The organism is Streptococcus sp. HMSC078D09 (assembly GCF_001813675.1).
GTDB lineage: Bacteria > Bacillota > Bacilli > Lactobacillales > Streptococcaceae > Streptococcus.
In genome coordinates this window covers 666,410-722,954 of sequence record NZ_KV813675.1, presented here as the reverse complement: position 1 = coordinate 722,954, position 56,545 = coordinate 666,410, and the positions used below count along the sequence as shown (strand labels likewise).

At 42.5% G+C, this 56,545-nt stretch carries 60 protein-coding genes (1 of these 60 only partly in view); 12 read left to right on the top strand and 48 right to left on the bottom strand.

Annotated elements, in window-relative coordinates:
- The 9 genes from HMPREF2926_RS08730 to HMPREF2926_RS08690 all read right to left on the bottom strand — a co-directional run.
- Nucleotides 1–529: the 5' portion of an alpha/beta fold hydrolase gene (locus HMPREF2926_RS08730; RefSeq protein WP_070587378.1), read on the bottom strand. It extends 254 nt beyond the left edge of the window; 529 of the gene's 783 nt are visible here — the first part of the coding sequence; the start codon lies at nucleotides 527–529; the stop codon falls past the left edge of the window.
- 75 nt (nucleotides 530–604) lie between these two features.
- Nucleotides 605–937 carry a MazG nucleotide pyrophosphohydrolase domain-containing protein gene (locus HMPREF2926_RS08725; RefSeq protein ID WP_070587376.1) on the bottom strand — a complete coding sequence of 111 codons (333 nt, stop codon included), beginning with the start codon at nucleotides 935–937 and terminating at the stop codon, nucleotides 605–607.
- Nucleotides 938–979: 42 nt separating this feature from the next.
- Complete coding sequence (gene kphA / locus HMPREF2926_RS08720) at nucleotides 980–1,219, bottom strand: RNA-binding protein KphA (protein WP_003001620.1); 240 nt, start codon at nucleotides 1,217–1,219, stop codon at nucleotides 980–982.
- Nucleotides 1,220–1,239: 20 nt separating this feature from the next.
- The gene (gene rpsP / locus HMPREF2926_RS08715) at nucleotides 1,240–1,512 is read right to left on the bottom strand and encodes a 30S ribosomal protein S16 (protein ID WP_003007475.1); all 273 of its coding nucleotides are present in this window, start codon (nucleotides 1,510–1,512) and stop codon (nucleotides 1,240–1,242) included.
- A 123-nt stretch (nucleotides 1,513–1,635) separates the two neighbouring features.
- A complete protein-coding gene (locus tag HMPREF2926_RS08710; protein ID WP_070587375.1) occupies nucleotides 1,636–2,325 on the bottom strand; it encodes a pyrimidine 5'-nucleotidase PynA in 690 nt (229 codons plus the stop codon).
- Nucleotides 2,325–2,819: a YkgJ family cysteine cluster protein gene (locus tag HMPREF2926_RS08705; RefSeq protein WP_003001664.1), complete on the bottom strand. Its 495-nt coding sequence runs from the start codon at nucleotides 2,817–2,819 to the stop codon at nucleotides 2,325–2,327. Before HMPREF2926_RS08705 ends, HMPREF2926_RS08710 begins: the two co-directional genes overlap by 1 nt.
- A gap of 84 nt (nucleotides 2,820–2,903) precedes the next feature.
- Nucleotides 2,904–3,548 carry a hypothetical protein gene (locus tag HMPREF2926_RS08700; RefSeq protein ID WP_070587373.1) on the bottom strand — a complete coding sequence of 215 codons (645 nt, stop codon included), beginning with the start codon at nucleotides 3,546–3,548 and terminating at the stop codon, nucleotides 2,904–2,906.
- A gap of 154 nt (nucleotides 3,549–3,702) precedes the next feature.
- Nucleotides 3,703–5,529, bottom strand: coding sequence for a translation elongation factor 4 (gene lepA / locus HMPREF2926_RS08695; protein ID WP_009731117.1), 1,827 nt, complete (start codon nucleotides 5,527–5,529; stop codon nucleotides 3,703–3,705).
- A gap of 66 nt (nucleotides 5,530–5,595) precedes the next feature.
- Entirely contained in the window at nucleotides 5,596–6,033 is a 438-nt protein-coding gene (locus HMPREF2926_RS08690; RefSeq protein ID WP_070587372.1) for a GNAT family N-acetyltransferase, read from the bottom strand.
- A gap of 195 nt (nucleotides 6,034–6,228) precedes the next feature.
- On the opposite strand from HMPREF2926_RS08690, the gene HMPREF2926_RS08685 reads away from it, so the two are divergent.
- The 3 genes from HMPREF2926_RS08685 to pepT are packed head-to-tail and all read left to right on the top strand — an operon-like array spanning nucleotide 6,229 to nucleotide 9,025.
- Nucleotides 6,229–6,984, top strand: coding sequence for a LexA family transcriptional regulator (locus HMPREF2926_RS08685; protein ID WP_031577084.1), 756 nt, complete (start codon nucleotides 6,229–6,231; stop codon nucleotides 6,982–6,984).
- The gene (locus HMPREF2926_RS08680; protein ID WP_070587370.1) at nucleotides 6,981–7,802 is read left to right on the top strand and encodes a Cof-type HAD-IIB family hydrolase; all 822 of its coding nucleotides are present in this window, start codon (nucleotides 6,981–6,983) and stop codon (nucleotides 7,800–7,802) included. The genes HMPREF2926_RS08685 and HMPREF2926_RS08680 overlap by 4 nt, the downstream gene beginning before the upstream one ends.
- 2 nt (nucleotides 7,803–7,804) lie before the next feature.
- Complete coding sequence (pepT, locus tag HMPREF2926_RS08675) at nucleotides 7,805–9,025, top strand: peptidase T (RefSeq protein ID WP_070587369.1); 1,221 nt, start codon at nucleotides 7,805–7,807, stop codon at nucleotides 9,023–9,025.
- Between the two features lie 249 nt (nucleotides 9,026–9,274).
- On the opposite strand, the gene HMPREF2926_RS08670 is transcribed toward pepT, so the two are convergent.
- The 17 genes from HMPREF2926_RS08670 to HMPREF2926_RS08590 all read right to left on the bottom strand — a co-directional run bounded on the left by HMPREF2926_RS08670 (nucleotide 9,275) and on the right by HMPREF2926_RS08590 (nucleotide 24,323).
- Nucleotides 9,275–11,014 (bottom strand): ATP-binding protein, encoded by a 1,740-nt coding sequence (locus HMPREF2926_RS08670; protein ID WP_070587367.1) that lies wholly within the window; start codon nucleotides 11,012–11,014, stop codon nucleotides 9,275–9,277.
- Nucleotides 11,011–12,102: a carbamoyl phosphate synthase small subunit gene (locus HMPREF2926_RS08665; RefSeq protein ID WP_070587366.1), complete on the bottom strand. Its 1,092-nt coding sequence runs from the start codon at nucleotides 12,100–12,102 to the stop codon at nucleotides 11,011–11,013. Before HMPREF2926_RS08665 ends, HMPREF2926_RS08670 begins: the two co-directional genes overlap by 4 nt.
- Nucleotides 12,103–12,226: 124 nt before the next feature.
- Nucleotides 12,227–13,150 (bottom strand): aspartate carbamoyltransferase catalytic subunit, encoded by a 924-nt coding sequence (locus tag HMPREF2926_RS08660; protein ID WP_003007497.1) that lies wholly within the window; start codon nucleotides 13,148–13,150, stop codon nucleotides 12,227–12,229.
- Nucleotides 13,151–13,196: 46 nt separating this feature from the next.
- A complete protein-coding gene (pyrR, locus tag HMPREF2926_RS08655; RefSeq protein WP_003001719.1) occupies nucleotides 13,197–13,715 on the bottom strand; it encodes a bifunctional pyr operon transcriptional regulator/uracil phosphoribosyltransferase PyrR in 519 nt (172 codons plus the stop codon).
- 262 nt (nucleotides 13,716–13,977) lie between these two features.
- Nucleotides 13,978–14,613 (bottom strand): Pr6Pr family membrane protein, encoded by a 636-nt coding sequence (locus HMPREF2926_RS08650; RefSeq protein ID WP_070587364.1) that lies wholly within the window; start codon nucleotides 14,611–14,613, stop codon nucleotides 13,978–13,980.
- 44 nt (nucleotides 14,614–14,657) lie between these two features.
- The gene (locus tag HMPREF2926_RS08645; protein ID WP_003016288.1) at nucleotides 14,658–14,993 is read right to left on the bottom strand and encodes a zinc ribbon domain-containing protein YjdM; all 336 of its coding nucleotides are present in this window, start codon (nucleotides 14,991–14,993) and stop codon (nucleotides 14,658–14,660) included.
- A gap of 128 nt (nucleotides 14,994–15,121) precedes the next feature.
- A complete protein-coding gene (locus HMPREF2926_RS08640; protein WP_070587363.1) occupies nucleotides 15,122–15,874 on the bottom strand; it encodes an HAD family hydrolase in 753 nt (250 codons plus the stop codon).
- Nucleotides 15,849–16,253 (bottom strand): PaaI family thioesterase, encoded by a 405-nt coding sequence (locus HMPREF2926_RS08635; protein ID WP_003016342.1) that lies wholly within the window; start codon nucleotides 16,251–16,253, stop codon nucleotides 15,849–15,851. The genes HMPREF2926_RS08640 and HMPREF2926_RS08635 overlap by 26 nt, the downstream gene beginning before the upstream one ends.
- A gap of 83 nt (nucleotides 16,254–16,336) precedes the next feature.
- Nucleotides 16,337–17,434: a hypothetical protein gene (locus HMPREF2926_RS08630; protein WP_070587361.1), complete on the bottom strand. Its 1,098-nt coding sequence runs from the start codon at nucleotides 17,432–17,434 to the stop codon at nucleotides 16,337–16,339.
- A gap of 3 nt (nucleotides 17,435–17,437) precedes the next feature.
- Nucleotides 17,438–18,142, bottom strand: a complete 705-nt coding sequence (locus tag HMPREF2926_RS08625) for an ATP-binding cassette domain-containing protein (RefSeq protein WP_070587360.1) — start codon at nucleotides 18,140–18,142, stop codon at nucleotides 17,438–17,440.
- Nucleotides 18,139–18,279 (bottom strand): hypothetical protein, encoded by a 141-nt coding sequence (locus tag HMPREF2926_RS11220; protein ID WP_003001697.1) that lies wholly within the window; start codon nucleotides 18,277–18,279, stop codon nucleotides 18,139–18,141. The genes HMPREF2926_RS08625 and HMPREF2926_RS11220 overlap by 4 nt, the downstream gene beginning before the upstream one ends.
- Before the next feature lie 311 nt (nucleotides 18,280–18,590).
- A complete protein-coding gene (locus HMPREF2926_RS08620) occupies nucleotides 18,591–19,061 on the bottom strand; it encodes an 8-oxo-dGTP diphosphatase (RefSeq protein WP_070587358.1) in 471 nt (156 codons plus the stop codon).
- Between the two features lie 26 nt (nucleotides 19,062–19,087).
- Complete coding sequence (locus HMPREF2926_RS08615; RefSeq protein WP_031575087.1) at nucleotides 19,088–19,519, bottom strand: hypothetical protein; 432 nt, start codon at nucleotides 19,517–19,519, stop codon at nucleotides 19,088–19,090.
- A 499-nt stretch (nucleotides 19,520–20,018) separates the two neighbouring features.
- Entirely contained in the window at nucleotides 20,019–20,642 is a 624-nt protein-coding gene (locus HMPREF2926_RS08605; RefSeq protein WP_070587357.1) for an NAD(P)H-dependent oxidoreductase, read from the bottom strand.
- Between the two features lie 90 nt (nucleotides 20,643–20,732).
- Nucleotides 20,733–21,230 (bottom strand): GNAT family N-acetyltransferase, encoded by a 498-nt coding sequence (locus HMPREF2926_RS08600; protein ID WP_070587355.1) that lies wholly within the window; start codon nucleotides 21,228–21,230, stop codon nucleotides 20,733–20,735.
- Nucleotides 21,231–21,244: 14 nt separating this feature from the next.
- Nucleotides 21,245–23,233 carry an excinuclease ABC subunit UvrB gene (gene uvrB, locus HMPREF2926_RS08595; protein ID WP_070587354.1) on the bottom strand — a complete coding sequence of 663 codons (1,989 nt, stop codon included), beginning with the start codon at nucleotides 23,231–23,233 and terminating at the stop codon, nucleotides 21,245–21,247.
- Nucleotides 23,234–23,366: 133 nt separating this feature from the next.
- Nucleotides 23,367–24,323, bottom strand: a complete 957-nt coding sequence (locus HMPREF2926_RS08590; protein WP_176745540.1) for a CPBP family intramembrane glutamic endopeptidase — start codon at nucleotides 24,321–24,323, stop codon at nucleotides 23,367–23,369.
- A 262-nt stretch (nucleotides 24,324–24,585) separates the two neighbouring features.
- Between HMPREF2926_RS08590 and HMPREF2926_RS08580 the strand changes: the two genes are divergently transcribed.
- A complete protein-coding gene (locus HMPREF2926_RS08580) occupies nucleotides 24,586–26,769 on the top strand; it encodes an amino acid ABC transporter substrate-binding protein/permease (protein ID WP_070587351.1) in 2,184 nt (727 codons plus the stop codon).
- A complete protein-coding gene (locus tag HMPREF2926_RS08575) occupies nucleotides 26,769–27,509 on the top strand; it encodes an amino acid ABC transporter ATP-binding protein (RefSeq protein ID WP_003007564.1) in 741 nt (246 codons plus the stop codon). Before HMPREF2926_RS08580 ends, HMPREF2926_RS08575 begins: the two co-directional genes overlap by 1 nt.
- A gap of 242 nt (nucleotides 27,510–27,751) precedes the next feature.
- Here the strand turns inward: HMPREF2926_RS08575 and HMPREF2926_RS08570 are convergent, their stop codons facing one another.
- From HMPREF2926_RS08570 to HMPREF2926_RS08540, 7 genes are all read right to left on the bottom strand, one after another.
- Entirely contained in the window at nucleotides 27,752–29,494 is a 1,743-nt protein-coding gene (locus tag HMPREF2926_RS08570; protein WP_070587350.1) for an ABC transporter ATP-binding protein, read from the bottom strand.
- The gene (locus HMPREF2926_RS08565; RefSeq protein ID WP_070587348.1) at nucleotides 29,491–31,218 is read right to left on the bottom strand and encodes an ABC transporter ATP-binding protein; all 1,728 of its coding nucleotides are present in this window, start codon (nucleotides 31,216–31,218) and stop codon (nucleotides 29,491–29,493) included. Before HMPREF2926_RS08565 ends, HMPREF2926_RS08570 begins: the two co-directional genes overlap by 4 nt.
- Before the next feature lie 117 nt (nucleotides 31,219–31,335).
- Nucleotides 31,336–32,535, bottom strand: coding sequence for an MFS transporter (locus HMPREF2926_RS08560; RefSeq protein WP_070587347.1), 1,200 nt, complete (start codon nucleotides 32,533–32,535; stop codon nucleotides 31,336–31,338).
- 78 nt (nucleotides 32,536–32,613) lie between these two features.
- A complete protein-coding gene (locus tag HMPREF2926_RS08555; RefSeq protein ID WP_070587346.1) occupies nucleotides 32,614–33,330 on the bottom strand; it encodes a DUF1003 domain-containing protein in 717 nt (238 codons plus the stop codon).
- Nucleotides 33,331–33,398: 68 nt separating this feature from the next.
- Entirely contained in the window at nucleotides 33,399–34,745 is a 1,347-nt protein-coding gene (gene asnS / locus HMPREF2926_RS08550) for an asparagine--tRNA ligase (RefSeq protein ID WP_003007581.1), read from the bottom strand.
- Nucleotides 34,746–34,893: 148 nt separating this feature from the next.
- Nucleotides 34,894–36,072: a pyridoxal phosphate-dependent aminotransferase gene (locus tag HMPREF2926_RS08545; protein ID WP_003014756.1), complete on the bottom strand. Its 1,179-nt coding sequence runs from the start codon at nucleotides 36,070–36,072 to the stop codon at nucleotides 34,894–34,896.
- 16 nt (nucleotides 36,073–36,088) lie between these two features.
- Entirely contained in the window at nucleotides 36,089–36,502 is a 414-nt protein-coding gene (locus HMPREF2926_RS08540; RefSeq protein ID WP_070587344.1) for a cell wall elongation regulator TseB-like domain-containing protein, read from the bottom strand.
- 291 nt (nucleotides 36,503–36,793) lie between these two features.
- On the opposite strand from HMPREF2926_RS08540, the gene HMPREF2926_RS08535 reads away from it, so the two are divergent.
- On the top strand, nucleotides 36,794–37,240 hold the full coding sequence (locus HMPREF2926_RS08535; protein WP_003001765.1) for a MarR family winged helix-turn-helix transcriptional regulator: 447 nt from the start codon (nucleotides 36,794–36,796) through the stop codon (nucleotides 37,238–37,240).
- A gap of 117 nt (nucleotides 37,241–37,357) precedes the next feature.
- Here the strand turns inward: HMPREF2926_RS08535 and yaaA are convergent, their stop codons facing one another.
- Entirely contained in the window at nucleotides 37,358–38,083 is a 726-nt protein-coding gene (yaaA, locus tag HMPREF2926_RS08530) for a peroxide stress protein YaaA (RefSeq protein WP_070587342.1), read from the bottom strand.
- Nucleotides 38,084–38,149: 66 nt separating this feature from the next.
- Here yaaA and HMPREF2926_RS08525 point away from each other — a divergent pair, with 66 nt between their 5' ends.
- From HMPREF2926_RS08525 to HMPREF2926_RS08515, 3 genes are all read left to right on the top strand, one after another.
- The gene (locus tag HMPREF2926_RS08525; RefSeq protein WP_013903686.1) at nucleotides 38,150–38,650 is read left to right on the top strand and encodes a DUF1836 domain-containing protein; all 501 of its coding nucleotides are present in this window, start codon (nucleotides 38,150–38,152) and stop codon (nucleotides 38,648–38,650) included.
- Nucleotides 38,625–39,272 (top strand): PAQR family membrane homeostasis protein TrhA, encoded by a 648-nt coding sequence (locus HMPREF2926_RS08520; RefSeq protein WP_003011253.1) that lies wholly within the window; start codon nucleotides 38,625–38,627, stop codon nucleotides 39,270–39,272. The genes HMPREF2926_RS08525 and HMPREF2926_RS08520 overlap by 26 nt, the downstream gene beginning before the upstream one ends.
- Nucleotides 39,273–39,335: 63 nt before the next feature.
- Nucleotides 39,336–40,640 carry an aminotransferase-like domain-containing protein gene (locus HMPREF2926_RS08515; RefSeq protein WP_070587340.1) on the top strand — a complete coding sequence of 435 codons (1,305 nt, stop codon included), beginning with the start codon at nucleotides 39,336–39,338 and terminating at the stop codon, nucleotides 40,638–40,640.
- An 18-nt stretch (nucleotides 40,641–40,658) separates the two neighbouring features.
- On the opposite strand, the gene HMPREF2926_RS08510 is transcribed toward HMPREF2926_RS08515, so the two are convergent.
- From HMPREF2926_RS08510 to HMPREF2926_RS08445, 14 genes are all read right to left on the bottom strand, one after another.
- The gene (locus tag HMPREF2926_RS08510; RefSeq protein WP_070587338.1) at nucleotides 40,659–40,907 is read right to left on the bottom strand and encodes a hypothetical protein; all 249 of its coding nucleotides are present in this window, start codon (nucleotides 40,905–40,907) and stop codon (nucleotides 40,659–40,661) included.
- A gap of 92 nt (nucleotides 40,908–40,999) precedes the next feature.
- On the bottom strand, nucleotides 41,000–42,754 hold the full coding sequence (locus HMPREF2926_RS08505; RefSeq protein WP_070587333.1) for an ABC transporter ATP-binding protein: 1,755 nt from the start codon (nucleotides 42,752–42,754) through the stop codon (nucleotides 41,000–41,002).
- Nucleotides 42,741–44,495, bottom strand: coding sequence for an ABC transporter ATP-binding protein (locus HMPREF2926_RS08500; RefSeq protein WP_070587332.1), 1,755 nt, complete (start codon nucleotides 44,493–44,495; stop codon nucleotides 42,741–42,743). Before HMPREF2926_RS08500 ends, HMPREF2926_RS08505 begins: the two co-directional genes overlap by 14 nt.
- 1 nt (nucleotide 44,496) lies before the next feature.
- Nucleotides 44,497–45,162 carry an MmcQ/YjbR family DNA-binding protein gene (locus HMPREF2926_RS08495; RefSeq protein ID WP_070587330.1) on the bottom strand — a complete coding sequence of 222 codons (666 nt, stop codon included), beginning with the start codon at nucleotides 45,160–45,162 and terminating at the stop codon, nucleotides 44,497–44,499.
- Between the two features lie 103 nt (nucleotides 45,163–45,265).
- A complete protein-coding gene (locus HMPREF2926_RS08490) occupies nucleotides 45,266–45,901 on the bottom strand; it encodes a copper homeostasis protein CutC (protein ID WP_070587329.1) in 636 nt (211 codons plus the stop codon).
- A 21-nt stretch (nucleotides 45,902–45,922) separates the two neighbouring features.
- Complete coding sequence (locus HMPREF2926_RS08485; protein WP_070587328.1) at nucleotides 45,923–46,525, bottom strand: hypothetical protein; 603 nt, start codon at nucleotides 46,523–46,525, stop codon at nucleotides 45,923–45,925.
- 275 nt (nucleotides 46,526–46,800) lie between these two features.
- The gene (locus HMPREF2926_RS08480; RefSeq protein ID WP_021153355.1) at nucleotides 46,801–47,757 is read right to left on the bottom strand and encodes an ABC transporter permease; all 957 of its coding nucleotides are present in this window, start codon (nucleotides 47,755–47,757) and stop codon (nucleotides 46,801–46,803) included.
- Nucleotides 47,757–48,818, bottom strand: a complete 1,062-nt coding sequence (locus HMPREF2926_RS08475; RefSeq protein WP_003007621.1) for an ABC transporter permease — start codon at nucleotides 48,816–48,818, stop codon at nucleotides 47,757–47,759. The genes HMPREF2926_RS08480 and HMPREF2926_RS08475 overlap by 1 nt, the downstream gene beginning before the upstream one ends.
- Nucleotides 48,811–50,346, bottom strand: coding sequence for an ABC transporter ATP-binding protein (locus HMPREF2926_RS08470; RefSeq protein ID WP_023918304.1), 1,536 nt, complete (start codon nucleotides 50,344–50,346; stop codon nucleotides 48,811–48,813). Before HMPREF2926_RS08470 ends, HMPREF2926_RS08475 begins: the two co-directional genes overlap by 8 nt.
- A 128-nt stretch (nucleotides 50,347–50,474) precedes the next feature.
- Nucleotides 50,475–51,536: a BMP family lipoprotein gene (locus HMPREF2926_RS08465; protein WP_049485439.1), complete on the bottom strand. Its 1,062-nt coding sequence runs from the start codon at nucleotides 51,534–51,536 to the stop codon at nucleotides 50,475–50,477.
- A gap of 75 nt (nucleotides 51,537–51,611) precedes the next feature.
- Complete coding sequence (locus HMPREF2926_RS08460) at nucleotides 51,612–52,001, bottom strand: cytidine deaminase (RefSeq protein WP_070587326.1); 390 nt, start codon at nucleotides 51,999–52,001, stop codon at nucleotides 51,612–51,614.
- Nucleotides 51,988–52,650 carry a deoxyribose-phosphate aldolase gene (gene deoC / locus HMPREF2926_RS08455; RefSeq protein ID WP_070587324.1) on the bottom strand — a complete coding sequence of 221 codons (663 nt, stop codon included), beginning with the start codon at nucleotides 52,648–52,650 and terminating at the stop codon, nucleotides 51,988–51,990. The genes HMPREF2926_RS08460 and deoC overlap by 14 nt, the downstream gene beginning before the upstream one ends.
- Nucleotides 52,651–52,667: 17 nt before the next feature.
- Nucleotides 52,668–53,945 (bottom strand): pyrimidine-nucleoside phosphorylase, encoded by a 1,278-nt coding sequence (locus HMPREF2926_RS08450; RefSeq protein ID WP_070587323.1) that lies wholly within the window; start codon nucleotides 53,943–53,945, stop codon nucleotides 52,668–52,670.
- Nucleotides 53,942–54,535 carry a class I SAM-dependent methyltransferase gene (locus HMPREF2926_RS08445; protein ID WP_070587321.1) on the bottom strand — a complete coding sequence of 198 codons (594 nt, stop codon included), beginning with the start codon at nucleotides 54,533–54,535 and terminating at the stop codon, nucleotides 53,942–53,944. The genes HMPREF2926_RS08450 and HMPREF2926_RS08445 overlap by 4 nt, the downstream gene beginning before the upstream one ends.
- A 90-nt stretch (nucleotides 54,536–54,625) precedes the next feature.
- Here HMPREF2926_RS08445 and coaA point away from each other — a divergent pair, with 90 nt between their 5' ends.
- From coaA to HMPREF2926_RS08430, 3 genes are all read left to right on the top strand, one after another.
- Entirely contained in the window at nucleotides 54,626–55,546 is a 921-nt protein-coding gene (gene coaA, locus HMPREF2926_RS08440) for a type I pantothenate kinase (protein WP_061590812.1), read from the top strand.
- A 96-nt stretch (nucleotides 55,547–55,642) separates the two neighbouring features.
- Nucleotides 55,643–55,891 carry a 30S ribosomal protein S20 gene (rpsT, locus tag HMPREF2926_RS08435; protein WP_003007640.1) on the top strand — a complete coding sequence of 83 codons (249 nt, stop codon included), beginning with the start codon at nucleotides 55,643–55,645 and terminating at the stop codon, nucleotides 55,889–55,891.
- A gap of 66 nt (nucleotides 55,892–55,957) precedes the next feature.
- On the top strand, nucleotides 55,958–56,467 hold the full coding sequence (locus HMPREF2926_RS08430) for a DNA topology modulation protein (protein ID WP_070587319.1): 510 nt from the start codon (nucleotides 55,958–55,960) through the stop codon (nucleotides 56,465–56,467).
- Nucleotides 56,468–56,545: the final 78 nt, after the last annotated feature.

Sequence of the window (56,545 nt, the reverse complement as noted above, 5' to 3'; positions counted from 1 at the left end):
CCATCAATTTCCAAATCAGTTTTTCAGTTTCAGCTTCAAATGTTGCTTGAGTTAGCCCCTTAAAATAATTTTCCGGACCACATTCTTCGATCATTCTCATTTGCTCTTCCATTTCTGGATAAGGATTTTTTGAAAAATCAGCAAACATTATATTTTTGGTTGTTGGTTCAATTGCTATCAAAGCTTGACACTTAATTGGTTTACTCATTAACTTTAAAGCCAAAACACCACTTAAACTATGAACACAAAGTATATAATTGGAAATTTCCAATCCCTTCAGGATTTCGTATACCGCTTCAACAAGATTATCCAAATTAAGTCCTGTTTGACTATGAATCGGACTCCTACCTGTATTCGGAAAATCAATCGTTAAGTAACCCATTGAGGAAGGAAGTTTTTCAAGTATTGGTAGGAAATTTTCATAACTTGGTATCAAACCAGCACCATTTAAACAAACTAGTATTTTATTTCCCTTTTTATAAGTAACAGATAGACAACCAATCTTTGTAGATACTTCAAATCGGTTCATATCAAAATAACTCCTTCTGAACAACCATTCACTTAACATTCTTAGGTTTTATTTTATCACGTTCAAGGGATTTTCTCAAATGCCCTTTTTTACTAAAAAACCTTCCAAATCTTGTTCATGCTGATACTTGATGGCTGCCTTCTTGTCTTTTTCAAAAATGGTCTTCGTTAAGTCGATATGGTTAATAGCTGCAATTGCCACTGTGTAGTGAATGACATCTGCCAACTCCTTTGCCAATTCCTCGTTTGAATCTTGGACACCCTCTTTTCTACCTGAACGTCCATTTAAAACCTCAGCGACTTCTCCAACTTCTTCTACTAGTTTGATAAAAAGTCCTTCTTCTGTTCTAGATTGTTGGTAATGATCAAGTAAGTATTCCTCTAGTTGTCTAACTGTTAAATCTCTCATTCCTTCTCCTTGCAAAAAAAGCGAGACCTTGTCACGCTTTTCTTATTTTTCGTCAATAACGATTCTTACTTTTTTATCTTCAGTTGGGACAGAGTAGACAATCGTTCTTATCGCAGAAATGGTGCGACCTTTTCGACCGATTACACGACCAACATCGCTAGGATCAAGGTCAAGGTGGTACTCCAAGAATTCAGGAGTATCTTCGATCTTGATGGTTAAAGCATCCGGTTGTGAAATCAAGGGTTTCACAATTGCAATAATGAGATTTTCAATCGTATCCATACATCAACCTACTTAAAAAATTATTTTGAGAATTTAGAATCGTGGAATTTCTTCATCACACCAGCTTTTGAAAGGATGTTGCGAACTGTATCTGAAGGTTGAGCTCCATCAGCCAACCATGCAAGAACGCGGTCTTCTTTCAAAGTTACTTGGTTTTCTTCAACAAGTGGATTGTAAGTTCCAACTGTTTCGATGAAACGTCCATCACGTGGTGAACGTGAATCTGCTACGTTAATACGGTAGTAAGGTTTTTTCTTAGAACCCATACGAGTCAAACGAATTTTAACTGCCATTTTTATAAGTCTCTTTTCTATATTTTAATTTTCGGTGAAATAGACAAGCTATTTAGCACATGATCTATTATAACACATTTTATAGACCTGTCAAGAAAAAAACTTGACAGTATTTAAAATTTTTTATTTTATCAGTAAATCGGCGATTTCTTGATAGTTGCGAACGGTATAAGTCGGCACTACCTGGCTAGTATTTTCCTTGTGATCAGGATTATACCAGACGGTATCAATCCCCGCAGCATGGCCTCCTGCGATATCCGCCGTCAAGGAATCACCGATCATGAGGGTCTCTTCCTTGCTAAAACCTGGAATCAGTTGGCCAACTTTGTCCAAAAATGCAGGTTCTGGTTTCTGAGTATGAAGCTGCTCAGAGATAAAGACCTCTTTGAAATAAGAAGCAATTGTAGAATGAGCCAAGCGTCCTTCTTGAATGGCAGTCACTCCGTTCGTTGCACCATAGAGCTGGTAACCTGCTTTTTCAAGTCGAGCCAGTAAGTCCTCAGCACCGGGGAAAGACTGCCCTTGAAGACTGATGTAATCTTGGTAGTGAAGAGCCATCTCAGCCCCATCAACAGAAATCCCAAAGTGGGCAAACCCAATCGCAAACCGACTATCCACTAGTTCTTGCTTGGTCAATTTCTTTTGTTCCAAATCCTTCCAAAGACCTTGGTTCATGGGTTTGTAGTAATCCTTAAAGGCCTGTACATCTGGAAAATTCATGTCTTCTAACATCTGCGTCAAGGCTGTTTCTTCAGCAGATTCAAAGTCCAACAAGGTATGGTCCAAATCAAAAAGTAAAAATGTATATGCCATTACAAACGATCCTTCAATTTTTCTACAAATAAATAAGCTGCTGGGCAGGTGAGGGTATTCTTGATGGTCAGATGGTTGATCTGATAAATCTTCTTGCGATCGGTGTGAGGGAATTCCCGACAAGCTTTTGGGCGTACATCATAAATGGAACAGAGATTGTCCCCACCAAGAAAGGGGCAAGGCATGGATTTAAAAACCTTGTCCCCATCTTCGTCAACTTGAAGAAATTCTGCCTCAAAGGCAGGAAGCTTCATCTTGAAATATTTGGCGATCCGCGTGATATCCGCTTCCTTAAAATCGGGCCCTAAGGTTTTGCAGCAATTAGCACAAGCCGTACAGTCGATTTCTTGGAAAACTTCATCGTGGATTTCCTGAGCTATTTTATCTAAATTCTTAGGTGGCTTCTTCTTGAGATTTGCCAATACCTTGCGGTGCTCCTTTTGCTTTTGGAGAGCTAACTGATGGTATTTTTCAATATCAATTTCCTGTGTCATCCTCTATTTCCTCTTCTAAACAATAGAAGCATTATACCACAAAGAACGTGAAAAAAGATAGATCCTGCGATCTATCTCACTTCATCAATCCGTTACAGCGCCTGTTCCATCTAGGCTCCAAGTGTTTTCGATGTATGGGATAAAGGTTTTCAAGGTTTCTGCATCCCCTTCAAAAGAAATGGTATAAACTTTTTCACCCTTCTGGAAGATCCAGGTAATCAGGTATTGACCAGATTTCATGACAATTTGAAGCTGGTAGGCGTCCAGACCTGCGACTTTAGTCCGCGCTCCCGTCATCTTATCAACATCCTGGTTATCTTGCCACATTACGGCCAGTTTCTTGGCTAGAAATTCAGCATTAAACTCGATATCCGCAGGAACTTTGGCCTTTTCCCGCGTAAAGCTGTTCAAGGTGACAATATTATAGCCACTGCCATCTGTATATTGGACAGCTTCTGTCCCATCGATATCCGTGAACTTGAACCATTTACTTGGAATATCGATGTATCCATAATCTGCATTTCCAATTCGCTTGGTTTCTTGACTGGAAGTGTTTTTCTTTGTAGAAGCAGTATTCTTTGACGAAGAGCTACTTGTTTGCTTTTCGACTTTACTGCTACTTTCTTTTGTAGAAGAAGCTGCTGTGTCCTTTTGAGTGGTGTGACTACAAGCCATTAATGTGCAGGTAGAAAGAATCGTCAGTGATGTGACCAATAATTTGTGTTTCATGCTCAACCTCCTTGAGAACGGTTTCTTTCTTCTAGTCTACCATGAATGTGGGTATTTTAAAATAGGATAAGTGTCACATCTGATCCAACCTTTCTAATTCAGTTTATTTCTTTCAAACCTAAAATAAAAGCGCCCTTTTGAGGCACTTTAAACGTTATTCTTCATCCATTGATAAGACAGATAAGAAGGCTTCCTGTGGTACTTCTACAGATCCGATCGCTTTCATCCGTTTCTTACCAGCTTTTTGTTTTTCAAGAAGCTTGCGTTTCCGGGAGACGTCCCCACCATAACACTTGGCCAAGACGTTCTTACGAAGGGCCTTGATATCTGTACGGGCCACGATCTTATGACCGATCGCCGCTTGGATAGGCACTTCAAACTGTTGACGAGGGATAATCTTCTTGAGTTTCTCAACGATCAACTTACCACGTTCATAGGCAAAGTCCTTGTGAACGATAAAGCTGAGGGCATCGACAGTATCGCCATTGAGAAGGATATCCATTTTAACCAATTTAGAAGGTCGGTATTCAGACAACTCATAGTCAAAGCTCGCATAGCCACGAGTAGAGGATTTCAATTTATCAAAGAAATCAAAGACAATTTCAGCTAGTGGGATTTGATAGATGACATTCACCCGATTTTCATCGATGTAGTCCATGGTCACAAAGTCCCCACGTTTGCGTTGGGCTAATTCCATGACAGCCCCAACAAACTCTTGTGGCACCATGATTTGGGCTTTGACATACGGTTCTTCGATCGAAGCGATCTTGGTTGGATCTGGGAACTCAGATGGGTTGGAGACATCCAGTGCTTCTCCATCTGTCAAATTAACCTTGTAGATAACAGACGGTGCCGTCATAATCAAGTCAATATTGAACTCACGCTCCAAACGCTCCTGGATAACGTCCATATGAAGGAGACCCAAGAAACCACAACGGAAACCAAAACCAAGGGCCTGAGAAGTTTCCGGTTCAAATTGAAGACTGGCGTCATTCAATTGCAGTTTTTCCAAAGCTTCACGAAGATCATTGTATTTGTTGGATTCAATCGGGTAAAGACCAGCAAAGACCATTGGATTCATTTGCTTGTATCCATGTAGTGGCTCACTTGCTGGATTGGTCGCTAGGGTCACCGTATCTCCGACGCGGGTGTCCGCAACGGTCTTGATAGAGGCCGCAATATAGCCAACATCCCCAGTTGCCAGGAAATCACGTCCAACTGCTTTAGGAGTAAAAATCCCAACTTCAGTGACATCAAAGGTCTTGCCATTGCTCATGAGTTGGATCTTATCGCCTGGTTTAACCATTCCATTGACCACTCGGACTTGAAGAATTACCCCACGATAGGCATCATAAACAGAGTCAAAGATCAAGGCTTGAAGAGGGGCTTCAACATCACCCGTCGGTGCTGGAACTTTCTCAACGATCTGCTCCAAAATCTCTTCAATCCCGATACCAGCCTTGGCAGAGGCTAGGACAGCTTCACTGGCATCCAGACCGATGACATCTTCTACTTCTGTGCGCACCCGTTCTGGATCTGCAGCTGGCAAGTCGATTTTATTGATAACTGGCAGGATTTCCAAATCATTGTCCAGCGCCAGGTAAACATTGGCTAGGGTCTGAGCTTCAATCCCTTGAGCGGCATCTACTACGAGAATGGCTCCCTCACAGGCAGCAAGCGACCGCGAAACCTCATAGGTAAAGTCCACGTGTCCTGGTGTGTCAATCAAGTGGAAGATATAGGTTTCCCCATCTTTAGCCGTGTAGTTCAACTCGATGGCATTGAGCTTGATGGTAATCCCACGTTCCCGTTCCAAGTCCATACTATCTAAAAGTTGGGCTTGCATTTCCCGACTAGACACGGTTTCGGTTTTTTCTAAAATTCGATCGGCCAAGGTTGACTTTCCATGGTCAATATGGGCGATGATCGAGAAGTTCCGAATCTTCTCTTGTCGTTTTTTTAATTCTTCAAAATTTGGCATAATCATCTTCCTAGTAAATTTAATCGTACTCTTCATTATAACAAAAAAGATAGGCCTTTGCCTATCTTAATTCATTATTTTCAAAAATCGCTTCTGCGTTTTATTACCCTCATAGCCTATTCGTTCGTAAAAGAGATGAGCTTCTTTTCGATGAGAGGCAGAATTTAAACGAATAAAAGCATAATGCTTGCTTTTGGCAAGTTCTTCAACTCGCTCCATCAATTGGCGACCGATCCCACGTCCTTGAGCAGATGGAAAAACCGCAAGACCCAAAATATTTAAACCAGCGTCACTATAAAGGCTTTCATAGACTTCCGCTTCCACATAACCAAGAATATTTCCTGTTTGTTCCTCTTCATAAACAAAGCAAAAATGATCTGAATCTGGCAAATTAAATTTATCAATCTGAGCTGCAACTTTCTCAAGGGTTGAATCATAACCCAAAGACTGGTGACATAAATCTCTAATTTGACCTGCATCTTTGACTTGAACAGTACGAATCATAGCTCCACCTCCATGAACTCTTTGCTCTTATCTTAGATCTTTTTCCTCAAAAAGTAAAGGAATATCTGATAAAATTTAAAATGAAAATCCGATTTAGATCAAATTCATCTTTTTTCGCATTTCTCAGGGATTTCTATTTACTTTTTCGATTTAATTCATTATAATAGTAAGGGTAAATACAAGGAGGTGAGTACGTTGGCCAGAGGTCGTGGAAAAGCAAGCCCTCAAGACAAAGAGGCATTACGGATTATATCGGAAAAAATCAGAGAATTACTGAAAGAACAAGGAAAAAAGCAGATCGAATTATCTCGTATTACTGGAATCCCTGCAAGCACCCTGACTGGATATGTAAAAGGAACTTCTCTTCCCGTTCCTGAAAATTTAGAGAAGATTGCAGCCTTTTTCCAGGTAGCGGTTGCTGAAATTGACCCGCGATTACGCAATGATTTTGTGGTCATTGATTCAGAGATTGAACGATTGTATAAACAGCTCGATGAAGGAAATCAAGAAAATCTTCTTTCTTATGGAAAGAGTCTCTTGACCCATCAGAAAGAAAGACAGAAGATTGAAAAGCAATACCACTCTTATTCTGTCTATGATTCTTTTGCAGCATACCAAAATCAAAAGCAAGCTGATATCGTCTGGTTTGATCAAAAGATTCCTTACGATTTGGCTTTTTGGATTCATACGGATTCCCTCGAGCCTAAATACGAAAAAGGGGCTGTTGTGTTAATCAAGCAAACCTATTATGATCAGGCAGGGGCTATTTATGCCATTGATTTTGATGGACAAACTTTGATCAAACGTGTCTTTCGTGAGGCCAACGGTATTCGACTGGTTTCCCTCAATAAGAAATATAGTGATCAAATCATTCCACTAGATGAGGAACCTGGGGTGATTGGAAAAGTGATTGATGGCTTTGTGCCTCTTGATTTGGAGGAAATCAAATGATTAAATTAATTGCGATTGACTTGGACGGAACTCTTTTGCATGAGGATAAGTCTCTCTCTAAAGGCAATATTGAAGCTCTTCACCGGGCCCATGAAGCCGGCTATGACATTGTGATCTGTACTGGTCGCCCCTTAGCGGGGGTCCGTCCTATCTTTGAAGAGATTGATCTTCCGGATGGTAACTACTATATGATTATCAATAACGGGTGTACAACCTTGTCTACTAAGAATTGGGAAATCATTGGCAAGGAAGAATTGGGCCTTGAGGACATGCACCGGTTGCATGTTTTGACGGAAGATACAGACGTCCAGCTAACCTTATTTGACATGGATCACTACTTAGTGGTCGCACCTGAAGCCAGTGAACTTGTCACGATGGATGCGGGCATTGTTAATTCTAAACCGACACTTGTCTCTGAAGAGGATCTGCCCAACCTTGTTCCTATTTTTCAAGCCATGTACGTAGGAGATCCTTCTGCTATTGATGCCTTCCAAGCTCAGAACGAGGCTGCATTAGAGGCCGAGTTTAACACTGTTCGTTCACAGGATATCTTGTTTGAAATCTTGCCAAAAGGTGCGAGCAAAGCTTCTGCTCTTCAAGCATTAAGCCAAACATTAGGCTACAGGAGAGACCAGGTCATGGCTCTTGGAGATGCAAACAATGACCTTGAAATGCTACGTTTTGCTGGTTACAGCGTCGCTATGGGAAATGGCAATGCTGCTGTCAAGGAAATCGCAGATTTCATCACCCTGACCAATGATGAGGATGGCGTGGCCCATGCTATTCACAAATTAATTGAAACTGAAAAAGGAGAATGATCATGAAATACCAAAATTTGTTGGACCGTTTTATTACCTATATAAAAGTTAACACACGTTCAGATGAAAATTCTACAACCACTCCAAGTACCCAATCACAAGTTGATTTTGCAACAAACGTCTTGATCCCTGAGATGAAACGCGTGGGCCTTCAAAACGTCTACTATTTGCCAAACGGCTATGCTATTGGAACACTTCCAGCTAATGATCCAAGCTTTACACGCAAGATTGGATTTATCTCTCACATGGATACCGCTGACTTCAATGCCGAAAATGTCAATCCACAAATCGTTGAGAATTATGATGGGGGTGTCATTGCCCTTGGTGACTCTGGTTTCACACTCGATCCAGCAGATTTTGCTCATTTGAACAACTACAAGGGACAAACCTTGATCACAACGGATGGTACTACTCTTTTGGGTGCAGACGATAAGTCAGGTATCGCTGAAATCATGACAGCTATTGAATACCTGACAGCTCATCCTGAAATCAAACATGGAGAAATCCGTGTCGGCTTTGGTCCAGATGAAGAAATCGGGGTCGGCGCAGATCAATTTGATGCAGAGGATTTTGACGTAGACTTTGCCTATACGGTCGATGGTGGTCCTCTTGGAGAGCTTCAATACGAAACCTTCTCAGCAGCTGGGGCTGAAATTACCTTCAAAGGACGCAATGTCCACCCAGGTACAGCCAAAGGTCAAATGATCAACGCCCTTCAATTAGCCATTGATTTCCATAACAAACTCCCTGAAGGAGCACGTCCAGAATTAACCGAAGGCTATGAAGGCTTCTACCACTTGATGAACATCGATGGAACTGTCGAGGAAGCAAGTGCCGGCTACATCATTCGGGACTTTGAAACTGAAAGTTTTGAAAAACGCAAAGACCTTATGCAATCTATTGCCGATCAGATGAATGCGGAACTCGGTAGCGAACGCGTTCTCCTCACCCTCAAAGATCAGTACTATAACATGAAGCAAGTGATTGAAAAAGATATGACACCGATTACTCTTGCTAAGGAAGTCATGGAAGATCTTGGAATTACTCCAATCATTGAACCGATCCGTGGTGGTACAGATGGATCTAAAATTTCCTTTATGGGGATTCCAACACCAAACATCTTTGCCGGTGGAGAAAATATGCATGGTCGCTTTGAATACGTAAGTCTCCAAACCATGGAACGCGCAGTTGATACCATTATCGGTATTGTGACCAAAAAATAAGAAACAAAAAGGATTCGGATAATACATCCAAATCCTTTAAATATCATTGAGAATGCACCGAAACTTTCCGCTGTGAGAAAAGTGCTAGAAACACACTTGTTTCTAGCACTCGGGAGTTTTGAGACCTCAGGCTCAAAACTAAGTCATGGAACTTCTTCGAAGTTCGCTGACGTCCGTCCTCACCTAAGGAAAGTTTTAAAATATAATTTTATTTTTAATCTAAGGATTCGGATAGATTGTCCGGATCCTTTATTGTTTATTAGAAAGCTGGACAATATCTTTGACCTGATCAATAGACTGAATCAGGCTAAGGCTTGTCTCATTAATAGGAAGATAATAAACTTTATCTGCCAAATATTCTGTAAAAGGACGATTCGTGAGTAAGATCACCTGTTGTCCTTTTTCTTTCAGCTCTTTCGCCTGCTTTCGCACCTTTTGGTAAAAATGCTCATCGCAGATTTCTAGATCATCCACCAAGACACAAGCAGCGTCCAAACCCAATGATTCATTGGTTCCGTTTTGGGTCAGATAATAGGCTGCTCTCGCTTTGACCTCATATAAGCCAGCTGATGGCTCAACCGGAAGCATGGCTGGGCTTGTTGCAACTTCTGCTGCTTTTTCCATTGCTACAAGATTGGCTAGGACCTGCAAATAGACAGGTGCTAATTTACTCAAATCCAAGAGTTCCTCAAACTCAAAACCACGTTTCAAAGCTTCTAAGATATAGAAGAGTCGGTGGGGCATATGACGAGCAATTTTCTGGATTAATTCATCATCGCTCATTTCCTCAGGAAGGATGGTCAGCAAGTTCTTATCTTTAATGGTTTCTAGGGCTTGTTGATAAGCCTCATCGATTCTCTTCCCAAATCCATAAACTGCCCCATAAGAGTGAATTTGGGTATTGAGACGGGCATTTTTAGCAGCATCAGAAAAAATCGGAATCTTAAAGAAGATATAGTCCAAACTTGGTTCGTAAACAGCCTTTAGATCTTTTAATAAGGGGTGAGGCAAATGCTCGAGAGATCGCCCTAATTGTAGCTGAACTCCTTGCTCAAATAAGGAATAGCCCAAGCCCATAGAGGCCATCGAGATACTGTCTGAAGCAAATGGATTAACTTCTAGGATATAAAAAGCATAGCTCGTCGGATCAAGAGCAAACTTGATCGAAATGGCTCCTGTCAGCTTCAAATAGCGACTGACGTGGATCGCTGCTTCACGAAGATTTTGAAACTCCCGGTCAGTCAGGGTGACAGCTGGCATAAATTGATAAGAGTCACTAGAGTGGATCCCGACAGGATCAATGCTTTCAATAGAGGCTGCCAGGTAGTGATTGTCTTCGCGATCGCGCATGACCACAAAATCCAATTCCTTAAAGCCATAGGTCGAAAATTCTAGCAAACACTGCTGACTTGGAGAGACCGAAAGTCCCGTTTCCACTGCTTCGCACAAGTCATCCAAGTTATGAGCAATCTTTCGTCCCTGCCCTTGCTTACTCGCTACCGGCCAGATCATAATGGGAAATTGAATGCCTTCAGAAAACTCGATGGCTTCTCGAACCGAGCCAACCAGTGCGGAAGCAGGTACCTGATAGCCCAACTCTTGAAAGAGGCGTCGTTGATCCGCCTGCTGATAAAAGGTCCGGTAGCGTTGGAGGCTCGGTCCGATAATCCTAATCGATGCGTCTTTGAAAAATCCAGTTTCTTCCAATCGAAATAAGAGATTTAAAATCTGTTTATCCGCAAAAGCTAAGAGCAAGCGAGATCCAGTATAGGAAAGAAGAGTCGTCCTAAGAGCATCCAGCTTGAGCTTACTGACTACAACCTGTTCTCCAGCTTCTTGTGTGATAGCATTTTCTTCGCCCAGATAAAGGACAAGAGCATTCCCATCCTTGGCATTAAGTTTTTGTGCTTCCTTTACCGCAGCCAAGAGGCTAATATCCTGATAAGAATCTCCACATAGGAGAAGCAATTTCTGGTTTTCTTTCATCATTCCTTCTCCCTTCTACTTTCGTGAATTTTGGCATCAATCAATTCTAAAAATTCATCGTAAAAATAGAGATTTTCCCTTGGCCCTGGACTCGCATCCACTTGGAATTGAACCCCTAAAATCGGTTGGTAACGATGGCGAAAAGCTTCGATACTATGGTCATTGACGTTTTCATGCGTGACCAATAAATCATGGGGTAGGCTATCGCGTACGATACTATACAAGTGATTTTGACTCGTTATCTCGATTTTCCCTGTCGCAATTTCACGGACGGGAATATTTAAACCGAAATGCCCAACTTCCATGGGAGCTAGCTCCGCTCCATAAGCTTGAGCCAATACCTGTCCTCCCAAGCCCATGCCCCAGATCGGAATTTGACCATTGATTTTTTGGATCAAGCGACAGAGTTTTTTCACCTGATGGGGATCGCCAGGCCCACTGGATAAAATAACGCCATCGGGCTGCTGTTCCATCAGTTCATCATAAGAGATATCATAGGGATAGACCGTGACATTACAGTCCCTTTGACTCAGCTGGCGTAAGACAGAGTGCTTGACCCCTAGATCGATCAAGGCAATACTCTTTCCAAAACCTGGTACAGCATAGGCTGTTTTTGTCGAGACTTGACGCACTTGGTCTTTGGGAAGGACTGTCGCTCGCAACTGATCCAAAATATGCTCAATTGAATCCCCCTTGTTAATGACAGTCGCCTTCATCCGTCCATACTTGCGGACAATTTTTGCCACCTGTCTCGTATCAATACCTACAATACCAGGGATTTTTTTTCGCTTCAAGAATTCATCCAAGGTCATCTGTTGCCGCCAATTGCTCGGCATCTCCACCAGATGTTGAACCACTACTGCCAAACAAGTGGGAGTAATCGATTCAGAATCATCCCGATTGATCCCTGTTGCGCCAATAACTGGAAAGGTAAAAGAGAGGATCTGGCCACTAAAAGCCTGATCCGTGATCAATTCTTGATAGCCTGTCACGGCTGTCGTAAAGACCAATTCACCAGTCACATATAAGTCTGCACCAAAGGCTTCCCCTTCAAATACAGTCCCATCCTCTAGGACCAATAATCGTTTCATCGAACCCCTCCCTTCTTTTTCACTAGTCCAATTTTATCATAGTTCCTCAAAAAAAGGAAAGTCAGATTCCATGTAGCTGTCTACTCTGTCCTCTTTCTTTCCTTTCAATGAATTGTCAGTTATCTTATTTTGCACCGCGACCTTTAAGGACGGCTTCAATGATGGCCATACGGACAAAGACACCATTGGTCATTTGTTCTACGATACGTGATTTAGGAGCTTCTACCAAGTGGTCCGCAATTTCAACGTCACGGTTGACTGGTGCTGGGTGCATCAAGATCGCTGTATCTTTCATACGGTCATAACGTTCTTGAGTCAAACCATGAAGACGGTGGTAGTTTTCTTTAGAGAAGAGTGATTCGTAATCATGACGTTCGTGTTGTACACGCAAGAACATCATCACATCTACTTCTTCAATGACTTCATCGATAGTGACGAAGGTTCCATAATCTTCAAATTCCGCACTTCTCCATTCATCTGGACCTGCAAAGTAGAGGGTTGCTCCCAAACGTTTCAAGATTTGCATATTTGATTTTGCCACACGTGAGTGATCCAAGTCCCCAGCGATACAAACTTTCAAGCCATCAAAGTGACCGAATTCTTGGTAGATGGTCATCAAATCAAGCAAGCTTTGGCTTGGGTGTTGACCTGAACCGTCCCCACCGTTGACGATAGAGGCTGTGATCGTTGGGCTTTCAACCAATTCTTTGTAGTAGTCCACTTCAGGGTGACGGATGACGCAGACATCTACACCAAGAGCTGACATGGTCAAGATGGTATCGTAAAGTGTTTCCCCTTTGTTCACAGAACTTGTCTTCACATCAAAGTCAAGGAGATCACATCCCAATTTCAACTCTGCCACTTCAAAGGCTTTGTGGGTACGAGTTGAAGGTTCAAAGAAAAGGTTTGAGATGATGTGTTGGTCTTCGTAGGATGCTTTAGCTCCGTTTTTGAACTCAATCCCACGTTTGATCAATGCCATTACTTCTTCATTGGTAAGAGTTTCCATTGAGACAAGGTTTTTAAGAGCGATTTGATTTTCAGACATGTTGATTCTCCTTTTATAATGTGAATGCAAATAGTTTACAATTTGTTTAAGCTTCTTTGATGAGGACGCGGTCTTGACCGTCTAGCTCCACCATCTCGACAATGATTTCCTCTGACTTACTTGTCGGGATATTTTTCCCAACAAAGTCCGGACGAATCGGCAACTCCCGATGCCCACGGTCGACTAGAACCGCCAGACTCACTCGAGCAGGACGACCGTGACTGACCAGATTGTCAATGGCAGCGCGTATCGTGCGACCTGTATAGAGGACATCATCGATCAAAATGACTTCTCTATGAGCGATATCAACTGGTAAGACCGTCGTATCCTCAGTCGCCTTCATGTCATCTCGGAAAGGCTTGGTATCTAGTTCTGCTACAGGGACATCGATTTGTTCCAGCTGAGAGAGGCGTTCTTGGATCCGGCGAGCGATGTAAACTCCACGCGTCTTGATCCCCACCAGTACAATCTGGCTCAAATCTTTGTTTCGTTCAATGATTTCGTAGGTGATCCGGGTAATGGCCCGTTTCATCGTCAAATCATCAACGACTTCTTTGGTTTTCATTCAGTCCTCCTTAGTTGTAAAAGAAAAACCTCCTTTTTCAAGGAGGTTCAGCAAATGAATGGTCTAAGAGGATAGAGTCTCGCCCTATGGTCCTAGCCATTGTTTTTCACAGTCTCCTTGCCTGCCTCACGGGACAGGATTAAAGGATTTATTTAATTGAGATAACTATATCACAGTTTCAAACGACATGCAAGAAAAAACTCAACATTTTTCAAAAAAATTTAAAAACTCGACTTTTTGTCCGAATAACGTTCGGTTTTTACTAAGAAACGGCCGATTTTCGCTTGATATTTTTGATCCCATAGAGCACATAGCCAGCCAAGAGGTAAGCGATAAAGATGATCACCACCCATTTTCCAACAAAGGCCCAGCCGTATTTATTAACATTGATAAAGAAATAGGCAAAGGGACTATCTTTTGCACCTGGAATTGGCCACTTCAAGACCAATCCATTGAGAAGGGCAAAGAGCATGTAAGCCAGGGGAATCGATGTCCAAAGGAAGGGATCGAGCTTACGGTATTGCTTGGCTTTATCAATCACTAGGGTATCAAAGAAGAACATCAAAGGAACGATGTAATGACAGAGGAAGTTTTCCAAACGATAAAACTTCTCTGGTGTCGCAAGAGGCGCCAACATAAAGTGGTAGATGACACAGGTGATCATAATGGACATGGTAACTGCGCCTTTCATACGAAGGTATCCCTGAGTCTGGGTCGAACGACCACGAAGCATGCGCCAAACCATGTCTCCCATAAAGAACATGACCAACATGTTGGATAAAATGGTGTAATAAAGCATCATCCCAAAGCCACCATGTTTGGTCAATTGCAGATAAACACCGAGCACACTTAAGATAAACAATAGAAAACGATAGCTAAATAATAGTTTGAATTTCATAGTATTCTCCTGAAAGAAAAGGGGCTAGACCCTTCTTCTGTTCTTTAGATTTTCTTCACAAATTCTGATTTGAGTTTCATTGCACCAAAGCCATCAATCTTACAATCGATGTTGTGGTCTCCTTCAACGATACGGATGTTTTTCACGCGCGTACCTTGTTTCAAATCTTTCGGTGCACCCTTGACTTTCAAATCTTTGATCAGGGTCACTGTATCGCCATCAGCCAATTTGTTTCCGTTGGCGTCAATCGCTACGACACCTTCTTCTTCTTCGACCTCAGCTGGGTTCCATTCATACGCACACTCTGGGCACACCAAGAGCGCTCCATCTTCATAGACGTATTCAGAGTTACATTTTGGACAGTTTGGTAAGTTATTCATTTTTATCTCCTTATTTAAATTAACTTTCATAGTATACCATGAAAGCGAAAATTTGACAAATTCTGTTCGACTGTAGCATTTTCAATAAAAAAGAAGGCGACTTAGCCTCCCTACATGGATCATATTTTTCAATCTTCCTGCAATTCTTGAATATCTCGAATCACGCGCACACCTGCTTGATTCTTCTCGCGCAGTTCAGCATCAGAGTAGGGGAAGGTATTGATCAAGATACTCTCCATCCCGATACTTTGGGCAACAGCGACATCTGTCGTAAAGTCATTCCCCACCATGACCGTTTTCTCAGGGTTCAACTGGTGGTCTTTCATCACTTCCAAGAGGAACTCTGGCTGAGGTTTGCGAATACCTACGTCAGACGACAAGTAAATGGCATGGAAAAGCTCTCTCAAACCAACCAAATCAATCTCCGGATTGGTAAATTCTGCTTGGGCATTGGATAAGAGAAAGATCCGGCAACCTGCAGCTTTCATATCCTCTAATACTTCTTTCGTATGAGGATAAAGTTCCAACCGCTTGCGAGAAAGGACACGGAAAGTCCGCGCAATCAAACGCCCCCACTCTTTGAGGTGGGCAACACTATTCCCACTTGGATGACCTTCTAAATACAATTGCACAAAAATGACCGTCAGATCAATCTCAGGATAGGCAACGTGTTTTTCCTTAGCCAAGTCTTCTTCGGCTTGTTGCACCAACTCTTTATAACGCAGGCGCAGACCTTCTCCTGTGTAACTTGCCCCGTAGGATTGGTAGATCTGAGCCATGGTATCCCATAAAATGGGACTCGACTCATCCGTTTCGATGTCGACCAAGGTTCCATAAAAATCAAAAATATAGTTTTTAAATGCGTACTTGTGCGGATTCATCTCTCACTCCCGTAACAAACATCGTAAAGGTTGCCTTGCAGACATTGGCTCCGTCTTGATTGGTAATATCGACATCCACAACTCTAGTCGTCCGTCCACTGTGGACACATTCGCCATGGATCGTAAGGACATCCCCCAGACGCCCTGCTTTCAAGTAATTGATCGAGGATTGCAAGGTCACCCCATCGACCCCTTGAGAAACCACGACCAAGCCACTGACTTGGTCACACAGGGTAAAGAGATAGCCTCCATGCGCATTTCCATAATAATTGAGCGAGGATTCCACGACCTTGGTTGTCACCACTACATGGCCATCTCTCATCTTTTCGATTTCATAATTTTCAAATGCAGCAATTGCATCAAAGTGAAAATCTTTCATATACTTGCCACCTTTTCTAGCATCTTTTCAACTCCTCTATCATACTACAATTAAGAAGCAGATACAAGCAAAGGGGCAATTCCTTAGAAGCAGAAAAGGAGACTCCAACTAAGTAAGAAGACGATACTAGGAACAATGTATTTTCTTGGATGCTTCCAACATTCTCTCTTTAAATTCCATTTTCTTAAAGGAAAATAGATTTCAATAAGTAAGTGCAAAACAGCTTCCACTACTGCTAGAAGCATCACTCCTAGTAGAAATAGAATCCCCAAGTCAGGCATGACCACCATTTTTAATAAAAGAGCAACAAATAGATTCACAGATAGGAAATAGGTCAGCAATACACGGTAATACATCAGGTAAAAGAACCGACTCTTAGGAAGAGACTTAACATGATCGATCAAATCTTTATCAGCGGAAATGAGAGTGGTTAATGGCGTATTGACAGAAGCAATCGTTAACAGGATGATGATTTTTAAAGGAGCATCATAATCCTGTATCAGAATGAGAAGGAGGAAGATGAGAGTAAAGACAAAATTGATGGAAAAATAGCGCTCTTGAAACAAGGAAATCCAAAAATAATTGCCACTTCTTCTCTTTGAAACGAGCAGCTGATCATGTTTTGAAATCGCGATCAAGTCCTCATTTTTAAAAATAAAGACAGTAACGAGGGCTGAAAGGAAGATCATATAGGACACTTGTTGGACCCATAAAGAAGATACTGTAAGAACAGTCGTTACAGAAATGAGCACTCCTCCTAGAAAACTAGGCCTGGTATTGAACTGGATAAAGACATAAAACACACTCAATACCACCAGTAAAGAAAGGAGGACCAGCTTAAAGGATTGTAGCAGGTCTAACCTGACTCCTAAAAAGAGGATCAATAACAGCACGCGCTCTAGTAAATTGAGAAGAAAGGTTACCGTCAGAAAAGACCCTTTAAAACGATTGAGAGACAAGGGAAGCTGGTAGTAGGCCTGGACCCTATCCATCGAAAAGTAGGAATAGAGTAATTGAAAGGTTGATAGAGCAGTAACAATAGCCGTACTAATCAGCAAGACTTGAAAGCTCGTAGAAAATTTTGCTCCAACAAGATGGTAATAAAGAGCAAAGGCTAAGGAAGTCAAGAACAAGAAGAGCCGATTTTTGGACACCAAATCTCTAAAAATTGCTAGTAGCATGCTCTACCCCCTCTGACGATTGACGTCATGAAACCAATCTTCTAAATTCGATTCGATCGCGTCTAGGTGACCATCTTCAATAGGATAAGCTGTTTCACAGACCCGAACGATACTCTCTGCAATATGCGAACTCATCAGAATAGAGCCTTCTTCTTTATACTGCAATAGCAAACCATATAGAAATTCTGTCGCATCAAAATCAAGGCCATCAAATGGTTCGTCCAAAATAAGGAGGGGAGGTTTGAGATAAAAAGCTGTGATCAAGAAGACTTTCTTCTTATTTCCCGTTGACAAACTACCGATATCGGTGTTGAGAAATTCTTCAAAATGGAATCCTGAAATCAAGTCCTGTAATAACGTATCATCTCTCTTTCGATGATACAAACGACAGACAAAATTAAAATAGTGAACAAAATCCCAGTTTAAAAAACTATTGTTTTCAGTAAAAACTGTATAGGTACGGCTCTTATAGAAATTCGTATGAAAAGAGGTCGCCTTGTCTTCTATGGTAACAGTCTCAACTGCATACTGCCGATGATCAAAGACACTACTTAAAGCTTTTAGCAAGGTTGTCTTCCCTGCTCCATTTCGACCAATCAACCCGACTACAGAATGATTGGGTACAAGCAAATTCGTATCTTTTATAATGGGCTTGCCTTTTTTATACCAAACGTTTAGCCCCTTGATGTTTAAACACTCACTCTTCATCGACGCACTCCTTTATAAAGGTAAGAAGCCCCAACCAAAAGCAACAGCAAAGCGTATAGCCATTCCTTTTGAAAGGCAAAGACTAAGGCACCGATCAAGAAGCAAATTCCTATAAGGATTCTAAATTGTAATTTCATATCTTGCCTTCTTTCTATTCACAGTATGAAAGATTACAATTGTATTTTATGCTTATACTATAGTACTTTTTCTGAGCAGATTCAAGCACGAATGGAATATTCTTACTTCTTTTACCTTACAAGCCAAAAAGAGAGTGAGACAGAAATCGGTCATTCGTTAGAATTCGATTTCGTCGTCCCACCTCCGCACAGTTGAGTAGGGCTGTAAAAGCTGATGAAATCAGCGTAGAGAGCCCACTCAACCACTGCGTCTTGCTCAACAATCCAAAAATCAATTGAGAGGCTAGGACTTTTGTCCCAGCCTCCTTTGCTTAAAATCTTAATTTTTCCCAATCATCGTCTGTCCGTTTGCGATAATAGAACTCAGACAAATTTGGGTCTTCCATCACTTCCAGCAGAGGAAGCATGTCGTAGGACAAGTCCAACTGATCTAATTGGTCTTTCTCAACCCAAGAAACTTCTCCTTCTTCAGATGATCTGAGCTGGCCTGAGAATCTTGTTGCCTTATAGCAAAAGACAATATAGCGACCTCCATCGTCTAGGGGCCAGTCTTTGACTGCGACGAGTTTTGGATCTGCAATTGTCAGTCCTGTCTCTTCGTAAACTTCACGAATGACGGATTCTGCAAGACTTTCTCCTTCCTCGATATGACCTCCAGGAAAGGCATAGCCAGACCATTTTTTGTAACGCTCTGGCGAGCGGTATTGGAGGACTACTTTTCCATTTTTAGGATCTTCCACCAAACAAAGATTGGTAAGTACAGTAGATGTTGCGCGTGACATAAATTTCCTTTCTATGATGGTAACAATTAATCAAAATAAACTTTTTTCTTTACCTCTTTCTTCATCACAAAGGGATTTACCAGCTCATGGTATTCATCAAAGGCATCTAAAAGGGAACCTCTCTGAAAGACAATTGACTTCTCTTTTAAATAATACTCCGAGTGAATCGTTACCAGACCATGACCATCAAAGGTAAAGAACAACACAATGAATAATACTAGGATCACCATAGCAAAGAGACCCAAAAGAACACTAACAAGGTTCTTCCAATTTGGAGCATGTTTTCGATAGAAGCGATACCAGATGTGACTAAAAGCCGTCACAGCTCCTAGATACAGCCAGGGATTCCAAAGAAGTGGTGTAAAGGCATAACCATAGAAGCTCAATATAAAGTTCACAAGAACAAAAAGCAACAGAATCAGATACAGGATCCGAAACATGTTCAAATACTTTCTCATGTTAGGTCTCCCCTTCGTAATAATTGGATTAAACTGGATCTCCTAAAGAAACATCAACAGAAAATGATAACCTAACCGGAGCCAATGATCAATTAGAGGCGCATCCGGATCATTTTTTTTACTATCTAAAAATAGACTTAGCGATAATAAAAGTAAGCTAAGAGCTATAACTATTCTAAGAACGAGTCTCATACCGCCAAGAGCAAAAGAAACTATAGAACCAATTAGTGGTAAAGGGGAAAATATAAATGCCACTAAGCCGAAATAGATCTTAACCAATGATAAAACCAATAAACTATAAACGACAATCTTCGTAAAAAGAGAGACCGTTTTATCTTCTCTTTTCAGTTGTGAAATGGAATAGATGACATAGATCATATACATAAATAGAAACATATTTATTTACCCTATTTCCTATAGATTTTATTCCTATTTTATCCAACATCCGTTTAGAATACAACTTCTTACCTAAACTCACCCAACAAAGACAAGAACAGGATCAAAGTTTTTTCACTTCTGCTGCTACCTTTTGAAGATGCTTCTCCCGCATGCTAGCGGTGTTCACATCCCGGCCGACTTCTCCCAAGATGCAGACGCGCTTGGTTTTGATCCCACAGTGGTTCAATACGGCATTCTTCAAAACAGAGATGCCGTAACTATCCGGAATGTTGAGAGGGCCTGAAAAGATCTTGTACCACCAAGTAGGCGCCATGGAGGTCGCATAAATACTGGCCGTTTTCCCTTTGAGCAACTTCTTGAATTGCTTGCCTCTCAGGTAATTCCAGATAAAACTTCCCTGATCATTGGCTGAGTAGGCAATCCCCGGCGTAAAGACCCGATCAATCCAACCTTTCATGAGACTCGGCATACTACTCCACCAGATGGGATAGACAAAGATCAGGTGATCCGCCCACTGGATCCATTCTTGAGAACGAAGGATAAAGGAATCTTCCTCCATCCGCTTTCGATAACCATAGCGAAGAACAGGATCAAAGTCCTCTTCATTGAGATTGATCACTTTAAGCTCGTGGCGATTTAAGTCAATAGTTTCGACAATGGTTTGAAAAATAGCCTGACAGTAACTTTCCTTATCCGGATGCCCGTTGATGACTAAAATCTTCATTCGTCTTCTCCTTAGTTTCTTTGGTTCATTCTAACTCTTTTATTTGACTTGATTAATTGATAATGGTTCAAAGGTTGATAGATACGTCCTTTAGGAATTTTTATTTGAAGAATACATCATCCGCAATTCCTTAACAGGTGTTCCAAGTTCAAGTATTTTTTCTTGGCCATCAAAACTAAATCCCATTTTTTGATAGAAAGCAATGGCTCGCTTATTCTCTTTCAATACCCATAAATAAATCTCAGAGAAATGATCGAGAGCAGCAAATGCAGCATGCATTAACTGTTTACTCACACCTTTTCCATAGTAATCTTTTAAAACATATAAGGCGATGATTTCACCAGCTTGAATGGCTTCATCACAAAAATTTCCATAGCTGATAAATCCAATGACCTTCTTTCCATCCATAGCAATCAAGGTGTTTTCTGGATACTTTTGACTAAAGAAACGACATTTATCTAATGTCATTGTCTCCTGAAATTCCGCGGGTAAAAGATCGTCATAAGCCTCTCTCCACGTTTGCCAATGAACGAGAGATTTTCCTTCTATCTCTTCAGGAGTTTCCATTGTTTTAATGATAATCTTCATTCGCTTTATCCTATCTAATCCAAGGCCTTGACTTCCAACATCATATCGCGGATTTGGGCTGCTAGTTCAAAGTCAAGCACTTCGACAGCTTCTTGCATTTGGCCTTGCAGTTTCTTGACCAGTTCCTTGCGCTCTTGGCGGTTGAGACTGGTGATATCCACTTCCTTATCCTCTTCCTTGGCCACCGCCTTGGTGACAGAGATGAGGTCACGGATTTCCTTCTTGATGGTTTGTGGAACAATACCATGCTCTTCATTATAAGCCATCTGGATTTTCCGACGACGGGCTGTTTCATCGATGGCCTTTTGCATAGATTGGGTCATGGTGTCCGCATACATGATGACGTGCCCCTCACTATTACGGGCAGCACGACCGATGGTCTGAATGAGGCCACGTTCGTTACGGAGGAATCCTTCCTTATCAGCATCGAGAATGGCTACTAGACTCACTTCTGGTACGTCAATCCCTTCCCGAAGAAGGTTGATCCCGACCAAGACATCAAAAACGCCCAAACGCAAATCACGGATGATTTCTGTCCGCTCCAAGGTCTTAATGTCCGAGTGCATGTATTTGACCTTGACCCCCATTTCCTTGAAGTAATCGGTCAAGTCTTCTGCCATCTTCTTGGTCAGAGTGGTGACAAAAGTCCGCTCTCCACGTTCTACACGCGCATTGATTTCACCCAAGAGATCGTCCATTTGTCCCATGGTCGGACGCACTTCCACCTCGGGATCAAGTAGACCTGTCGGACGAATGATCTGCTCAATGACAGTATCCGTTTGTTCCATCTCATAGTCACCTGGTGTCGCTGACACATAAACGATCTGGTGGACATGGCTTTCAAACTCTTCACGGCGCAGTGGCCGGTTGTCCAAGGCAGACGGCAAACGGAAACCATAGTTGACCAGCATTTCCTTGCGCGAGCGGTCTCCATTATACATGCCCTTGATCTGTCCCATGGTCATGTGACTTTCATCGATCATGATGAGGAAATCTTCTGGGAAGAAGTCAAGAAGGGTGTAAGGCGGCTCTCCTTCACTCCGGCCATCCATATGACGAGAGTAGTTTTCGACGCCATTGGTGTAGCCCATCTCCCGTAGCATTTCAATATCGTACTCGGTCCGTTGTTTCAAGCGTTGAGCTTCTAAGAGTTTGCCTTCTTTTTCAAAGACTTTTAACTGCTCCTCTAGTTCAGCCTGAATCTTGGCAATAGCCACTTCCATATGGTCGTCATTGGTCACGAAGTGAGTAGCTGGGAAAATGGCCAAGTGATCCACATCGCCTAGAACTTGGCCCGTCAAAGCTTCAATCTCACGGATCCGCTCAATCTCATCCCCGAAAAACTCAACGCGAAAGGCATGCTCATCACGCGAAGCTGGGAAAATCTCCACCACATCTCCCCGAACACGGAATTTCCCCCGTTGAAAGTCGATGTCATTACGCTCAAACTGGATATCCACCAGGTCATTGAGCAGTTTATCACGAGAAATCTCCAGACCTGGACGCAGACTCACCACGCTATCGGCATATTCCTTCGGCGAACCCAAACCATAAATACAAGAGACGGAAGCTACAACGATGACATCGTTACGCTCCAACAAAGCTGAGGTTGCGGAGTGACGAAGTTTATCAATCTCATCATTGACCGAGCTATCCTTTTCGATATAGGTGTCGCTCGATGGCACATAGGCTTCTGGCTGGTAGTAATCATAGTAAGATACGAAGTACTCGACGGCATTTTCAGGGAAAAATTCCTTGAACTCTCCATAGAGCTGGCCTGCTAGGGTTTTATTGTGGGCGATGACCAAGGTCGGTTTATTGACCTGGGCGATGACCTGGCTCATGGTATAGGTCTTCCCCGTACCAGTTGCTCCCATCAGGATTTGCGCCTTTTCACCACCCTCGATGTTATCCACCAACTGTTCAATAGCCTGCGGTTGATCCCCAGAGGGTTGGTATTTGGAGACGAGTTTAAATTTGTTATCAGTTATTCGATTAATCATACTTTCTTCCTTTGATTATACTTCCCTTATTTTACCACAATAGACGATATTTCTCTGACTTTTGAGGAGAGAATCCTCACATAGAAAAAGACCAGGCTCAAGTCCCGGTCTTCATTTTCATCATCATTTCCTGTCAGTCATGACACACTTGTTCATTATCAACTCTTTCTTTCCTCTCCTCTAAGCGATAGACAATCACTAGGGATACAAGAAGAACCAGAGTGGTGATGATTGATCCTTCTGCTCCAAATGCCCCTCCGGTCAACCAGTCAGGTCCATCTCCCATGGTAAAACTAAAGATAGACGCATCTGCGCCTGTGCCACTGACTTGAAAACCAAGGAGATTTCCTTGTACATAGTTCCAAGTGCCGTGTTGGGCGACCACTAGCCAGATACTATCCGTATAGATAAAAAGCAGACCAGCCAGCACTCCATCGAGGATGATATTCAGAACGGATAAGAAGGTCACTCCTGCATTTCCCATATGCAGAATGCCAAAGAGACTACTAGAAATCGCGATCGCTAAAGGCAGATTAGTTCTTGCAGCAATCCGAGTCAGAAGCCAACCTCGCGTCGCTACTTCTTCCGTCCCCCCTTGCAGAAGCCAAAATGGGAATAAACCAAGGATAAAAAACAAGGGCTCTAAACTGAGCTCATTTAACACAAAAGACCCGATGCCACTTACTTGGTAGACAAGCGCGATTACTCCCATTTGAACAAGTGAAATCATGATCCCCCAGACTAGATACTTGAGCCAATTTCTTTTTACAAAGCCTAAACTTGATAAAGCATTCTTCTCTATGACCTTCACCCAAAAAATAAAGAGAAATAGTATGATTACAAAACTGAAAAGCTCATAATAGAGAAGATAATGGTAGAAAAATTCTTGAATACTTGCTGTCCCATTTCCTGGCGAAAAGAACTCCACTAGAAAACCTATGACTAAGGAAAATGGTCCCACCAATTCACTACTAAGCCATAGTCCCCCTTCTATAAAGAAGGAGGCTAAAAATACATAGAATAGTGTAGAAATAAGAACTGGCATAGATGTGTTTGTTTTTATATCCTGAATGATCTTTCCTTTCTTCATGATCAACCTCCATTTATCTGATAGGTCCATTGTAGCAAAGAAAATCAAGAGCTGCAATATCGTTTCATGTTAGAAAACCTAACATCAAAACTGGATTTTTCTTGCATAGCAAAGTCTTTTCTGATATAATAGCTCTTGTAGAAAAACATAAGACCATTCATACTCGATTTGGTATGGATGATTTGTTTTTTTAAGGCCATCCTTTGGTCAATGTGCTCATGGGTCAAATCCCCTAGGAGAAAAGAATTAAAAGGAGACAGAAATGAAGAAAAAATTACTAGCATGTTTGCTGTTCTTATTTCCATTCGTTGCATTCGCTGGTCATGCTCATGCTGAGACGATCAAGGTCGTTTTCGACACAGCGTATGCACCATTTGAATTTAAGGATTCAGATCAAACCTATAAAGGAATTGACGTAGAGATCTTGGACAAGGTCGCTGAAATCAATGGCTGGGATTTGGACAAATCCTTCCCTGGATTTGATGCAGCGGTCAATGCAGTTCAAGCTGGTCAAGCGGATGCCATCATGGCCGGGATGACCAAAACAACAGAACGTGAAAAAGTCTTCACCATGTCTGATACTTACTACGATACAAAAGTTGTCATCGCGACTACGAAAGCCGATAAAATCACGAAGTACAGCCAATTAAAAGGGAAGACAGTCGGTGTCAAAAACGGAACTGCAGCCCAACGCTTCCTCGATAAAAACAAGGACAAGTACGGCTACAAGATCAAGACTTTTGATACTGGTGATCTCATGTACAACAGTTTATCAGCTGGTGCGGTCGATGCGGTGATGGATGACCAACCTGTTATTCAATACGCCATCCAAAAGGGTCAGGACCTAGCTATCAATATGGACGGAGAAGCAGTCGGTGGCTTTGCCTTTGGTGTAAAAAAAGGCGGTAAGCATGAAAAGTTAATCGCTGAATTTAACAAGGCCCTCGCTCAAATGAAAGCCGACGGAACACTTGATGAGATCGTCAAGAAATGGACAGGTGAAAGTCAATCATCAAGTAACAGTGCTGTTCCAGAAACCACTACTCCTGCTGGACAAAAAGCAACCCCTAAAAAATCAAAATATAGCATTTCAAGTGATTCTTCCTTTGCACCATTTGTCTTCCAAAATGGAAAAAACAAATACACAGGGATTGATATGGACTTGATCAAGGCTATTGCTAAAGACCAAGGATTTACCATCGAGATTGACAATCCTGGATTTGATGCGGCGGTAAGTGATGTCCAATCTGGTCATGCGCAAGGAATGATCGCAGGGATGACCGTAACAGATGCTCGGAAAGAAACATTTGATTTTTCTGAACCATACTACACGGCCAATTCTATTCTAGCTGTTCAAGAAAGCAGCAAGATTGATTCATATGATGACCTAAAAGGAAAGACAGTCGGAGTTAAAAACGGCACTTCCTCACAAAACTTCCTTGAAGAGAACCAAAAGAAATATGGTTACAAAATCAAAACGTTCTCTGACGGAGCTTCTATGTATGACAGTTTGAATTCTGGTTCTGTTGCAGCGATCATGGATGACGAACCTGTTATCAAATACGCCATTAAACAAGGACGTAAATTCAAAACACCTATCGAAGGAACTCCAAGTGGTCAACTAGCATTTGCCGTTAAAAAAGGTGAAAATCCTGAATTGATCGAAATGTTCAATAACGGTCTTGCAAACTTGAAGAAAAGTGGCCAATACCAAAAGATCCTCGATAAATATCTTAAAGCAGATAGCAAGTCAAGTACTTCAAGTACAACAGCAGATGAAACAACGATCTGGGGCTTGCTTCAAAACAACTACAAACAATTGTTAAGTGGTTTGGGTGTGACTCTTGCCCTTGCACTTCTCTCTTTCGCCATTGCTATGGTGATCGGTGTTATCTTTGGGATGTTTAGTGTTAGCCCTTATAAATGGCTCCGCTGGACTGCTGAAATCTTTGTCGATGTTATTCGTGGGATCCCACTCATGATCCTCGCCGCCTTCATCTTCTGGGGAATTCCAAACTTGATTGAATCGGTCACAGGTCATCAATCCCCAATCAACGACTTTGTCGCAGGTACCATTGCCCTCTCTCTCAATGCTGCTGCCTATATCGCAGAAATTGTCCGTGGGGGGATCCAAGCTGTACCGATTGGACAGATGGAAGCCAGCCGAAGCCTTGGGATCTCTTATGGCAAGACCATGCGCAAGATCATCTTGCCACAAGCAACCAAACTCATGCTTCCAAACTTTGTTAACCAATTCGTCATTGCCCTGAAAGATACGACGATCGTATCTGCGATCGGATTGGTAGAACTCTTCCAAACTGGTAAGATCATCATCGCTCGAAACTACCAAAGTTTCAAGATGTATGCGATCCTTGCCGTCTTCTACCTCGTGATTATCACCTTGCTAACACGATTTGCAAAAAAATTAGAAAAGAAGGTTAACTAATGGCTAAATTAAAAATTGATGTCCATGACCTCCATAAATACTACGGTGAAAATGAGGTCCTAAAAGGAATTTCAACAAAATTCTATGAAGGGGATGTGGTTTGTATTATTGGACCGTCCGGTTCTGGTAAATCGACCTTCCTTCGTAGTCTCAATCTCCTCGAAGAAGTTACAAAAGGTCAAATTACCGTAAATGGATATGATCTAACCGATCCAAAAACCAATGTTGATTTGGTCCGTGAAAATATCGGGATGGTTTTCCAACACTTCAACCTCTTCCCACACATGAGCGTCCTTGAAAACATTATGTTTGCGCCAGTAGAGCACAAACTGATGACCCGTGAAGAAGCTCAAAAAGTCGGGATGGAATTGTTGGAAAAAGTTGGACTCGCAGATAAAGCCGATGCCAATCCAAACAGCCTTTCCGGTGGTCAAAAACAACGTGTGGCTATCGCACGTGGACTTGCCATGAATCCAGATATTATGCTCTTTGACGAACCTACTTCTGCCCTTGACCCTGAGATGGTTGGAGATGTATTGAACGTTATGAAAGAATTGGCAGAGCAAGGCATGACCATGATCATCGTTACCCACGAGATGGGATTTGCCCGCCAAGTAGCCAACCGAGTCATCTTTACCGCAGACGGTGAATTCCTCGAAGATGGCAAACCAGACCAAATCTTCGACAACCCCCAACACCCACGCTTGAAAGAATTCTTGGATAAGGTTCTAAACGTTTAAAAAATAGTGGTTTTTGAAGCATCTAGCAATTTTGCTAGATGTTTTTTTAGACGAAAAAAGAGGCTGGAACAAAAGTCCTAGCCTCTCAATTATTTTTGGATTGTTGAGCAAGACGCAGTGGTTGAGTGGGCTCTACTACGCTGATTTCATCAGCTTTTACAGCCCTACTCAACTGTGCGGAGGTGGGACGACGAAATCGAATTCTAACGAATTACCGATTTCTGTCCCACTCTCTTTTCATTTTAACTAATCTGTTGCTGTGCTGTCTGCATTTTGTAGTAAACACCTTGCGCTTGCATTAGCTCTTCATGAGTACCATGTTCAACAATGTCGCCATCCACCATGACAAGGATCATATCGGCATTTTGAATGGTCGATAAGCGGTGAGCGATGATGAAGCTGGTCCGTCCCTTCATGAGCTGATTAAAGGCATCTTGAATCAAGACCTCAGTCCGAGTATCGATGGAGGATGTAGCCTCATCCAAGATCAAAATCTTAGGAACTGAAAGGAAAACACGCGCAATCGTTAAGAGTTGGCGTTGACCTTGAGACAAAGACTCTCCAGCATCTGAAAGATAAGTATCATACCCTTGTGGCAACTGCCGAATGAAGAAATCTGCATTGGCCGCTTTGGCTGCTTCTATGACTTCTTCTCTAGTTGCATCTGGACGAGAAAAGGCAATATTTTCATGAATGGTCCCAACCTTGAGCCAGGTTTCTTGCAGAACCATACCAAACTGTTGGCGGTAAGAAGCACGGGTGTAGTCCGTAATTGGCACCCCATCAATCGTGATCTCTCCAGAATTAACAGGGTAGAAACGCATGAGCAGATTAATCAAGGTCGACTTTCCTGCTCCTGTAGGTCCTACAATGGCAACCTTACTGGCAGCTGGAACCTGAATAGTTAAATCTTTGATCAAGGTCCGACCCAAATCATAGCCAAATGTGACGTGTTCAAAACCAATCGCACCTTTAACATCCTGACTTTTCAGGACCCGTTGCCCCGTCTCTTCGACCTCAGCTTGATCCAAGACGCTGTACAAGCGCTCTGCGCAGGCAAGGGCACTTTGGAGTTCTGACAAGACAGAGGAGATATCATTAAAGGGCTTGGTGTATTGGTTGACATAATTGAGGAAGGTCACCAATTGACCAACAGTAAAGTGAGATCCCGAAATAATGCGTACAGCACCAAATCCAGCCACTACTGCATAAATCAAGGCATTCACAAAGCGAGTGGCAGGGTTGACAGTTGAAGAATAAAAGACAGCGGATTGGGAATAATTGGCATAGCTTTCATTCGTCCCCTTAAAAGCCGTACGGAATTGATCCTGAGCATTAAAGGACTGGATCAAACTTTCCTGGGTCAAGGACTCTTCGATCAACTGAGTTTGAAGACCACGCGCCTTGGTCTGCTTTTGGAAAAGCGTATAAGAACGCTTGGCAATAAAACGAGCAATCACCAGGGATAAAGGGGTCAAGACCAGAACCGCCAACATCATAAAGAAATCCAATTCTGCCATGGTCACGATGGTGACAAGAATGGTTAAGAGGCCAACAAAGAACTGGTTAAAGACCATCAGAAGACCACTGTTGAGTTGCTCTACATCGGTCGTGAGGCGACTGACGAAGTCCCCGCTCCCTTGTTTATCTAGATAAGACAAGGGCAAGCGGTGTACTTTTTCCATCACTTCTGCTCTCAGGCTTTGGCTAAACCGATAGACCAATTGATTGTAGAGAAGAGGATTGATCCATTGGATCAAGGTATTGGCCACAATGACCAGAACCATTTGGATCAAAACAGGCCATAAGACTGTCATCCCTTGAGGATTGATGACTAAATCAACTGCATGTCCGATCAGGATCGGTAACCAAACCGTTAAGGCCACTTGAGCGATGGTTCCAAGACTAGCTAGAATCAGGAGCCCGGGATGGTGAGCAAAATCTCTAAACAGACGTTTTAAATAACTAGAACGTTTTTGACTCATGCTTCCTCCCTCCTGTGTTGTGAATAATGAATTTCTTGATAAATCTCATTGGTAGACAAGAGGAAATCGTGATTTCCCAGTCCTACTTGATGGCCCTTGTTCAAGACTAAAATCTGATCAGCAGACTTGAGACTATTGGTTCGTTGTGATACTAAGATCAAACTCGTATCACTCAATTCTTCTTTAATCGATTTTAAGAGACGAGCTTCCGTCAAATAATCCAAGGCGGAGGTTGAATCATCCAACATCAAGAAAGGAGCCTTCTTCAAAAGGGCACGCGCAATGGTCAACCGCTGACGTTGGCCTCCTGAGAAATTTCGCCCAAAGGCTTCCACTGGCTCATCGAGTTGTCCTTCTTTTTCACGGACAAAATCAGCCGCCTGAGCTGTTTCTAGGGCCCACCACAAATCATCATCCGATAGATTTTCTTCCATCCCTAGTAAGAGATTAGAGCGGATAGTCCCTCGAAAGAGCTCTGCCTTCTGTGGGACAACAGCTACCCAGTCCCGCCACTCCTTGAGAGTTTTAGGAGAGTGAGCTTGATGATAGAGGGCTAATTTTCCCTGACTCACAGTATACAAATGACTCAATAACTGAACCAGGGTGGATTTCCCTGATCCTGTACCACCGATAATTCCCAACATCTGTCCATGATCCAGATCAAAGGAAATATTTTCTAGAGCTGGGCTTGAAGCCGTTGGATAAGTGAACGAAACTTTCTGGGCGCTGATCGCTTCTTGCTCTGTTGCAGTTTCTACTGGCAAAGCTTCAAGGAGGTTTTCTTCCTTCAAATCAAAAATCTCTTGGACACGCTTGGCAGAAATATAGCTGACATTTAAAGACGTGACCAGCATAGCCAGCTTGATCAATTCTGTTAAAATTTGTAATAAATAATTGACCAAAGCGACCAACATCCCTTGGGTGAGAAGGCCAGCAGAGATATTCAATTGTCCCTGCCAAATGACACAAACCAAGGTCGTATTGACCACAAGGAAGGTCAAGGGACTCACCAAACTAGACCAGATACCAGCGCGAATTTGCCAGATCTTGTAGTCCTGATTGACCTCTCTAAAATCCTCTAATTCACTAGCATCTTGTCCAAAGGCCCGAATCACCCGCATCCCTTGAAATTGCTGACGCGTCACCGTAACCATTCGGTCTGTGATTTTCCGAATCTTAGCAAATAGCGGATTGACAATCCGTGACATGATCACAATAATCAGGGTTAAAATCGCCACCATCCCCAAGAACCAAAGGGTTAGTTTAGGACTGATGGTGAAAGCCATGATGATAGAACCAAAGACAATAATCGGTGCTCTCAAAAAGAGGCGCAAGAATTGGTTGATCCCAACCTGGATTTGATAGGTATCAGAAGTGAGACGAGTTACCAAACTAGAAGTACCGATCCTATCGCGCTTGTCCTTTGGAAGTGATAAGATCTTCTCATACAAATCCTTGGTCATCTCGCGGGTAAAACCGACAGCTGCCTTAGAAGAAAAATACTGGGCCGTAATAGCTACGACAACACCAAAGCTCGCAAATAAAAACAAAACACCTACCGTCATCACCACTGCGCTCGTTTCCTTTTTGGGAATGACCTGATCGACTAAGTGGGCGATGATTAAGGGGACACACAATTCAAAAATAGCTTCTAAAAGTTTAAATACGGGCCCTAGAAAAGTTTCCCATAGATAGCCCTTAAAATACTTCAATAATGATTTCATACGACTCGATTCTTTTTTTTAATGGATATACATATTTTACCACAAATTCTTAAGATGAAAAAACTCTCCCTGCAGAGCAGAGAGAGTTGAATACTGGCCAGATGAAGGTCAGAAATCTTATTCCTTCTTTGTTACCTTACTTAAGATCTTTCCCATTTTCCCCAATCCAAACATCAAGAGAGGGAAAGAGAATAGCGTTATAAGGCCTAATACGATAAAGACTGCTACAAAGCAACAGCTATCAATGAACCAACCAGTCAAAGGGAAGATGACAATCATAAATAGACTAAACATCATCGAATTGATACTCAGCATGGTTGCTCGTACACTGGAAGGCAGATAAGCCTGTAAATCATTGTAGTAGATGGGTTGATAAACGGCATAAAGGGCATTGGTCAAGAGATAGACACTCAGATATGCGAATGGAGTCTTTACACCTACCAAAAGCAAGACCAAACCTGTCAGTGCAACCAGAATCGGAAAGACTTGATTACTATTCCATTTTTTCCCGATTTGACTGGCCAAATAAACCGCTAGGAGATTGAATCCACTACCAATTAACATGATGAGCGAAACTTGCCAACTGGCTAAGTCACTGATTTTCTGTTGGTAATAAAAATAAAACATACACATGATGGTCCCTACCAACTGATAGGTGAGCATCCAGTAAAACAAGACTGGTTTGTCCTGCCATTCTTGTTTCACTACCTCCAATATCCGCTTTAAGGTCAAGTGACTTCGTTCATCACTCTTGCTCTCTGGCTCCTTCATGAGAAAAATCAATAGAATGGAAAGCAAGGAAAGGCCAATGGAAATATAGTAGGTCCAAGCCAATGCTCCGTGAATAAAGAAGCCTGCCACCACTGTTCCTAACGTTCGGGTGACTTCGGCCACACAAGACAAAAAGCTAGAAATCTGAAGATAACGGTCCTTTTGGCCCGCTTCCACCGCTGAATCAAATAAGAAAGCCGTACTGGTCCCTGAGTCAAAATTATAAGACCAAGCATTGACCATCATAGCAATGGCATAGATCCAAAAATTCCCCTGACCAAATAAAATCAAGATAGAAGATCCAATACTGGACAAGCGAGCTAAATAGAGATTGGTCTTGTAGCTAAAGCGATCGGCTAACATACCAGATGGGATCTCACACAAGAGACTCGTCCCATGAAAGATACTCTCTAATAGACCGATTTGTAGTAAGGAAAGGCCATTTTGAATAAAAAAGAGAATCCAAAAACTGGTGATACCAAAATAAGATGTAAATTCCAGACCTGCTAGGAGTGAAATATTGCGTTTGTAAGTTCTTTTAAACATTGTTTTTCCTCTTTCAATAGATTATATAAGTGTTTCTAAAAGACTTACTTAGAGTTGCCTACATTTTCTCAACCTCCTTCATTTTTCTTGATTCATTTCTTGACGCAGCTGGGCCACTTGATTAGACAAGGACACCAACAATTCGGTTTGCAACTTTTGAATTTCCAGTAAATCCGTCTGGTCTTGTTGCACCATATGATCAATCTTCGTATGCAGTAAGCGAATTTCTCGTTCCGACTCCATATTGACATTAAAGTCATTTCGCGCTTGCAGGCGATCATAATCTGCCGCCCGGTTTTGGCTCATCATGATCAAAGGAGCTTGAATCGCCGCAATCGTAGAAAGTGCCAGATTCAGCAAGATGAAAGGGTAAGGATCAAAATTCCAGCCAAAGGGATGCAAGACATTAATCAACATCCAAATAGCCATCATCAGGATAAAACTAATGATAAAAGTCCATGAACCACCAAAGCGTGCGACAGAATCCGCCACCCGCTGGCCGAAGGTATAGCTGGCTGTCAAGCGGTCTTCAACGTTAAAGGGACGCTCGCTTTCAGGCATGACAGCTGTCACCTGCTGTTTAATCGCTTCGTTTTTATCATTGGCACGATCAATAATCTGACCTAGATAATACATACAATATTGGCTCAAATTTTTATACGTGATAAAATCATCCATTTGACTTTCAGGATAGGAAGTCTTGAGCATCTGTTGAATGGAATGGTCCAGATCCGCAATCAAAGATCCTTGGCCTTCCTCGTATTCTTTCCCATCAATGATGTCTATTTTCAGCATTGAAATTCCTTTCATAGTTTTTTGAAGCAGATAAAAGTGAAAAACGCCTAATGGCGTTTTTACGTCTATTAAGGTTTGATACGATGCAACATACGTGGGAATGGAATAGCTTCACGGATGTGTTTAGTACCAGCCGCGAAGGTAACCATCCGTTCAATCCCAATACCAAATCCACCGTGTGGAACTGTACCGTATTTACGAAGATCAAGGTAGAATTCATACTCTGTACGATCCATGCCAAGTTCATCCATTTTTGCAACAAGGGCATCGTAGTCTTCCTCACGCATAGAGCCACCGATGATTTCTCCATAGCCTTCTGGAGCAAGCAAGTCTGCACAAAGCACGCGCTCTGGATTTCCAGGAACTGGTTTCATGTAGAAGGCCTTGATAGCTGCTGGGTAGTTCATGACAAATGTTGGCACACCAAAGTGGTTTGATATCCAAGTTTCATGTGGTGAGCCGAAGTCATCACCATGTTCCAAATGCTCATAATCCGCATCTTCATCATTTTCATGCTCTTGCAAGAGATCAATGGCTTCATCATAGGTGATCCGTTTGAATGGTTCAGCAATGTAGCGTTTCAAGAGCTCCGTATCACGCTCCAATGTTTCCAATGCTTGAGGAGCACGGTCCAAAACACCTTGAAGAAGAGCTTTGACATAAGCTTCTTGCAAGTCAAGTGACTCATCGTGTGTCAAGTAAGAGTACTCAGCATCCATCATCCAGAACTCTGTCAAGTGACGACGAGTCTTAGATTTTTCGGCACGGAATACTGGACCAAAGTCAAAGACGCGACCAAGGGCCATAGCACCAGCTTCAAGATAAAGCTGACCTGATTGGCTCAAGTAGGCTGGTGTTCCGAAGTAGTCTGTTTCAAACAGTTCAGTTGAATCTTCCGCCGCATTTCCTGAAAGAATTGGGCTATCAAACTTCATGAAACCGTTCTTATCGAAGAACTCATAAGTTGCATAGATAATAGCATTACGGATTTGCATCACAGCAACTTGCTTGCGTGAACGAAGCCACAAATGGCGGTTGTCCATCAAAAAGTCTGTACCGTGTTCTTTTGGAGTGATTGGGTAATCTTGTGATTCACCGATCACTTCAATATCTGTGATATCGAGCTCATAACCAAATTTAGAACGCTCGTCTTCTTTAACAATCCCTGTTACAAAGACAGATGTTTCTTGGCTCAAGCGTTTGATGGTATCAAATTTTTCAAGACCCACTTCTTCTCCAAATTTTTCGATAAAGTTTGGTTTAAAAGCCACACCTTGGAAAAAGGCAGTACCGTCACGCAATTGCAAGAAAGCAATTTTTCCTTTACCTGATTTGTTGGCCACCCAAGCACCGATGGTCACTTCTTGACCAACGTAATCTTTTACTTCGATGATAGTAATCCGTTTTGTCATCATTCATCTTCCTTTTCTCGTTAAACTTGTCCGAAGACATTATCTTCTTAATTGTATCATAAAAAGGCTTTCAGTGCTAGATTCTACCTGTGAAAACTAGATTTTTTTAAAAGAAAAAGATCCCCAGCTCATTACTAAGGATCTTGCGATTTTATTTTTCCATAAAGGCCTTGAGGCGGCGAACAGCTTCTTTCAGGGTATCCAAATCTGTCGCATAAGACAAGCGAACATTTTCAGGGGCACCAAAGCCAGCTCCCGTTACTAAAGCAACCTCTGCTTCTTCTAAAATTGCTGTGGTAAATTCCGTCACATCCGTATAGCCCTTCATCTCCATGGCCTTCTTGACATTTGGGAAGAGATAGAAGGCTCCTTGAGGTTTGATGGCTTCAAAACCAGGTACTTCATTCAACAAAGGATAAATAGTATTTAAGCGCTCTTCAAAAGCTTGACGCATGATCTCAATAGAAGATTGATCTCCTGTGAGGGCTTCGATTGCAGCATATTGGGAAACGGTTGTTAAGTTGGAAGTTGTTTGGCTGATCACCTTGGCCATGGCTCCAATAATCTCTGGATCACCCACTGCAAAACCAACCCGCCAACCAGTCATAGCATAGGTTTTAGAAACTCCGTTAATCACGATAGTTTGCTTGCGAATCGCTTCTGATAAGCTAGAAATAGGCGTAAAGGTATTGCCATTATAGACCAATCGCCCATAGATATCGTCTGCCAAAATCAAGATGTCATGTTCGACAGCCCAATTTCCGATTGCCTCGAGTTCTTCTTTACTGTAGATCATTCCTGTTGGATTGGATGGCGAGTTCAGCAAGACCACCTTGGTCTTGTCTGTCCGTGCTGCTTCCAGTTGCTCTACCGTAGCCTTGAAGTGATTTTCTTCTGTTGTTTGGAAAGTAACAGGTGTGCCTTCTACCATCTTGACCTGGTCTACATAAGAAACCCAGCAAGGGGTTGGAATGATGACTTCATCTCCTGGATTAATGACAGAAGTAAAGAAGGCATAGAGGATAAACTTGGCACCAGTACCGACCACTACTTCATTACGGTTCACAGCATAGCCATAAAACTCTTTCATATAGTCGCTAATGGCATCCTTCAATTCTGGAAGTCCAGATGCGACCGTATAAAAGCTAGCGCGACCATCCTCAATGGATGCGACTGCTGCTTCTTGAATATTTTTTGGAGTCGCAAAGTCAGGTTGACCCAGGGTCAAACTTAAGATATCACGACCTTCTGCTGCCAAAGCTTTGGCACGCGCATTTGCAGCCAAGGTCACACTTTCTTCCATTTCCAATACACGATTTGATAACTTCATATTTCCTCCTCAAATCCTAAAAAACACCGGTGACTTTTCCAGTCTTGAAATCCACCACATAATAGGAGCTCCCGGCCTTGACTTCCCAGATCGGTTTGCCTTTAAAGCGTCCAAAAGTTACCCAATCAATCGCGTCCCGACTCTTCTCTTTGACGACAGAAGCTGCCTCTTTGGAACTAACTCCTTCTTTCAAAGGGTAGGTATAGACTGCATCATCCGCCTGCGCCACCAAAACCGCTAGTTCTTGCCCCTCTTGGTCCTTGCCAATAAAGGAAAGATAGGCTTCTTTGCCATGAAAGAAACTCTCCGTCTCAATGGTCGCAATCGAAGAGTGAGACAGAGCTATTTTTCTTGCTTGCGCCATTTGATCCTGCAAGCGATCAGAAGTTTTTTCAGCAAGAAATAGCCAAGAAAAAAGGATCGTCAACACTAAGATACAGATTCCTATTATATGTTGCCATACTATAAAAAGATTATTTTTCTGTTTCACTCCCTCATTATACACCAAAGCTACCTAGAATTCTATAGATTTTCAAGAAAGAATTGTTACTAATATTTCATACCTGTTGCAATGTTTTAGTATAAAATTATTTGATAAACAAAGTAAAATTAACACCTTCGCTATCATTTGTTCATAGTTTAATAAATTTGTCACAATTTTGTAACTAATTTGAAAATAAAATTAAACGACAGAAATACTATTTATTGATAAAATATAGATATGGAAAATTTAAAGAGATTATTCAAAGAAGCAAACGTAGATTTAAAAACCATGATCGTCTTCCACAAGGCAGAACGATTGATCCGTGCGTCTGAGGCTCATATCTTTAAAAAGCACCAGTTGACACCAACTCAATTCTCTGTACTTGAGACCTTGTACAGCAAAGGCGATCTCCGCATTCAAGATCTGATTGATAGCATTCTTGCGACCTCTGGAAATATGACTGTGGTTATTCGCAATATGGTCCGCGATGGTTGGATTACACGCGAAACCGATCCAGAAGACCGCCGTGCTTATCTTGTATCTATTACAGATGCCGGTCGTAAAAAGATCGAAGAAGCTCTTCCAGATCATATCAAAAATATTCAACGCTTGATGCAAGTCTTTAATAGTGGCGAGCAAGCTGAGTTGACAGAACTCTTGAAGAAATTCAAACATATCGCCTAAGCCTACTGCTCAAGACGATTCTGACTCCAAAATCTTCTATTTTGGAGTTTTCATCGTGCATTCTCTTTATCTAACAGATCAAAAAATATTCCTGACGCTTCTCAGGAATATTTTTATTTATTCTTTCACAAAGACCCATTCTTTCTCTTGCGATAAATCCTCACGATAAGAGAAACCTGCTACTTCTAGTGATTTCAGATCTTCTAGATGGGTGATTTCTTCCTTCATCATGGCTGTCACCATGGCCCCACGTGCTTTCTTTGAAATCGTTGAGTGAATCTTCAGTGTCCCACCACGATTCTCCATGAATTTGATCCGAATCATTCGTTCACGAATGGCTTTTGAAAAGACCTGTTCAAACTCAGAAGACAAAAGAGATAAGATCTGTTCTTCACCTTCTACTGCCTGATCATAGTCCTCTTTCCAAAGTGCCTTTAAAGACCTTCCAGCTGGTTTTAACTTCATCATAAAATCCAAGCGATGGGGAGCAATCCCTGCATAGGCAGGTAGCACACCGTATAAAGCAGTCGTGATCAACAAATGCTCCTGCAGATAAGCCTGCTCTTTTTCAGATAAGTCTTGACGATCGATACTCCGGTACATGAGGCCGTCAAATAGCTCCAAAGCAGGATAGGTCTTGGCAGTCCCATCTATCAAAACCTCAATTCTTTCTTTTTCGATAAGGGCTCTTTCCTCTGAAATCCCGTAAAAGGCCGCTAATTTTTCTAGCGAGAATTCCTTCAAAGCCTGGAGGATTGTTTTTGTTTTCTGTGATAAGGGTTGGGGCTCGACGATACGAACCTGTTCGTTGAGTTCTTTAGCGGATGGAATTAAAATTTTCATAGGTCTATTGTACCATATTTTTCAAATTTTCTTGACAGGAGTTTTTATTAATGTTATTATCTAGTTATGAAAACTAGATTAAAGAAAGGTGAAGATTTAGTGTCCACTTTTTCCTATCCAACGTGGGAGCAACTGCCTGAGCTAGACCTCTATCTTGATCAGGTCCTACTTTATGTCAATAAAACCTGTGCACCTGTTCTCTCTTCTTCAGACAAGGGCTTGACGGCTGCTATGATCAACAATTACGTAAAACATGGTTATGTCGAAAAACCAGATAAGAAGAAATACCAGCGTAGACAGGTGGCTCGCTTGATTGCTATTACAACCTTAAAAACGGTCTTTTCTATTCAGGAGATCGCTTCTACCTTAAACTTCTTGCAGGACCAGGCAAGCTCAGATCTTCTCTATAATAGCTTTGTCGCTTATCTCAATGAGCAAAAAGAGCCGATCGCTCCCATCATTCGCTCTGCCTGTCAGACAGTTCAACTTTATCTTGAAACCCTATCTTATATTCAACCAGTAAAAACGGAGGAAGAAACTGATGAATTACACCATGAAACTAAGTAAAAAATTATCCTTTGGAGAAGAGATCGCAAATAGTGTAACCCATGCTGTTGGCGCCCTTCTCATGTTGATCTTGCTTCCGATCTCAGCAGTCTATAGCTTTGAGCAACACGGTCTTCTCAGTGCTTTTGGGACTTCTATCTTTGTGATCAGTCTCTTTTTGATGTTTCTGTCTTCGACCGTCTACCATGCCATGTCTTACGATTCACCTCAAAAGTATGTACTTCGCATTATCGACCATTCCATGATCTACATTGCGATCGCAGGTAGTTACACACCAGTTGTCCTTACCTTGATGAACAACTGGATGGGCTACAGCATTATCTTGATCCAATGGGGGACCACCATCTTTGGTATTCTCTACAAAATCTTTGCCAAAAAAGTCAATGAAAAGTTCAGTCTCGCTCTTTACTTGATCATGGGCTGGTTGGTTATCTTTATTATTCCCCAAATCGTTAGCCAAACCAATCCGATCTTCTGGGGTCTCATGCTCATGGGCGGTCTGTGCTACACGGTTGGAGCTGGCTTTTATGCTAAGAAAAAACCATACTTCCACATGATTTGGCACCTCTTCATCCTTGCAGCTTCTGCTCTTCAGTATTTAGCCATCGTTTACTTTATGTAATACTGCCACCACTCTTCGGAGTGGTTTTTTTGTGATTTTTTCTGTACAATAGTAAAAAACTGTATGGGGACAGTCAGGATGAAGACGAGCAAATACCAACAAATTATTCATGTACTAAAAAAAGCCATTCAAGATGGAAAACTGGAAACTGGAGAGAAAATTCCCTCCGTTCGCCAGCTAGCTAGTCAATTTTCTTGTAGTAAGGACACAGTCCAACGAGCCTTGCTGGACTTGACTTACCAGCACTTCCTCTATGCTAAGCCTCAAAGTGGCTACTATGTTTTGGAGCAAGAACCTAATCGACATGAGGATCTTCCACTAAAATTAGAGAAAGACCGCAACCAGGCTTTCGAGGACTTTCGGACCTGTATCAATGAAACCTTGATTGGACGGGAGAATTATCTCTTTAATAACTTTTCGGACCAAGCAGGCTTACTCGAAGTACGCCAATCCATTCAAGGCTTATTGAAGGAAGAAGGTATTTATTCGACTGCAGATCAGATTGTTTTGACTGCTGGTACTCAACAGGCGCTTAATATCCTCAGCCAGATTGACTTTCCCAATAAAAAATCGCAGATCTTGATCGAGCAACCGACTTATCACCGGATGAACCAACTCTTAGATTCACAGCAACTTGCCTACCGGACCATTCAACGTAATTTAACGGGGATTGATCTTGAGGAGCTTGAAGAGATTTTCAAAAGTGGCCATATCAAATTCTTCTACACGATCCCCCGTTTTCACTATCCGCTTGGCCATAGCTATTCGACCAAGCAGAAAGAAGCGATCTTGCAACTAGCTGACCAATATGATGTCTACCTTGTTGAGGACGACTATTTGGGAGATCTTGATAGCAGTAATGCTCCATCTTTTCATTATTTGGATCAAAAGGACCGGGTCATCTATATCAAATCTTTTTCGACCAATCTCTTTTCTGCTCTTCGCATCACTTCCATGATCCTTCCCCAAGCCCTTCTTAAGCCGGTCTTGACCTATAAGACGATTCTGGACTATGATAGCAATCTGATCATGCAAAAGGCTTTGAGTCTCTACATTGATAACGGTATGTATCTGACCAATAAAAAGCGACTCTTGGCCAGAAAAAAAGAAGAAGAAGCCAGTCTAAAGACCTTGATGGCCCAGTCTCCTCTTCTTCCTCATCTGACCCTGACCCACGATGGGATCCTTTTAGAACTCAGCCAAGTTCAATCCCTTGCTGCCTTAAAACACAGTGGACTTCCGCTTGATTTCTTTGAAGCAGCCTACATCGCTTCTTGTCCTTATCAACTCGCCAAGATCAAATCGGCAGATGTGACCAATGTTTTACCAAAGCTTACGCCTTTTTTTGAAAGAGAAACCCTCATATAGACTATACGAGGGTCTTTCTTATTTCTTCAATTGCTCATAAACAAGTTTGGCATTTTGAAGGCCGATCCGATAATCGAGGCGGATCAGGCGAATCGCTTCCATCTCTGGTTCTTTGAGGTACTTCTCTCTTTGTTCCTTGGAAATACTACCTGGTTTTAGAAGATAATGAGTAAATTGATTTCTGACTCTATTGAGCTCAACTTGAAGGGTGAAGTAGAGTCCAAATAAGACAATCACAACTCCCATCATGATCAGATCGTTTGACATGGTGTATGCTCCCTTTTTCTGTTCTTTTCTTTATTTTACAGCTTTCAAGAAAGAAAAACAAGGTTAAATTTGCATTTAGACCTTGTTTGTCCTTATTTCATCATACCGGCCTGGAGATCATACATTTTCTTATACGTTCCTCCTAGAGCAATGAGTTGATCGTGATTGCCTGATTCGATGATTTTTCCTTTATCGAGAACATAGATGCAATCGGCATCTTGGATGGTAGAAAGACGATGGGCAATGGCAATGGTTGTCCGCCCTTGGCGCATCTTCTTCAGAGAGTTTTGGATCATCTCTTCCGTCTCTTGGTCGATATTGGCAGTGGCCTCATCCAAAATGAGGATCTTAGGCTGAGCAGCAATGGTCCGGGCAAAAGCCAGAAGCTGACGCTGACCGGTCGATAAGGTAGAACCCCGCTCTGTTACCGGATGATCATAGCCACCAGGTAGACTCTCAATAAAGTCTGCTACATCCACAAATGCAGCTGCTTGTCGGATTTCCTCATCTGTCAGTTCTTCATGATACATTCGGATATTAGAAGCAATGGTTCCATGATAGAGGAAGGGTTCCTGCAACACTAGACCAATGGACTTGCGCAAGGCTTCCTGGCTATAGTCCTTGATATCCTGTCCATCAATCAAGATCTGGCCACGATCAAATTCATAAAAGCGCATGAAGAGATTGATAATAGAGGATTTACCAGAACCAGTATGACCAACAAAAGCGATGGTTTGTCCGTTTTTGACCTCAAAGGAGATATCTTTTAGGACATCCCGTTTGCCATCATAAGAAAAAGATACATGGTCAAAGCGAATATCTCCCCGCTCGATTTCTTTCAGGCTACCAGCTTGCTTGGGCTCATAGTCGTCTCGATCCATCATCTCAAAGACACGCGCTGCTGAAATGGTAGAGGTCTGCAAGGTTGCAAAATTTTGAGTGACATCAATCAAGGGCTGGAAAAGCTGGCTAACATACTGGATAAAGGCATAGATAAGACCTGCTGTAAAGCCAGAGGACTGCCAATTTAGGCCGAAAAAGGTTAGAATAACCGCATAAGCCAGAACCTGTAACAGGGTCATAGCTGGCCTCAAAAAGAGGGAATTGACATCCACAGATCGGTTGGCGTAATCCAAATGTTCCCCATTAATCTGTTCGAATTCATCCGTCAAGCGCTTTTCTTGACGAAAGGCCTGCACGATCCGCATTCCTTCAATGGATTCCGATAATTTTACATTGATATCTGATAATTTTTGTCGGGTCATCTTGACCAAGCGATTGGATAACTTGCGATAGAGACGGATGGAAAACCAAATAATGGGAAGAAAAGGCAGGATCCAAATGGTCAAATGCCAGTCCAAACTAAACATGGTTACCAGGGTGACTAGAAAGAGTAAAAAGGATGAAACCAGGCTTGAAAAGACCGTAGAAAACATATCTGCGACTGCCTGTGTATCATTGGTCACACGCGAGACAATCGAACCTGCTGCTGTCTGGTCATAAAAGGACATGCCCAGTCTTTGAAGATTTTTGAAAATATCTAGACGGATATCTCTTACGATGGAATTGGATACACGCGCAAAGGTTAACTGGCTCAGGTAAGTTGCCAGCACACGCCCAATGAATAACCCATAGTAGAGAATCAAAAACTGAAAAGCTGTCAGTACTGGAGAGCCGGCTTCTGTTGGATCCACTAGGTGGTCAATATACCAGCGAGCTGCAAGAGGGATCGCCGTCAATAACAGACTAGTTAGGAAGGTAAAGGCTAAGGCTAGGGCCGTTAACCATTTATAACGCCACATGTAAGTCAAGAGCCGCTTCATCACATGAGCTTCAGATGTTTTCATTCAGCTTTCCCTCCATTTCTTCTGATAATTGTTGGGCTTGGTAGGTTTCATAGTACCAACCTTTTTGAGCCATTAATTCCTCGTGATTTCCTCGCTCTTTAATCTGTCCATTCTCCATTACCAGAATCAAATCCGCATGAACGATCGCTGATAGGCGATGGGCTGTGATGATCGTTGTTTTCCCCTTGCGTTCCTGCTTCATATTTTCAATGATCTGGTGCTCCGTTTTAGCATCTACTGCAGAAAGTGAATCATCCAAGATCAAGATCTCAGGATTCATGACCAAAGCACGACTCATGGCAATCCGTTGCTTTTGTCCGCCAGAAAGAGAGACCCCTCTCTCTCCCAGCACTGTCTCCATCTGGTCTGGCATGGCCAGAATATCTTCATAAACCCCACAAGTTCTCAGAGCCTTCATTACCTCTTCTTCCTCGATCTGTGGATCTGAAAAAGCGACATTCTCGCGAATGGTCATGGCAAAGAGGATCTGATCTTGAGGGACGTAACCGATCAAGCTTCGAAGATCTTCTAAGCGATAATGTTTGATGGAGATCCCATTTAGCAAGATATCTCCCTGCTCCAAGTCATACTCTCTAAGCAAGAGACGCAACAAGGTGGTCTTTCCAGATCCAGTTGGTCCTACAATTCCAAGGGTTTGCCCTTTTTCTAAATGAAAGGCAACCTTCTCAAGGACAGGCTCTTTCTCATAGGCGAATTCTTCAATGTCATATTCCAAATCGCCATTTTGAATGACTGTAACTGGTTGACTTGGATCTTGGATATCAGGTGTTTCTGCTAAAAGTGTCTCAATCCGATCATAGGAAACGCTAGCACGCTGACTAATATTAAACAAGAAGCCCATGGCTTGAAGGGGCCAGACGAGCATATTGAGATAGGTAATAAAGGTTACGATTTGTCCAACCGTCAGGCTCCCTTCCTGAACAAATAGACCTCCGAAGTAGAGCGTCAAAACATAGGAGAGACCGACAAAAAGAAGAGTAGTCGGATCAAACAAAGCATTGTAACCGGCTGAAGTCATATTTTTTCGAAAGACTATCTGATTGGTCTTTTCAAAAGCACGAATCTCATCTGCCTGAAAGCCAAAGGATTTGGTCACCTTGACTCCTGATACTGATTCCTGAACAAAGTTGTTCAGCTCTGAGAAGCCTTCTTGGGCCTCTTTGAAGGCTTTGTGGTTTTTGCGGCCAATGGCGGAAGTCACTACCACCATAACCGGTAGGGGCAAAATAGCCAAGAGGGTTAAGCGCCAATCAATCATGAAAAACATGCTGACCAGGGTCACCAAGGCTGTCACAGAAGCATCTACAGCAGACATGACTCCACCACCAGCAAACATGGTTACCGCATTGATATCATTAGTAGCATGGGCCATGAGATCCCCTGTCCGATAACGCTGATAAAAAGACGGAGACATGAGCGTAAATTGCTTGAACAAACGGTAACGCAAGATCCGAGCCAACTTATTGGCCGTTCCAAAAATATAGCGTCTCCAGACAAAACGAAGGCCATACATGGCTAGAGCTGCGAGGACCAAAAGGGCAATATCCACAACTAACTGCCCTAGTGTCAGCCTTCTTTTATCGATCAAATCGATCACAAGTCCCATGATTCTTGGAGGAATGAGGTTTAAAAAGCTAACCAAGATCAAGGACCCTATCCCGATCAAGTAGCGCTTCTTCTCTAAATTAAAAAACCAAGATAATTTCCTCAACAGATTCATCTTATTTCCCCTTTTTGGTGAGTTGCCAGCTACTATCCACTAGAGCAAACAAGTCCTCATCAGTAATTGTTTCATCTAGAGGGATACTCACCCAATAGTTTTTATTCATATGAAAAGCTGGATAAATCCCTTTCTGCTGGATGAAATGGGCTACTTGATCAGACTTAACATTCAAAACTTCTATTTTCCCAGACTTGCCAGCATCCAGTTTTTTCCAATCAATGGTCATAAAGACACCATACCACTTGAGGGTGTCTCGGTGGCGAATGGCACCGGATTCCGGAGATCTCTCCCACAAATACTCAATCGTTCCCTGATAGTGCAGGGAGATATAGGCCATGAGACGCTTGGCTTGAGGATAGAGAAATTCTTCTACCTCAAAACAAGCTTGCCGAATCCTTGCAAGACTTTCCTGACAGGCTTCCCTGACTTGGCCGACGAAATTTCCTTGTAGCTGTTCCAGATGGATCTGGATATACTCGTCCCCTGTATCCTGATCATAGACCTGAAAAGAAATCTTCTGGTCGCAGACACGGACCTTTAAGAGAAAAGTGTCAGATAAGACGGGACACTGGTACTCATAGCCTACCCCTCTCTTCTCAAATCCGTAAGCCAATCCCTTTTCTGGCTGAAAGGTGTACCGGTCAAAATAATGCTCTAAAAACATTTTCTCTCCCTTATTCATTTTTGCACTAGAAGAGGCTGGAAACAACGTCCCCAACCTTGATAACGGATCTTCAAAACTACTTCAAGCAGTGATCGTTTCTTCTTTAAAACACGATGCGCGTGCCATGCAGTTGACAAACGCCCAATTGCTCCAAAAAGAGCTGACGATTGTCAAGGGTCACACCTCCACCTGGCAGGATCTGAATTTTTCCCTTAGCCGCATCTAATAAACGATGATAGTGTGCAAAACGTTGCTCTAGTGGGTCACCTGGACTTCCAGCTCGTGATAAAATGCGGGCTACACCCTGATCAGAAAGCCACTCAATCGCTTCTAGCTGATCTGTATGAGCTAACTCATCAAAGGCCATATGAAAGACAACCTCTGCCTCTCCACAGGCTGCTAGTAAAAGCTGCATGATCCTCTGGTCCAACTTTCGATCGCTCGTCAGCGCTCCCAGCACAAAACAAGTAACCCCTATTTCTTTCGCAGCACGAATATCCGTCAGCATAGCTTCGACTTCCAGATCAGTATAGACAAAATCGCCACCTCGGGGTCGGATAATGACACATAGATCCACGGACTTCTCTCTTGTCAGTTTGATTGCTTCATTGATCACACCTATACTAGGTGTGGTCCCTCCTACTGCCAGGTTATCGCACAGTTCAATGCGACCTGCCCCAGCAGCAATCGCCTTATCAATATAAGTTAAATTCTCTGCACAAAATTCAAAGACAAGCATGACAACTCCAATTACAAAGACTTAAAACAAGGATATACTAACGGTTACCTTAGCATTGCCATTTTCCACTCTCGCTTTTGAGATGCTATAGCCTGCTTGAGGGATATCAAGGGTGATTTGATCACCATTCACTGTGAAGCCGCCTCCATTTTGATTGGATTGATCCTTCAAATAGTTGAGAACCAAGAATTTTGGAATGGGCATTTTCCCTAATTTAGCACCGGTAACGGTCAAATTCATGACATTGTTTTCAACTTGGCCGGTCATAGTTAAATCTAAATAGCTATCAACTGGTCCTAAGGAAACAGGAACTTTGACGTGAAGGTCATTGCCATCCATTCCTAGTGCCATCTTTTGATAGTCAGAATTGTCAAGGGCAGAACCAGCACTTGTTTTTACGACCTGACTCAATTGCACAGAATTGAGATTCAGCTCAGTTGAGAGTCCTTCAGTGCTTACAGAGGCGTTTGAAACAGCATTTTGAGCCAGCTCAATCAAAGAACTCCCTGCCTGCACATTTCTCAGCTGCTCCCCTTCAGGAATAGATCCAGGGACCAACAAGATCACTAATAACATAAATAAAACGATCACCATGCCAATCAGGCGTCTCATCCACTTAAACATCTGCTCCTCCAATACGTGTAAAGTTGTATTCTTATTGTACCCTAAATCTAAAGAAATTGCGACTATGAGGGGCCTTTAGAAAGCAAAAGAGAGAGTGAGACAGAAATCGGTCATTCGTTAGAATTCGATTTCGTCGTCCCACCTCCGCACAGTTGAGTAGGGCTGTAAAAGCTGATGAAATCAGCGTAGTAGAGCCCACTCAACCACTGCGTCTTACTCGACAATCCAAAAATAATTGAGAGGCTAGGACTTTTGTCCCAACCTCTCTCTGTGCATTATTTCGATTTAATGTAGTTAACACCATCTGCTTTTGGCGCAACTGCTTGTCCGAAGAAGGCTGCCAAGACAACCATGGTCAAGACGTAAGGCGCAATTTGCAAGTAGATGGATGGGATACCTTTAAGCAAAGGCAATTGATTCCCGATAACAGCCAAACTTTGTGAAGCTCCAAAGAAGAGACTAGCAAGCATGGCCCCGATTGGGTTCCATTTCCCGAAAATCATAGCCGCAAGGGCGATAAATCCAGGACCTACAATAGTAGTCACCGCGAAGTTAACAGAAACTGACTGAGCGTAAATGGCTCCTCCGATTCCTGCAAGGGCACCTGAGATCATCACTCCTAAGTAGCGCATTCTATATACATTGATTCCCAATGTATCTGCTGCTTGAGGGTGTTCACCAACTGAACGAAGACGCAATCCAAATTTCGTCTTGAACATGATAAACCAAGCAAAGAATGAAAAGAGAATCGCAACCCAACCGATGATGCTGGCATTGTTGAAGAAAATATCCCCAATCACCGGAATTTTAGATAAGACTGGAATCGATGTTTTCCCGAAGGCAACTTTGATATTATCAGTTTGTCCCTTGTTATACATCGCTTTAACAAGGAAGACGGCCAATGGAGGTGCCATCAAGTTCAATACCGTACCTGAGACGATATGGTCAGCACGGAAATGAATGGTTGCCACCGCGTGAATCAAGGAGAAGAGTACTCCAATCCCTGCAGCAACGATCAAGGACAACCATGGTGTCAAACTTCCTAACTCAGGCTCAAAAGTCAAGTTAAAGATAATACCTGAGAAGGCTCCCATAACCATGATTCCTTCTAGACCAACGTTAACAACCCCAGCGTGTTCTGAGTATGCTCCTCCGATACTTGTGAAGATCAGCGGCGCCGCATACACAATCATAGAGGAAACAAGAATACTTAAAATCGTTACAATACTCATTAGTTTGCTCCTCCTTTTTTAGCTGAACGCATCGAGATCATCTTTTCAATAATGTAGTGGGCACATACGAAGAAGATAATGGATGCTGTCACAATTTGAACGACTTCTTCAGGGATGGCAGCCGGCTTCATACCAACTCCCCCAATTTGAAGTGCTCCAAACAAGAAGGCAGCAAATGGAATACCAATTGGTGAATTCATCGCAAGAAGGGCTACGGCCATTCCGTTAAATCCAACACTCATCGAGCTGGTTTGAACGTAGACATTTGAGTAAATACCCAGACCTTCTGCTACCCCACCAATACCAGCAAGAGCACCAGAAATGATCATAGAAAGGATAATGGTCCGTTTTGCAGACATCCCTGCGTATTCTGCCGCATTCGCATTGAGACCAACGGCACGGATTTCAAAACCAAGTGTTGTTTTCTTCATCAAGAACCAGATGACCACCACTGCGATGATGGCAAAGAAGATCCCGATGTTCATTTGTGATTTGTCCGTCAAATTACGCAACCACTCCGTTTGGTAGACAGCGTTGGCTCCCACATCAATGGTTGAGTCCTTGTTTTTCATCAAGGAAGCTGGGAAGCTATGAATCAAGGCATTCCCACCATAGAGAACAATATAGTTCATCATAATGGTGATGATGACCTCACTGGTTCCAAGATAGGCACGAAGGAAACCAGGAATCGCTCCAATAAATCCACCTGCGATAGCCGCAATCAAAACGGTCATCGGAATCATCAGTAAGCGAGGCATATTTGGGAAGGAAAGGGCAAACCAAGTCGCCATGATCCAACCTGCAAAAGCCTGACCAGGAAGTCCAACGTTAAAGAAGCCGGCCCGGCTAGCTACTGAAAATCCAAGAGCAACCAAAATCAGTGGCCCCATGGCACGGGAAATATTTCCCCAACTCTTAATCGAACCAAAGGCTTTTTTAAACAGCAATTCATATCCCCAAAGGGCATCATAGCTGAAGGCCCACATAATAATGGCACCCAAGACCAATCCTAAAAGGACAGACACCAATGGAACGGCAATTTGTTTTAAATTCTTATTCATTTGATGCTCCCTCCTTTACTTGGCCTCCTGCCATGAGGATTCCAAGTTCTTGCTTATTCGTTGTTTCAGGGGTTACGATCCCTTGGATCTTCCCATCATGAATAACCGCAATACGGTCAGAAACATTCAAAATTTCATCTAATTCAAAGCTGACAACCAGAACGGCTTTTCCATTATCCCGTTCTTGAATCAAACGTTTGTGGATATATTCGATCGCTCCAACGTCCAATCCACGAGTCGGCTGACTAACGATCAAGAGATCTGGATCACGGTCAATTTCCCGAGCGATAATGGCTTTTTGCTGGTTCCCTCCAGAGAGAGCCTTAGCTGGTACCACTTCACTGGCTGCACGAACGTCAAACTCTTCCATCAACTTCTTAGCATAAGAAGTAATGTTTGGATAATTCAAGATACCATTCTTGCTAAGAGGTTCCTTATAGTAGGTTTGAAGGGCAATGTTTTCAGAGATCATCATATCAAGGACTAATCCATCCCGATGACGGTCTTCAGGGACGTGCCCTACCTTCATTTCTGTAATTTGACGTGGGCGAAGTCCTACAACATCCTTGCCTTTAATCTTGATTGAACCAGATTTTACCTTCCGTAGTCCTGTAATCGCTTGGATCAACTCAGACTGACCATTTCCGTCAATTCCTGCGATCCCGACGACTTCACCAGCACGAAGTTCCAGTGAAAGATTCTTAACAGCTGGGACTCCCCGGTTTTCGTTTACAACCAAGTTTTCGATCGACAAGACGACTTCTTTTGGTTGAGAAGGACCTTTCTCCGTTTTAAAGGAAACAGAACGACCGACCATCATTTCGGCCAAGTCTTGATTGGTAGCTCCACCAATCTCGACTGTCTCAATCGATTTACCACGGCGAATAACCGTTACGCGGTCTGAAACAGCACGGATTTCATCCAACTTGTGCGTAATCAAGATAATAGATTTTCCTTCATTCGCCAAGTTCTTCATGATTGTCATCAATTCTTCGATTTCAGCTGGTGTCAACACCGCAGTTGGTTCATCGAAGATTAGGATATCGGCTCCACGATAAAGCGTCTTTAAGATTTCCACACGTTGCTGCGCACCAACGGAAATATCCTCAACTTTAGCATTTGGATCCACTGCTAAGCCATATTTTTTAGACAAATCAAGGATATCTTGACTAGCTTTCTTAAGATCCAAAATACCATGTTTAGTGGTTTCAGACCCAAGGATAATATTTTCAGCAACAGTGAAGGCTTCAACCAACATAAAGTGTTGGTGCACCATTCCAATTCCTAAAGAAGCTGCTTTTGAAGGTGAGTCTAGGTTAACAGTTTTTCCATTTACCACGATGTCTCCGCTTGTTGGTTCCAACAAACCAGCCAGCATATTCATCAGGGTAGATTTCCCTGCACCATTTTCTCCAAGAAGTGCATGGATTTCACCTTTGCGCAACTGAAGATTAATCTTGTCATTTGCTACAAAGTCACCAAATTTTTTGGTAATCTCACGCATTTCGATGACATATTCATGTGTCATGGGGTGTTTCCTTTCAAAAATTTTTTATTTCAATAAAATCTGCTAGGCGACTAACAGATTTTATTGAGACAAAAATGTCTCACTTTAAAAGAAACGGCCCTTAAAGGGAGGGCCGCTCCAATCAAATATTATTTTTCAGGAACTTTAAGAGACCCGTCAAGGATTTTAGCTTTAGCATCTTCTACAGCTTTTTTAGCATCTGCAGAAAGGTTGTCAGTTGTCAAATCAACTCCACCATCTTTCAAGCTATAAGTAATCACTTTACCGCCAGGGAATTTACCGTCAGCAGTTTTCTTAGCCAAGTCTTTTACAGATTCTCCGACTTTCTTCAAGCTTGAAGCCAATACAAAGTTAGATTTTTTACCATCTTTAGAAGTGTATTCACCTTCAGCTTTTTGGTCACGGTCAACACCAAGAACCCAAACTTTTTCGTCTTCATTTTTCTTCTCGTTCAAGTCTTTAGCTTCAGAGAAGACACCTGCACCAGTACCACCAGCTACTTGGTAGATAACGTCTGCACCTGCAGCATATTGCGCAGCAGCAATTGTTTTACCTTTAGCAGAGTCACCGAATGAACCAGCGTAGTCTACTTGAACTTTGATAGATGGGTCAACAGATTTAACACCAGCTTCAAATCCAGCGCGGAACCGAGTGATAACTTCACTTTCCATACCACCTACAAAACCAACTTGTTTAGTTTTTGTAGTTTTTGCAGCAGCAATACCAGCAAGGTAACCAGCTTCGTTATCGGCATAAACAGCAGATGCTACGTTCTTTTGTCCTTCAATACGGTCATCGATGATGACGTAGTTCACATCTTCGTTGTCTTTTGCAGCTTTTTTAACAGAGTCGCTCAAGGCAAAACCAACACCAAAGATCAATTTGTAGTCGTTAGAAACAGCTTCATCAAGGTTTGTCGCATATTGAGATTCATCTGTTGATTGGAAGTAGTCAAATCCGTTCCCTTTAGAAAGACCGTTTTCTTTACCCCAAGCTTGCAAACCTTCCCAAGCAGATTGGTTGAATGATTTGTCATCCACACCACCAGTATCGGTAATGATAGCAGCTTTCAAATCTGTTTTAGATTCTGAGTTTGCGCTATCTTTTTTAGACGCACGATTCCCACATGCTGCAAGTCCGATAGCAGCGACAGTTACTAGACCAAGGCCTAGCCATTGTTTCTTGTTCATTACTGAACCTCCTAAATTATTGTGCAACATTGTTGCGAAGTATTGAAAGGGTCAAAAGACCGCCTCACAGACCTATTAAGTCAGGTCTGTAAAGGAATATGGAAGTAATTCCTTGACCGTCATCACGACCGTCGATTTATCTTTAGATACTAAAGTTACAGGAAGGTCTGGCTCAAAAAATTCAGCCATGACCTGGCGACAAGCACCACATGGAGAGATGGGCTTTTCTGTTTGCCCGTAGATAATGAGCTCTTGAAACTCACGAGCTCCTTCAGAAACAGCTTTAAAAATGGCTGTCCGTTCTCCACAGTTGGTTAATCCAAAACTGGCATTTTCGATATTGACACCTGTATAGATTTCTCCATCCTTCGTTAGCAGTACAGCTCCAATTGGGAAATGAGAGTAAGGCACATAGGCTCGTTTACTCACTTCAACTGCTAAGTTGATCAACTCAGTAGTCGCCATGAGCCACCTTTCCTTCCATGATGGCTACACCAGAAGAAGTCCCGATACGGGTCGCACCAGCTTCGATAAAAGCAAGAGCATCTTCATAAGAGCGAGCACCACCAGAAGCTTTAACACCCATGTCGGGTCCAACAGTTTGACGCATTAAGGCCACATCTTCTACCGTTGCTCCTCCAGTTGAAAAGCCAGTTGAAGTCTTCACAAAGTCTGCGCCAGCTGACTTAGCAATTTGGCAAGCAACGATCTTTTCATCATCTGATAAGAGACAAGTCTCAATGATGACTTTGACCAGCTTATCACCGCTCGCTTCGACTACAGCTTGGATATCTTCCTCAACTAGTGCTAAATTCTTAGACTTAAGAGCCCCGATATTCATGACCATGTCAATCTCATCGGCACCGTTTTGAATCGCATTTTTTGTTTCACACGCTTTGACAAATGGTGTATTTGCTCCTAAAGTAAAACCAATGACGGTACAAACTTTAACGTCTGAATCGCGCAAGCCCTCAGCCGCAAAATTCACCCATGTCGGGTTCACACAGACACTCGCAAAATCATAAGCCTTTGCTTCTTCGATCAGCTTTTCGATCTGTTCTTGTTGCGCATCTGGTTTTAAAAGAGTGTGATCGATATATTTATTTAACTTCATACAATCTCCTGAGCTGCTTAAGATATTATTTCAATAATTTCTTTAACGCTTTCAGCCCTTTCTAGTATTTTAACATTTTTTTTGAATTCTGTAACTCTTTCTTGTGAATTTTTTTCATTCATGAAAATACGGGCAATGCGTTCCCCTTTTTTGACGTGCTCTCCCACTTTTTTGTCAAACACAATTCCTGTTTCGTAATCGAGGGGATCTGATTTGACAGCACGGCCAGCACCCAAGCGCATGGCAAACAAGCCAAACTCCATGGCAGGTAAAGCAGCAATGACGCCATCTTGGTCCGCTGTTACTTCAAGGACCTGATCCACTTTGACGGGACGATGCAAATCTTCTAAGTCTCCACCTTGAGCCACAACCATTTCTTCAAACTTCGCTAAAGCCTGACCATTGGTCAAGTGTTCATGGATGGCTTCAATCGATTGTTCTACATTGGCCAATTTCAACATGATTTGCGCTAATTCACAAATAAACTCTGTAACATCAGCACGCCCCTGTCCTTTCAGAATATCCAGGGCTTCCAAAATCTCTAGACGATTACCAATGCTGGTTCCCAAAGGTTGGCTCATATCTGTAATGACAGCGATGGTTTTCCGACCCACTGCATTTCCAAGATCCACCATGGTACGTGCTAAGCGACGAGCATCCTCAATATTCTTCATAAAGGCACCCTCGCCCACCGTCACGTCCAAAAGAATGGCATCCGCACCAGCAGCGATTTTCTTACTCATGACGGAGCTAGCAATCAAAGGAATGGTATCCACTGTCGCTGTCACATCACGCAGAGCATACAAGAGTTTGTCTGCTTTTACGAGTTGGTCGGATTGACCAATGACCGATAAGCCGATCTCCTGCACCTGCTGGATAAATTCCTCTTGGGTCCGTTCAATCTGGAAACCTTTAATGGATTCTAACTTATCGATGGTCCCACCTGTGTGGCCTAAGCCACGACCGCTCATTTTGGCAACCGGCACTCCGAAACTTGCAACCAAAGGCACCAAAACCAAGGTCACCTTGTCTCCTACTCCACCAGTCGAATGTTTGTCTACCTTGATTCCTGGAATAGCTGACAGATCAAACTGTTGCCCTGTTCGGACCATCTTCATGGTCATATGAGAGATTTCTTCTGTCGTCATCCCTTTAAAGTAAACAGCCATAGCAAAAGCAGACATTTGGTAATCTGGTACTGTTCCAGCCACATAGCCCTCAAGCAGCCATTCAATTTCTTCCTTGTTTAAGGCAAGACCATCTCTTTTTTTCTGAATGATATCTACTGCTCTCATGATTCTTTCTCACTTCTTAAAATATAATAGCCTTTGTCTTTTTTTACGATTTCACAATTGCCAAACGTCTCTTCCATTTTGGCCTTAGCGCTCGGAGCCCCTTGTTTTTTCTGAATAACAATGGTCAAGTCTCCACCTGGTTTCAAATGTTCAAAACTACCGGTGATCACTTGGTGGACCACTTTCTTACCAGCTCGGATCGGCGGATTACTGATTACATGGTCAAAGACCCCTTCTACTGCTTCATAGACATCCGAAGAAAAGATCTGTGCTTCCACGCCATTTCGGCTGGCATTTTTCTTAGCCAAGTCCAGCGCCCGCTCATTGACATCGACCATGGTCACTGCGACTCCCTGGGCTTTAGCTAGAGAGAGGCCGATTGGTCCATAGCCACAGCCAACATCGAGGATACTTTCCCCTTCTTGAAAATCAAGGGTTGATAAGAGCACCTGGCTTCCATAGTCAATCATTTTTTTACTAAAGACGCCCGCGTCCGTATAGAAATTCATCTTTTGCCCCAATAAAACAACAGCCAGATCATGAATATCATGGGCTGCATCTGGGTTTACATCGAAATACATTTTACTCATAAGGTTATTTTAACATAATTCACTCCTTTTTTAAATCGTTTACATGACCTCTAAAAATTGGTATACTAAAGACTACAATAGGAGTGACATATGGACAAAGAATTTCTACATTTTGAAAAAATTAATCGGGAAACTTGGCAGAATTTGCACCGCAAAACCACCCCACCTCTCTCTCAAACAGAGCTCAATTCTATTAAAAGTTTTAACGACCGCATCAACCTCCAGGATGTACGTGACGTCTACCTGCCTTTGACAAACCTAATTGGAATCTACAAGCGTTCCAAAGAAGATTTGGCCTTCTCAAAAGGTATTTTTCTTCAAAAAACGAGTGAACGCCAACCCTTTATCATTGGGGTTTCAGGGAGTGTTGCTGTTGGGAAATCGACCACCAGCCGTCTTCTACAGATCCTGCTTTCACGGACCTTCGAAGGCTCGAGCGTGGAATTGGTAACAACGGATGGCTTCCTCTATCCAAATGCTATCTTAAAAGAACAAGAGATCCTCAATCGAAAAGGATTTCCGGAAAGCTATGATATGGAATTGCTCCTTGATTTTCTCAATCAAATTAAAAACAACAAGAGCGTAGAAATCCCTGTCTATTCCCACGAAATATACGATATTGTCCCAGATGAGAAGCAAACCATTTTACCAGCTGATTTTGTCATTGTCGAAGGGATCAATGTCTTTCAAAATCCGCAAAATGACAGTCTCTATATGACCGATTTCTTTGATTTTTCAATCTATGTGGATGCCGCGGTCGACGATATCGAATCTTGGTATATCGATCGCTTCCAAAAACTCCTTGCATTAGCTCAGAATGATCCCAATAACTACTACTATCGATTTACAGAGCAACCCCTAGAAGAAGTTTTAAGCATGGCCCATCAGGTCTGGGAATCCATTAATTTAGTCAACTTGCAACATTACATTCAACCAACCAGAAACCGAGCTGATCTGATTCTCCATAAGGCAACCAACCATGAAATAGACGAAATTTATCTCAAACGCTAGAGAAAATGGCCTTTTAACGGTACTTTTTTAAGGAAAAGCTATTTTAGGCTTGTCAAATCTTAACTTTTCATATATAATGAGATAGTTAGATTATCAATGGAGGTGAATAACTTGGCAAACATTAAATCAGCTATCAAACGCGCTGAATTGAACGTTAAACAAAACGAAAAAAACTCAGCTCAAAAATCAGCTATGCGTACTGCAATCAAAGCTTTTGAAGCAAACCCATCTGAAGAACTTTACCGCGCTGCTAGCTCAGCTATCGATAAAGCAGAAACTAAAGGTTTGATCCACAAGAACAAAGCTAGCCGTGATAAAGCACGTCTTGCAGCGAAACTTGGTTAATCAAGAACAGCATAAAAATCAAGCTCTCCGGAGCTTTTTTTGTGCCTAATTTTTTGAGAGGTGCTTATGAGAATCGTTATTATCGGCTATTCTGGATCAGGTAAATCCACCTTAGCTGAAAACTTAGCTCGCTACTACTCCATTCCCAAGCTACATATGGACACCCTTCAATTTCAACCGGGTTGGATAGACAGTGACCGGGATTGGATGGAAGGTGAGATGAGACAGTTTCTCAGCGATCATAAAGACTGGGTCATTGATGGCAATTACTCTTGGTGCTGCTATGAGGAAAGAATGGAGCAAGCAGACCAGATTATCTTTCTCAACTTCTCTCGTTGGAACTGTCTCTATAGAGGGTGGAAACGATACCGTCTCTATAAAGGGCGCGTCCGTGATAGTATGGCGGCAGGTTGCCCCGAACGCTTCGATTGGGAATTCATCCGTTGGATCCTTTGGGACGGTCGCCAAGCCAGACAGGTCACACGCTATCAGACTGTCAACCAAACCTATCCAGACAAATTTGTCTCTCTCAAGAATCAAAAAGAGCTGGATGCGTTTCTAAAAAACATACAATAAAAAGGTTGGAGATTTTACCCCCAACCTCAGATTGTAGACAAAGTCATATTAAAAACTTTCCTTAGGTGAGTACGGACG

Coding starts and splice junctions, on each gene's coding strand:
- HMPREF2926_RS08725 (WP_070587376.1), bottom strand. CDS start 937: ATGAGAGATTTAACAGTTAGACAACTAGAGGAATACTTACTTGATCAT.
- kphA (WP_003001620.1), bottom strand. CDS start 1,219: ATGGATACGATTGAAAATCTCATTATTGCAATTGTGAAACCCTTGATT.
- rpsP (WP_003007475.1), bottom strand. CDS start 1,512: ATGGCAGTTAAAATTCGTTTGACTCGTATGGGTTCTAAGAAAAAACCT.
- HMPREF2926_RS08710 (WP_070587375.1), bottom strand. CDS start 2,325: ATGGCATATACATTTTTACTTTTTGATTTGGACCATACCTTGTTGGAC.
- HMPREF2926_RS08705 (WP_003001664.1), bottom strand. CDS start 2,819: ATGACACAGGAAATTGATATTGAAAAATACCATCAGTTAGCTCTCCAA.
- HMPREF2926_RS08700 (WP_070587373.1), bottom strand. CDS start 3,548: ATGAAACACAAATTATTGGTCACATCACTGACGATTCTTTCTACCTGC.
- lepA (WP_009731117.1), bottom strand. CDS start 5,529: ATGCCAAATTTTGAAGAATTAAAAAAACGACAAGAGAAGATTCGGAAC.
- HMPREF2926_RS08690 (WP_070587372.1), bottom strand. CDS start 6,033: ATGATTCGTACTGTTCAAGTCAAAGATGCAGGTCAAATTAGAGATTTA.
- HMPREF2926_RS08680 (WP_070587370.1), top strand. CDS start 6,981: ATGATTAAATTAATTGCGATTGACTTGGACGGAACTCTTTTGCATGAG.
- pepT (WP_070587369.1), top strand. CDS start 7,805: ATGAAATACCAAAATTTGTTGGACCGTTTTATTACCTATATAAAAGTT.
- HMPREF2926_RS08670 (WP_070587367.1), bottom strand. CDS start 11,014: ATGATGAAAGAAAACCAGAAATTGCTTCTCCTATGTGGAGATTCTTAT.
- HMPREF2926_RS08665 (WP_070587366.1), bottom strand. CDS start 12,102: ATGAAACGATTATTGGTCCTAGAGGATGGGACTGTATTTGAAGGGGAA.
- HMPREF2926_RS08660 (WP_003007497.1), bottom strand. CDS start 13,150: ATGTCTGAAAATCAAATCGCTCTTAAAAACCTTGTCTCAATGGAAACT.
- pyrR (WP_003001719.1), bottom strand. CDS start 13,715: ATGAAAACCAAAGAAGTCGTTGATGATTTGACGATGAAACGGGCCATT.
- HMPREF2926_RS08650 (WP_070587364.1), bottom strand. CDS start 14,613: ATGAAATTCAAACTATTATTTAGCTATCGTTTTCTATTGTTTATCTTA.
- HMPREF2926_RS08645 (WP_003016288.1), bottom strand. CDS start 14,993: ATGAATAACTTACCAAACTGTCCAAAATGTAACTCTGAATACGTCTAT.
- HMPREF2926_RS08640 (WP_070587363.1), bottom strand. CDS start 15,874: ATGAATCCGCACAAGTACGCATTTAAAAACTATATTTTTGATTTTTAT.
- HMPREF2926_RS08635 (WP_003016342.1), bottom strand. CDS start 16,253: ATGAAAGATTTTCACTTTGATGCAATTGCTGCATTTGAAAATTATGAA.
- HMPREF2926_RS08630 (WP_070587361.1), bottom strand. CDS start 17,434: ATGCTACTAGCAATTTTTAGAGATTTGGTGTCCAAAAATCGGCTCTTC.
- HMPREF2926_RS08625 (WP_070587360.1), bottom strand. CDS start 18,142: ATGAAGAGTGAGTGTTTAAACATCAAGGGGCTAAACGTTTGGTATAAA.
- HMPREF2926_RS11220 (WP_003001697.1), bottom strand. CDS start 18,279: ATGAAATTACAATTTAGAATCCTTATAGGAATTTGCTTCTTGATCGGT.
- HMPREF2926_RS08620 (WP_070587358.1), bottom strand. CDS start 19,061: ATGTCACGCGCAACATCTACTGTACTTACCAATCTTTGTTTGGTGGAA.
- HMPREF2926_RS08615 (WP_031575087.1), bottom strand. CDS start 19,519: ATGAGAAAGTATTTGAACATGTTTCGGATCCTGTATCTGATTCTGTTG.
- HMPREF2926_RS08605 (WP_070587357.1), bottom strand. CDS start 20,642: ATGAAGATTTTAGTCATCAACGGGCATCCGGATAAGGAAAGTTACTGT.
- HMPREF2926_RS08600 (WP_070587355.1), bottom strand. CDS start 21,230: ATGAAGATTATCATTAAAACAATGGAAACTCCTGAAGAGATAGAAGGA.
- uvrB (WP_070587354.1), bottom strand. CDS start 23,233: ATGATTAATCGAATAACTGATAACAAATTTAAACTCGTCTCCAAATAC.
- HMPREF2926_RS08590 (WP_176745540.1), bottom strand. CDS start 24,323: ATGAAGAAAGGAAAGATCATTCAGGATATAAAAACAAACACATCTATG.
- HMPREF2926_RS08580 (WP_070587351.1), top strand. CDS start 24,586: ATGAAGAAAAAATTACTAGCATGTTTGCTGTTCTTATTTCCATTCGTT.
- HMPREF2926_RS08575 (WP_003007564.1), top strand. CDS start 26,769: ATGGCTAAATTAAAAATTGATGTCCATGACCTCCATAAATACTACGGT.
- HMPREF2926_RS08570 (WP_070587350.1), bottom strand. CDS start 29,494: ATGAGTCAAAAACGTTCTAGTTATTTAAAACGTCTGTTTAGAGATTTT.
- HMPREF2926_RS08565 (WP_070587348.1), bottom strand. CDS start 31,218: ATGAAATCATTATTGAAGTATTTTAAGGGCTATCTATGGGAAACTTTT.
- HMPREF2926_RS08560 (WP_070587347.1), bottom strand. CDS start 32,535: ATGTTTAAAAGAACTTACAAACGCAATATTTCACTCCTAGCAGGTCTG.
- HMPREF2926_RS08555 (WP_070587346.1), bottom strand. CDS start 33,330: ATGCTGAAAATAGACATCATTGATGGGAAAGAATACGAGGAAGGCCAA.
- asnS (WP_003007581.1), bottom strand. CDS start 34,745: ATGATGACAAAACGGATTACTATCATCGAAGTAAAAGATTACGTTGGT.
- HMPREF2926_RS08545 (WP_003014756.1), bottom strand. CDS start 36,072: ATGAAGTTATCAAATCGTGTATTGGAAATGGAAGAAAGTGTGACCTTG.
- HMPREF2926_RS08535 (WP_003001765.1), top strand. CDS start 36,794: ATGGAAAATTTAAAGAGATTATTCAAAGAAGCAAACGTAGATTTAAAA.
- yaaA (WP_070587342.1), bottom strand. CDS start 38,083: ATGAAAATTTTAATTCCATCCGCTAAAGAACTCAACGAACAGGTTCGT.
- HMPREF2926_RS08525 (WP_013903686.1), top strand. CDS start 38,150: ATGAAAACTAGATTAAAGAAAGGTGAAGATTTAGTGTCCACTTTTTCC.
- HMPREF2926_RS08520 (WP_003011253.1), top strand. CDS start 38,625: ATGAATTACACCATGAAACTAAGTAAAAAATTATCCTTTGGAGAAGAG.
- HMPREF2926_RS08515 (WP_070587340.1), top strand. CDS start 39,336: ATGGGGACAGTCAGGATGAAGACGAGCAAATACCAACAAATTATTCAT.
- HMPREF2926_RS08510 (WP_070587338.1), bottom strand. CDS start 40,907: ATGTCAAACGATCTGATCATGATGGGAGTTGTGATTGTCTTATTTGGA.
- HMPREF2926_RS08505 (WP_070587333.1), bottom strand. CDS start 42,754: ATGAAAACATCTGAAGCTCATGTGATGAAGCGGCTCTTGACTTACATG.
- HMPREF2926_RS08500 (WP_070587332.1), bottom strand. CDS start 44,495: ATGAATCTGTTGAGGAAATTATCTTGGTTTTTTAATTTAGAGAAGAAG.
- HMPREF2926_RS08495 (WP_070587330.1), bottom strand. CDS start 45,162: ATGTTTTTAGAGCATTATTTTGACCGGTACACCTTTCAGCCAGAAAAG.
- HMPREF2926_RS08490 (WP_070587329.1), bottom strand. CDS start 45,901: ATGCTTGTCTTTGAATTTTGTGCAGAGAATTTAACTTATATTGATAAG.
- HMPREF2926_RS08485 (WP_070587328.1), bottom strand. CDS start 46,525: ATGTTTAAGTGGATGAGACGCCTGATTGGCATGGTGATCGTTTTATTT.
- HMPREF2926_RS08480 (WP_021153355.1), bottom strand. CDS start 47,757: ATGAGTATTGTAACGATTTTAAGTATTCTTGTTTCCTCTATGATTGTG.
- HMPREF2926_RS08475 (WP_003007621.1), bottom strand. CDS start 48,818: ATGAATAAGAATTTAAAACAAATTGCCGTTCCATTGGTGTCTGTCCTT.
- HMPREF2926_RS08470 (WP_023918304.1), bottom strand. CDS start 50,346: ATGACACATGAATATGTCATCGAAATGCGTGAGATTACCAAAAAATTT.
- HMPREF2926_RS08465 (WP_049485439.1), bottom strand. CDS start 51,536: ATGAACAAGAAACAATGGCTAGGCCTTGGTCTAGTAACTGTCGCTGCT.
- HMPREF2926_RS08460 (WP_070587326.1), bottom strand. CDS start 52,001: ATGGCGACTACTGAGTTGATCAACTTAGCAGTTGAAGTGAGTAAACGA.
- deoC (WP_070587324.1), bottom strand. CDS start 52,650: ATGAAGTTAAATAAATATATCGATCACACTCTTTTAAAACCAGATGCG.
- HMPREF2926_RS08450 (WP_070587323.1), bottom strand. CDS start 53,945: ATGAGAGCAGTAGATATCATTCAGAAAAAAAGAGATGGTCTTGCCTTA.
- HMPREF2926_RS08445 (WP_070587321.1), bottom strand. CDS start 54,535: ATGAGTAAAATGTATTTCGATGTAAACCCAGATGCAGCCCATGATATT.
- coaA (WP_061590812.1), top strand. CDS start 54,626: ATGGACAAAGAATTTCTACATTTTGAAAAAATTAATCGGGAAACTTGG.
- rpsT (WP_003007640.1), top strand. CDS start 55,643: ATGGAGGTGAATAACTTGGCAAACATTAAATCAGCTATCAAACGCGCT.
- HMPREF2926_RS08430 (WP_070587319.1), top strand. CDS start 55,958: ATGAGAATCGTTATTATCGGCTATTCTGGATCAGGTAAATCCACCTTA.